Here is a 57,045-nt window from a genome sequence, read left to right on the forward strand (position 1 = left end):
ATGCTCGACAAGGATGAGTACCCAGTACCAAAGTCGTCAATAGAAATACAAAATCCTTGTTTTTGCAGCTCTTTTACTGCTGCTAAAAAGGTGAGCTTATCCTCAGCAAACACAGATTCAGTGATTTCAAGGTGCAGGTTTTCTGGCTTTACGCCGTATTGTTCAACGATATTTACAACCTTAGTAACAAAATCAGGGTCTTGAAGTTGTATTACAGATACATTAACGCTCACAGCAATAGGGGGTTGTACGTTTTTAAACGTGCAAGCTTGCACACACGCTTGCTCAATAACCCATAAGCCAAGTTCGGTTATGAGGTTGTATTGCTCGGCAATGGCAATAAATTCATCAGGAAATATCGCTTCGTCATTTAATTGCCAGCGTAAAAGTGACTCAAACGAGGTCACCTTCGCTGTTTGGCTATCCACAATAGGCTGAAACACTAACCGCAAGCCGTTGTCTTTTATTGCACTTGCTAAGCGTTTACTGAGCAATTGTTCGCGTTCTTGTTGGCGCTTTAAGTCATTGTTGTAAATATTTACGCAGCCTTTGGCAATACGTTTTTGATGGTACATGGCTAAATCTGCTGAACGAATTAACGCGCTTAAATCACCCTCATGCTCAGGAAATAACGCTATGCCAATAGTGGCAGATACCCAGCTTTGGTATTTATATCGTTCATGCTCGGCACGAATGCTTTTAATAACCTTTTTGGCAAAATCAAATAAGTCTTGTTCATCCTCATAGGTTGTTAAAATTAAAAATTCATCTCCGCCCCAGCGGCATTTGTATAAGTGGCGGGTGCAAACGTTAGTGAGTCGCTCGGCTATTTCTTTAAGTACTTGGTCGCCAACTTTATGACCCATAGAGTCATTAATTTGCTTAAAGCCATCTAGGTCTACAAACAGTAAAGCGAGTTTTTCCTCGGGGTGATCTGCCAGCTGTTTATTTGCCACTTTTAAAAAAGCGGTACGGTTTAATAAACTTGTTAGTGGGTCAGTGTTTGATAAACGGTAAATTTCTTCTGTGCGTGTTTCTACTTTGCTTTCCATTTCGTTAAGTAGTTCGCGGTTTTGATTTCGTAATTTTATGGCTGTTTGGGTAAATGTGGCCGACTTATAAGAAGAGGCGACCATAATTGCCGAAAAAGTAATGCCCAAAAAGCCTAATACATAGTGGTAATAGTCATCAGATAAGGTTAGTACTATAGAGTAAGGCATTAATAAAATAATGCTGTAACACACTGAGGTAAAGCGACTACCCGAGAGCAAATTGGCTGAGCCTCCAGCAAATGCCGACAAAATAGCTATTGTGGTGGTAATTTCAACGGTGGATGAGCTTTTATGAAACCACAGTGCGTAACATGACCACGAAATCGCGGTCGCTATACACCCCACCGAAAAGCGTTTTAAAAAGCTATTTGCATTAAAAGGCTGGTTAACTTCTTTGGTGTAGTTAAAGTAAATAACATCCATTAGCCTTGCTGCTAAAACAACCAGCATAAAAAAAAGCCAAATTATTTTTTCTTGATTTGTTCTCTCATCCGTTAGGTCAAATGCAAATACAAGTACAAAGCTAACTAACGCCGAAACACCAATGCCAGATAAAGCATTAGAATATAAAAGTTTTACGGCTTCTCTGCGTTCATCACTATTTAAATTTTTATATTGCACTCATTAAAGCCTTATGAAAAGTAATGCGGGTAAAGCAGGTTACATTTTATAAAAACACAATAATAAATATAGTTTAATGACAGGGAAAATGCAGATTTTAAATAAAAAAATGCCCATAACACAATGTCTTGTTATGGGCTGTTAGATTAAATGTCGCTGGCGTTATGTCGTTCGCTAAGTTGCTCTTCTTCAGGGCCCCAGGTGCGATTAACACGTTGACCACGTTTAACAGCGGGACGCTTTGCTATTTGCTCTGCCCAGCGCATTACATGAGTGTAAGAAGCAACATCTAAAAACTCAGCGGCGTCGTATAATTTTCCAAGCACCAACGAGCCATACCAAGGCCAAATGGCAATGTCGGCAATAGAGTATTCACTACCCGCCATGTATTCGTTTTCACTTAAGTGGCGATTTAATACATCGAGCTGGCGTTTAGTCTCCATAGTAAAACGGTCTATTGGGTATTGCATTTTTGTTGGTGCGTAGCTGTAAAAATGACCAAATCCGCCACCTAAATAAGGCGCTGAACCCATTTGCCAAAATAGCCAATTACGGCACTCGGTCTTGGCTTTAAAATCTTTTGGGATTAGCACATCAAATTTTTCTGCCAAGTATTGTAAAATTGAACCTGACTCAAAAATGCGTGTTGGTGGCGTGGTAGAGTGATCCATTAGCGCAGGAATTTTAGAGTTTGGATTAATATCAACAAAGTCTGAGCCAAATTGGTCGCCTTCGCCAATGTTAATTAAATAGGCATCGTAGTCGGCATCGGTTAGGCCAAGCTCTAATAACTCTTCAAACATAATGGTCGCTTTTTGGCCATTAGGCGTGGCTAATGAATAAAGTTGAAACGCATGCTTGCCAATGTCTAAGGTTTTGTCATGAGTGGCGCCAGCAATAGGGCGGTTAATATTAGCAAATTTACCACCACTTTCGCTGTCCCACGTCCAAACTTTAGGCGGCGTGTATTTGTGTTCATTACTCATAAATAACCTCAATTTAAAAATGTAATTAATTTATATACTCATAGATAACAAGCTGGGGGCGTAAAAAATTAATTAAAGGCAATGAAAAAATTATCGTGCTTTTAATTTATCTGCTTTGGCAAGTTTATACCCTAAAAAGAACCCACTTAACGCTCCAAAAAGGTGACTCTCGAACGAGACATGAAAGCGTTGTGGTAGCACGCCCCAAATAAATCCGCTGTAAAGCACTGCCACTACTAGGGCAATAACAATAGACTTAAACGAGCGCCTAACCACGCCATAGCACAGTATAAATCCCCATAAACCATAAATAACGCCGCTTAATCCAACATGAAAACTACTTCGACCAAAGGCCCACACTAATAGCCCGCCAATTAACGCAGTAAATATAAACACGGTATAAAAGCGTTTTACACTGTATTGGCAAATTAGCCAGCTAAGTACAGCAAAAGGCAACATGTTGCTAGCAAAGTGCCACCAGCTGCCATGTAAAAATGGGGCGCATAAAATGCCGATTAACCCTTGAACGCTGCGAGGGTAAATACCTAAACCATTAAGCGTAATGCCAGGTAAACTATTGATCACTTGTAGTATTAGGCATATAAAAACTACGCTAAATATTGCAAATCGCGTACTGGTTATCAATGAAGATGATGATGGGGTAGTTGGCATATAAACGCTTTAGTAGGATTGTTTTGTACCAGTATAGGAGTATGTTTTCGCTATTAAAAGCGATTTAATAAGCGCGGCGTTATACGCCGCGCACAGGGTTTATTTTAACCTAGTTTAGTTAATAGTTTTTTCGCCGCAAGCTCTGAACTTGCTGGATTTTGGCCTGTAATCACTAAACCATCTTCGAGCGCTAATACGCCCCAGTCGTCGGTTTTTTGATAATCGCCGCCTTTTTTAATGAGTTCATCTTCAACTAAAAATGGCACTACGTCTGTTAATTGCACGGCGGCTTCTTCTGAGTTAGTAAAGCCTGTTACTTTTTTACCTGCAACTAAGGCATTGCCTTGCGCATCTTTAACATTTAAAAAAGCGGCACTTGCGTGGCAAACAGCCGCTACTGGCTTTTGCTCTTTTACAAACTTTTCAATAAGTGAGATTGAATCGCTGTTATCTACTAAATCCCATAGTGGGCCGTGGCCGCCTGGGTAAAATACCGCGTCAAAGTCGCTGGCGTTTACTTCACTTAACTTTTTGGTGTTTGCCATAAGTGTTTGTGCTGCGCTGTCGTTGTCATAGCGCTTTGTTGCATCGGTTTCAAAATCAGAAAGCGTGCTGGTTGGGTCAATCGGCGGTTGGCCACCCGCAGGGGAAGCAAGTGTTACCTCTGCACCAGCATCAACAAATGCGTAGTAAGGTGCTGCAAATTCTTCTACCCAAAAACCTGTTTTTTCGCCTGTGTTGCCAAGCTCTGAATGTGAGGTAAGTACCATAAGTATTTTTTTAGCCATAACAATATTCCTTCGATTAGTGAGTAAATTAAAGCTTGGTGTTAACCAAGGTGCTGTAATAACTATATGCACTTAAAAGGATTTAAACAACGATGATAAATTTAACTTTATTGGTTTAATTATTGATACAATTATTGGGTTGAATAATCATTGGTGGGTTTGTGATGAAAGTGTCGTTTGAGCAACTTAAAAGCATGGTGGTATTTGCGCAAATTGTCGAGCAGGGCAGTTTAACCGCGGCTGCAAAGCAGTTGGGGTTAACGCGTGCGGTGGTAAGTTATCACCTTAAAAAATTAGAAACGCAATTAGAAGTTACGCTGCTAAATCGCTCAACACGTACTATGGCGCTAACTGAGGCGGGCATTGCGTATTATGAGCGCTGTAGAGTGATCACAGAACAAGCAAACGCAGCTAATCAGCAAATAGAAAACATTAAAAGTGAGCCACAAGGAGTATTAAAAATTAGCTGCCCTGTTAATGTAGGCATGCAACTAATTGTGCCAGCAATTAATACGTTTAAACGCCAATACCCCAAAATTGAAATAGACCTGCAACTAACCGATGATGTGGTTGATATTATAAAAAACGGCTTTGATATTGCTATCCGTGGGGTCGCTTTAAGTGACTCAAACTTACAAGCCACTAAACTAACAACCATGAGTACCTGTATTTGTGGCTCAGCTGAATATTTTGAACACTTTGGCAAACCTAAAACGCCAGCTGAATTAGCCTTACATAAATGGGTGGTGTACCAACTTAGCAGTAAAACATTAACCCTTAGCAAAGAGGGCAAAAAATACGATGTAATACTACAAGGCGGCATAAGCACCAATAATGCCGCTGCGCGTACCGCGTTTGTAGAGGCCGGGCACGGGCTTGGGCGCATTCCGTTGTATGATGCGTGGCCTAAAGTGCAAGCAGGGCTGTTAGAAATAATACTCGATGATTATAAAACAAAAGATATTGAGCTTTATGGCGTGTTTCCACCTGGGGCGGCAGGCTCCAAAAAGCTCAGGTTGTTTATTGATTATTTAAAAGCCTATTTTGTTAAACAGCATACTGCACTGGGCATGCTAAAAAGCACGTAAAACCGCACTTAATTACAAAGTACGATTAAATAATGCAACCGCTTGTTGGTACATAGTAATTGCAAGCGCGGCATCGTAACGCTCGCCCTCATCACGCATAAACGCATGCTGTGCGTTTACTTCTTGCCAGTGATAGTTAATACCCGTGGCTACACATTGCTGGTAAATTTTACTTCGGCCTTGTTGCGGTACATGTGGGTCTTGCTTACCCCAAATAAAGTGTATTTCACCTTGAATATCAGCCATGCGTTCAAACGAATTGTTACCTGCATTAGCCGTTAAGGTATCACTATGAATATCGGTGGCGTATAAACAAAATGCGGCTTTTATGTGTGGGTTTAATGCGGCTCTGTAAGCTAAATGCCCACCAATGCACACACCCATGGCGCCTACTGTGCCAGTGCAGTAATCTTGGCTTTGTACAAAGTCGATGAGTGCATGTGTGTCGCTGTCGTGGTGCTCAAGTGGCTTTTGCCATTTATCGGCATTGCCTTTATCTTTACCCGCGTCATCATACGCAAGTACAGTACCAATCGGGTTTAGCTCATGAAATACCTCAGGCACTAACACAACAAAGCCGTGGCTTGCTAAAATAGCAGCGCTGCGCGCAATAGGCGCGGTTTGCTGAAAAATTTCAGAGTAAAAAATAATACTTGGATATTGGCCAGCTGCTTGTGGGCGGTAAACGGTAGTACGCATTAAGCCTGTAGGGGTGGCTAGGTCGGTATTATGGTGTTGGATTATCATAAAAGCGCTCAGTTAAATAATTAATAAGGTTATGGTAACTGAGCGCAAAAAAATAAACGACCACTGATACTGGTTTTTTAAATGCTTGCAGGCATTTTATTACAACTTGCGTAGTAGCTTACGGTCGCAGGCCAATCCGAAAATATACCCATAACCCCGACATCCTGCGCGAGTACATCAACCACCGTCATCATGTCGCCATCGTTATCGATAACATCGGCGATTGATTGATAGTAGTAGCCTCCGCCCTCGTTAAGAGGCCCCGAGCGCTCAAGGCTCCATGCTATCAGTTCAAGCCCTGCAGCTTTTGCGTCAATGGCGTATTGTGAGGGGACAATATTACTTTCGTTGTCTATGGTGAGCATCATCCAAATAGGGGGCGCTAATATTTTAACGCCATCGGCTACTAGCTCTTCCATACTAGGCTGCCATGTTGCAGGGTTACTTGGATCAAAGCCCGCTTCGCTGTCACGGCCATCTAAATATACGCTTTGATTTGCAAAGTCGGGGTTGTTATTTATCCAATATTTCACATCATCAAGATTAAACGATTGCGGGTATACATCACTGCTTGGTACGTCCAATTGCGTGTACTCATCAAGCATTTTTTGTGCGTATTGCTGTTGTGTCATTCCCTCAAAAGGCATGCTCACTTGCGGCGATTTTAGCTCTGGGGTCATTTTTACACCCAAGCTTTTAAATAACTCAATACTTTGTTTATGAGTTACTAATGTTCCACCTGTGGCGTATAAATCGGTGCGCCAGCTGGGCGTGCCCTGCATATATTCACCAACAGTAGTGGCTTGGGTGTTGGCGCCATCCATTTTACCTTCAAGCGTTAAAAATTCGCTCAGGCTGATATCGCTTGTGCAGCATTTAGCGGTGGCAGGCGTGCCACTGGCCGCGTTAGCTGGAGTAAAAGGCACACTGCATTTAGCGGCAAGTTCATCAATGGCTAATATATTGGTGGTGGTGTGCAAATCGCACTGAGAGTGGCGACACACGAGCTCTTTGTCGCTGGTAAAGGTTACATCGCACTCGACAATACCTGCGCCCATACGCGCCGCAGCTATATAAGACTCCTTTGTATGCTCAGGGTATTGCATTGGCGCACCACGATGGCCAATAGAAAAATCTGTACGGTAAAATGGCCCATCTGTACACGATTCTAATTTTGTTTTTAAATCGCTCTGTGCCATATCGTTAATAAGGTAGTCGGCACGAGTACCTAATTGAATATCAGGCGCCTCGCCTTTTGCAACTTCAACAATTACAGGCGTCGGTACTTCAACAACCTCAACGGTGGTATTTGTAACGACTACGTCTTTTTCTACAACTTCGACATCGTCGTCGCAGCCGCTCAGTAGTGCAAGTATTACTGAGCTTGTTATTAGGGTGAGATGTTTCATGTTTGTTCCTTAACGTTATTTTATTCAACCCTAATCGCATTCAATGACAAATTAGCTACAAGGATGTGACGTTCTGTTTATTTGTCCCTATTTGATTAATTACCAGTGCCGCTAACATAATTGCACCCCCCATACTTAAGCGCATAATGTCGGCATTTTTATTCCATATAAGCACGTTAACAATAATACCGGCAGGAATAAGCACGTTGTTCATAACGGCTAATGCTCCCACATTTACTTTTGTTGCCCCTTTGTTCCATAAAAAGTAACCAAGGCCTGAGGCTACAATACCTAAATATATTAAAATACCCCACTGGGTAGGTGTACTCGGTAATTTGCTTGTATTGCCAAATAAAGCGTAGCAAGCACTCGCCACCACTAAGGCGCCAATAAAAAACCAACCAAATACGGTTTTGTCATCCAACTGATTAGTGGCCATTAAACGTTTATAAGTTACTTGTCCGGTGGCAAAACTAATATTGGCACCTTGAACCAGTAATAAACCGATGATGAAATGACTATTGAGGCTTTCCCAGCGAATAGCTACCGCGCCCAGTACGGCAATAAGCGCAACTGTAAAAAAGCGAGGGTTAAAATGCTTATTAAGTGCATCGTTTAAAAGCGTTATATAAAGCGGCGTCATAACGGTAAAGAGCAACACTTCGGGTACGCTTAAAAATAAAAAGGAGTGATAGTAAAAGCTGTACATAACACCTAGTTGCACAGCGCCTATCAGCATTAGCTTAAGTGCGAGTGGTTTTGAGGTAAGTTTAGGTTTTAAAAAGGGTAAAAAAACCAATGTGGCTAATGCAACTCGTATTAATACGCTAAACCACGCATCAACTTGGCCTGCTAGGTACACACCAATTAAACTAAATGAAAAAGCCCAAAGTAGGGTAACTGCAAATAAATAGCCCATAATTGTCGTTTTTTATAATTTATAGTGTGGCTAGTTTATCTGTTATAAACAATAAAAGCCCGCAAGCGGGCTTTTATAAGGTTAAAATTAATAAACGAGGTTATTAATCAACTAAACCACGGCGCTTAAGAAGTGCGTCTGTTGTTGGTTTTTGGCCTCTAAACTCAATGTAGCTTTGCATTAAGTCTCGGCTGTTACCTTTTGATAGGATTTCTTCACGGAACTTGTCACCGTTTTCACGGGTTAGGCCACCGTTATTTTCCATATGTGCAAACGCATCGGCTGCAAATACTTCAGTCCATAGGTAGGCGTAGTAACCTGCTGAGTAACCACCGGCAAAAGTATGGCTAAAGTAGTTTGATTTATAACGCGGTGGCACTGGGTAGTAATCAATACCGTGTGCTTTTAGCGCATCGCTTTCAAACTTTTGAACATCACTGATTTTTTTATCAGAACCAAATGAGTGCCATTCCATATCAAGTAAAGCAGCTGCTAAGTATTCAGTAGTACCAAAGCCTTGGTTGAATTTTTGCGATGCTAGTACTTTATCAAGTAATGCTTGTGGAATTGGCTCACCCGTTTTGTAATGCTTAGCGTAGTTAGCAAGTACGGTAGGTTCAATCATCCAGTCTTCGTGTGCCTGTGAAGGAAATTCAACAAAGTCACGTGCTGTAGCAGTACCCGCTAGGCTTGGGTATTTAACATTTGAGAATAAACCGTGCGCAGCATGACCAAATTCATGGAACATAGTCGATACTTCGTCGAAGGTCATTAGCGTTGGCTCACCTTCAGCTGGTTTTGGAATGTTTTGTGCGTTGTAAATAACTGGTTTAGTGCCTTTTAAGCCGCTTTGGCTTACGTATGCACTCATCCATGCACCGCCACGCTTACCTTCACGTGCGTATGGGTCCATGTAAAATAAACCAATAGCGCTGCCGTCTGCGTTAAATACTTCGTACGCTGTTACATCTTCGTGGTAAACAGGTAAGTCTTTACGCTCTTTAAAGGTGATACCGTAAAGCTTGTTCATTGCGAAGAATAAACCATCATGGATCACAGAGTTCATTTCAAAGTATGGCTTAACTAGCGCAGGATCTAGGTCGTACTTTTCAGCACGTACTTTTTCTGCGTAAAACGCCCAGTCCCATGGCTTAAGCTCAAAGCTTTCGCCAGAATCGTTAATTACTTTTTGGATAGCGGCCGCTTCTGCTTTGGCTTTTTTAACAGCTTTTGGTGCAAGGTCATCTAAAATACCGTACACGTTGTCGGTTGTTTGTGCCATACGCGAAGTCATTACATACGATGCCCAATCTTTAAAGCCTAACAGCTCTGCTTTTTGTGCACGCAGGTTAGTTTCTTCAATAATGATAGGGCCGTTAGTTTTAGCGGCACGGTTTGTAGAGGCTTTAAAAATTTGCTCGCGTAGCTCACGGTTTTCAAGGCTTGATAAGATAGGCTGCTGAGTGGTATTAACCAGGGTGATCATGTAGCCGTCTTTGCCTGCTTTTTTAGCTGCGGCTGCAAGGCCTGCAATTTCACCTTCAGATAGGCCAGCAAGTTTAGATTTGTCTGTAACAACAATAACGTCTTCTTTAAACGATTTTAAAATGTTTTGAGAGAACGCAGTAGATAGCTCTGCAAGCTGAGCGTTTATTTCACGCATTTTTGCTTTTTCAGCATCACTTAACTTAGCACCGGCTTTTACAAATTGCTTGTAGTAGAAATCAACTAAGCGTTGATCTTCAGCTTTAAGCGCATCTTTATTGTCGTAAATAGTTTGTACACGCTTAAATAACGCACCATTTAGGTAAATGTCATCAGAGTGAGCAGATAATACCGGCGCCATTTTTTTGCTTATACGTTGGTATTCGTCATCTGAAATTAAACCCGATAGGTTGTAAAAAGCAGCAGATACGCGGTTTAACAACTCACCAGATTTTTCCATCTCAACAAGTGTGTTTTCAAATGTTGCTGGTTCTGGGTTGTTTGCAATTGCTTGAACTTGCGCAGTGTGCTGAGCAATACCTGCATCAAAGCCTGCTTCGTAGTCTTTTGTACCAAACTTATCAAACTCTGGTGCCATGTATTGTAATGGGCTTGGTTTGAATAATACATTGTTTGCGTTCATATCTTGCACTTGTGCTGCGCTCTCTTTAGCTGTGTTCTGAGTTTCGTTAGATGAACAAGCAGATAGGATTAGGGCACTAGCAATAGTAGTGGCGATCAGTGTTTTACGCATAATAACTCCATAAAAAGATGAGCCGAAATAGGCTTTTCGAGTCGAAAACCCAGTTAACTTATCAAATTTTGGCGTTTATACAATAAAGTTTATCGGTATTAAGCGGGATTTAAACGCAAATTAGCTACTAAAAATGCGATTTGGAGGTAAAAGTAGCCTTAAAAATAAACGTAAGGCTACTTAAATATTGTATTGTGTGTGTTTTTAAAAGGCTAGTTATAGCCAAGAACAAAGCGTTTTTCAGAACCAAAGCTATTAGATTGCTGGCCAAATTCTTTATTAATAGTAGCAAGTGTTTGTTCTTGCTCAGCAAGAAGGCACAAAATTTTATTGCGATAATCTAGGCTGCTTTCAAACAAATTTAAATCTACCTGCGGCTGCAAAGTAGCGAGTCTTTGATTTAGAGTAAGTTGTGACATATGTAATCTCCAGTGCTTGTACACTATTTATATAGCACTCGGTGCAATAAAGAGTTAATAAATTGTTTAAACAAAAACGTTAAACCTATTAACTTAGCGTTTTAACACTATTATGCCGTGCTAAGCTTAGCGAAGACTGAACCACACTCATTTTTACTGAACAAATAACAAACAATCAATAATACTTTGGAAAATACATGACGCTCGAACACATTCAACATTATCTCAGCTTGGTTATTTTTACCTATAACGACGTACACATCACTGTGGCTAAGGTTATACAAGTTCCTTTAATTTTATTTGCTATGTGGTTTGTAGTAACGCGCATTGGCAAACTTATTAAAAAAACACTGCTGGCAAAAAAAATCAGCCAAGACGCGGTTCATCTATTTACGCGCATTTATTTTATTTTGAGTATCGCAATATTAATTTTCACCTCGTTAGAGGTTTTAAGTATTCCACTTACGGCCTTTGCATTTGTATCAGGGGCAATAGCCATTGGAGTCGGGTTTGGTGCGCAAAACATTATTAATAACTTTATTAGTGGCTGGATTTTAATGTGGGAGCGGCCAATTCGTATTGGGGACTTTTTAGAAGTAGGTAATGCAAAGGGCGTAGTAGAAACTATTAATACGCGCTCTACCCGCATTCGCCGTAACGATGGTGTGCATATGTTAATCCCTAATTCGCAACTTTTAGAAAACACAGTGACTAACTGGACCTTAATAGACGGTAATGCCCGCTCTTCGGTTAGCGTAGGTGTTGCTTATGGCAGCGATGTATTGTTAGTTAAAACGTTAATTCAACAAGTACTTGATGATCATGATGCGATACTAACAAATCCAAAAGCCTCTGTTTTATTTGACGACTTTGCTGATAGCTCACTGGTGTTTAATGCAATTTTTTGGGTTTGTGCAGAGTCAGAAACCATGCTCAGAAAAGTACGTAGTGATATCCGTTTTAGTATCTATGCTGTTTTTGAAAAACACGATGTGGTGATTGCGTTTCCACAGCGCGATATTCACATTGATGGAGAAATTGCGTTAAAGCGCACTCAATGAATTTAGCCTTTAAAATTTAGCAAGCATTAACGGGTTTTAACTGGGTGTTTCTAGTTTGGGTTTATTTGTAAAAATACGCAGTTTGCTACTTTAAAGTGGGTTTTGAAAGAAAGGACATATGTCCGCATTGTTAGTCTTTTGCATCTAAAAGCGGGTAAAAAAGCTATAAAATGAGGTTAAATGTTGCAAAAAAGTTTACTTTTTTGTACATATTTATGCAGTAAATTTGTAATACGATGGTATAATCTTCATCGTTCGTTCAGCCTCATTACTCCGTTTTTGTACTCTCGGTGATGAGGTCCGCGCGCCATAAAGCTAGACGCGAAAAATTGTACGAGCCCGCAATGAATACATTGCGCAACACAAAAAACCGTTGAACAAGAGTGCATACAAAAGGTTTATACCCGACATGAAAGCAATCAAAAAAACTGCAATAGCGACCATAATTAATGCTGCTTTATTATCTGCAGCTGGTACCTCTGTTTCTACTCTTGCTGCTGAAGAAGAAACTGCAAAAAAAAATAACCAATTAGAAGTTATTCAAGTTACTGCTCGTAAACGTGTAGAAAATGCACAAGAAGTGCCTGTTGCTGTATCTGCATTACAAGGTGATAACCTTGATGCTTATAGTTCTGCTGGTATGGATATTCGCTTTATGAGTGCGAAAATCCCAAGTCTTTCAATCGAATCATCGTTTGGACGTTCTTTCCCTCGTTTTTATGTTCGTGGTCTGGGTAATACCGATTTCGATCTTAATGCTTCACAACCTGTTTCATTAGTTGTTGATGAAGTGGTTCAAGAAAATGCCATTTTAAAAGGCTTTCCAGTATTTGATGTTGAGCGTGTAGAAGTACTACGTGGTCCACAAGGTACTTTGTTTGGCCGTAATACGCCGGCTGGCCTAGTTAAATTTGATACTGTTAAACCAAGCCAAGAATTTGAAGGTTACGGTGCTGTTTCTTACGGTAGCCGTGGCGCTGTAGATACAGAAGGCGCTGTAGGTGGTGCATTAACTGACCGTTTATCTGCACGTGTTTCTTTGCTATGGCAAGATAAAGATGATTACATCGACAACCAAGCGCCTGGCTTTGAAGCGAAAGACGAGCAAGGCGGCTACACAGAAAAAGCAGCGCGTATTCAGTTTTTATACGAAGGCGATGACTTTACTGCTCTTCTAAACTACCACACGCGTGACTTAGACGGCTCACCAATTGCGTTTCGTGCAAACGTTATTGAATCAGGCTCAAACGATTTAGTAGACAACTACGAGCATGATGTTGTTTATCAAGATGCCGCTGTACGCAATACCCAGCAAGTTGAATCTGAAGGCGCAAGCTTAAAGCTTGAGTGGGATATTAGCGATGAATACACGCTAACCTCTATTTCAGGTTGGGAAAGTGCAGAAATATACTCACGTGCAGATATTGACGGCGGTTACGGTGCTTCTTATATCCCTGATTACATGGGTCCAGGTTTTATTCCGTTTTCTTCAGAAAGTGCGGATGGTATTCCAGAGCAAGATCAGTTAACGCAAGAGCTTCGCCTTGCTAGTAACTTCAGCGGTGACTTAAACTACCAAGTTGGTCTTTTTTACTTTGATGAAGAGCTTACAATCGAAAACTTTAGTTACGATACGTTCTCTTCACCTGCTGGCGCTTTAAACGGTTATGTTCAGCAACAACAAGACACAACAGCATGGGCTATTTTCGGCTCTGTAGATTACATCTTCTCAGATAAGTTAAAAGTAACTGCGGGTCTTCGTTACTCTGATGACGAAAAAGATTTTGTTGCAGACCGTACAATTAGCCCAATTGGCGGTGGTGCTTTATACGTAGAGCGTAGTGTAAGTGACAGCCACGTGAGCTGGGATTTATCTGCAAACTACAAAGTTAATGACGATGTAAACTGGTACAGCCGTGTAGCAAACACGTTCCGCGCGCCTAGCTTACAAGGTCGTATTTTATTTGGTGATGACGTAACAACAGCTGAGTCAGAAACCGTAACTTCATTCGAAACCGGTATTAAATCAGACGTTCTTGACGGCCAAGGCCGTGTAAATGCAACGGTATTTTACTACACAATGGATGACCAACAGCTTACTGCTGTAGGTGGTGGTGCTAACTTTAACCGCCTAGTTAACGCTGATAAAACAACAGGCTACGGTTTTGAGCTAGATACAGAATGGGTATTAAGCGATGAGTTTAATGCAACATTTAACTTAAGTTACAACAAGACTGAAATTAAAGATGATGAGTTAGCTGTAGCGGTATGTGCTCAATGTATCGTGAATGACCCTATTAACGATGCAGGTTTAGCCGTACTAGATGGCAACAGCTTACCGCATGCGCCAGAGTGGATCTCTAACTTTACCCTTCGTTATACGAAAGAACTTGAAGATGGTAATTTCTTCGCATTAGGTGATATTTCTTACCGTAGCGAAATTAACATGTTCCTATACGATTCAGTAGAATTTGAAGGTAAAGCATTAACAGAAGTAGGTTTACGTGCAGGCTACGAGTGGGCTGAAGGTGACTACGAGTACCAAGTATCTGCATTTGTTCGTAACTTATTTGATGAGCAACAAGCAATTGGTGCGGTAGACTTCAATAACAATACGGGTATTGTTAATGAAGAGCGCTACATTGGTGCTGAATTTAAAGTTAACTTCTTCTAAAGATAACCTTAAATTTTATTAATTTTTAAAAGCCTGCCTTGTGCAGGCTTTTATGTTTTTATAAAGCTGGTAAAGTAGCGTTAATTAACTTTGATGAGATAGAAAAATGGCTGGATTTTGGAACTACCGTGTAATTTTTTGTGAAGCAACGAAAGACGAAGCAGCGCAATACCAAATACACGAAGTAGAATATAACTTAAATGGCAAAGTAACTAATTGGTCAGAAACAGGCGCAGCACCTTTTGGTACAACGCTAGATGAGTTAGCAGCTGATGCCGATCGTTTAAAAACGGCGCTAGAAAAACCAGTACTTAAAGTTGTGCGTAAAGCCCGAGGCTACGAACTGGTTGATGTTGAAACCGGTGAAGAAGCATTTGCTGAGCCACCTGCTGGCTTAACAGCATAATATTATAAAGGCGCCTAGGCGCCTTTTTTAACGTTAAAATTTAAGGAATGAGGATGAGCTTAAACGCAGTATTGTTTGATATGGATGGCACGCTAGTTGACTCTGAAAGCATGCACTTTGAGTGTTGGAGCCAGCTGCTTGCACCCTATAATGTAAGTTATAACGAAGTGGAGTTTTGTCAGCGCTTTTCAGGGCGCCCAACGTTAGAAGCAGCAATTGATATTAAAAATGAGCATAATTTAGCCGTCAGTGCACAGTTTTTAGCAGATGAAAAATATCGATTATTTGGTGAATACGTAAAAACTAATTTACCGCCTGTTATGCCTTTTACTGAGCAAACCTTACACGCTGTTAAAAACAGTGGGCTAAAAATGGCGTTAGTTACCGGCAGTGCTCGCAGCGAAGCCATGCCTATTTTAAAAGGGCTAGGTTTTTATGAGTTATTTGATACTGTAGTGACAAAAGACGATGTAACAAATCCAAAACCAGCAGGCGATCCTTATCTTTTAGCGCTTGAGCACATACATGTACACCCAGAGCATGCAATTGCTGTAGAGGACACCTTTACGGGCGTTTGTGCTGCAACTAATGCACAGGTTAGAGTCGTTGCGATTGCAAATCATCATACAATTGACCATGACTTTAGTAAGGCGACGTACAAAATGGCTGACCTAGGTGAGTTTTGGCAGTGGGTCGAATCTCAACTATAGTTATAGCCTTATTTTATTTGCAGGGATGCAGTAATGGCTCAGCTAAAGTACTTACTTTTCATTGTCAGCTTAATTGGCTCATCGCTTGTTTTTGCGGCGCAGCCTCAGGTGTTATTGGCAAAAGTATATGATGAATCTAAACATGGCAATATTAGTGAATACCTCGTCAGTGAAAAATTTGATGGTGTAAGAGCAATATGGACGGGCGATAAATTTATTACCCGTAAAGGAAATGCGATTAACGCCCCGAGTTGGTTTACGGCGCCATTACCAAATGTTTGGTTAGATGGGGAGCTGTGGATAGCGCGCACTCAGTTTTCTTTGGTCAGTGGGATTGTAAGAACTAAACGCCCCAGTAATTCAGATTGGCACGCTATACGCTATCAAATATTTGATATGCCAGACTCAACCCTTCCTTTTAGTGCGCGTTATAAAAACTACCAAGCCTTGGTAAAACAAATCAATAAGCAGCATATAACTGCAGTTAAGCAACACCGCTTTACTAGCACAGCCCAATTAACAGCGTACTTTGAAGATTTAACTAAGCAAGGGGCTGAAGGGGTGATGCTGCATTTAGCCAATGCTAAATATAAAAGCGGGCGCAGCAATACATTATTAAAGTTAAAGCCCTATCTTGATGCTGAAGCGGTTGTGATTGCACATTTACCGGGTAAAGGAAAATACACCGGTATGTTAGGTGCATTAAAAGTAAAAACACCTCATGGGCAAATATTTAAAATAGGCACGGGCTTTAGTAATAAACAGCGCCAAACACCTCCGGCTATAGGCAGCACGGTAACGTATCGGTACCATGGGTTAACAAAGCATGGCTTACCACGTTTTGCGAGCTTTTTAAGGGTGAGGGAGGGCCATTAGCGTTTATAATTTTGGCAAAGTATGCTAAATTGCGCGGCCTTTTTCTAATGTATGGTGAAGTATGTTTGTAGGTTTTGATTACGGTAGTTCTAATTGTGCCATGGGTGTTATGGAGCAAGAGGAAGTACAGTTAGTGCCACTTGAGCAAGGAAAACATTATTTACCTTCTACTCTTTATACGCACCATAGCGCATTAGTTGTCGACTTTGTGGCAAAGCATTTAAAAGGCACTGCCCACGAGCATGACTTTTTAACGCAGCGCCAAGCTTTATTAAATACACTCCCACGTATTAAGTCAGATCTTGATTTACAACCTACAGATGAAACGCTTTTTATTGGCCGTGAAGCCATTAGTGAATATGTGCAGTTTCCTGAAGAAGGCTACTTTGTAAAATCACCTAAATCATTTTTTGGTGCCACAGGCTTAAAGCAAGGGCAAATTAATTTTTTTGAAGATATTGCTACCGCAATGATTTTAAAAATAAAGCAACGCGCAGAGCTTTCACTTAAAACCCCATTGACGCAAACGGTTATTGGTCGTCCAGTTAACTTTCAGGCTGTTGGCGGTGAGCAGTCAAATCAGCAAGCTGTAGGTATTTTAGAGCGCGCAGCTAAGCGTGCGGGCTTTAAAGACGTTGAGTTTTTATACGAACCGCTTGCAGCAGGGATTGATTACGAAAGTAGTTTAGTGGAAGACCAAAAAGTGCTGGTTATTGATATTGGCGGTGGTACCAGCGATTGCTCGTTTGTACAAATGGGGCCAAGCTTTAGAGGTAACAGTGACCGCGATAGTGACTTTTTAGCCCACAGCGGTAAGCGAGTTGGCGGGAATGACTTAGATATAGCGCTTAGTTTTCATGGTTTAATGCCATTGCTTGGTTTAGGCAGTACCTTTAAATCCGGCCTACCTTTACCAAACCAACCTTTTTGGCAAGCCTGTAAAATTAATGATGTAAATTTACAAAGTCAGTTTTATAGTGAAAGCCACTATCGAGAACTCACTGCCCAATTACGCGATGTCAGTGCACCTGCGCTTTTCAAACGCTTAATTCATCTACAGCAAAATAAACAGGGCCATCAGTTAGTACAGCAAGGTGAGGCGGCTAAAATAGCGCTTTCATCGGCAGATGCTTTTGATTGCGATCTTCGCTTTTTAGATAATGACCTTAGTAAAAACCTATCGGTTAGCGATTTAGCGGTTGCAGTAGAAAGTAGTATTAGCCAAATAGTAACGTTAGCAAAACAAGCAATTACCGATGCAGGAACCACCCCAGACGTTATTTATTTAACAGGGGGGAGTGCGCAGTCACCACTTATTAAAGCCGCGTTAAGTGAGCATTTAGGTGATATTAAAATGCTGAATGGCGATCACTTTGGTAGTGTAACGGCTGGCCTAACAAAATGGGCCAGCATGCTTTATAAGTAGCTTAAAAGGCTTTAAAGACTGATTTGTCGGGTTGCGAGGTATTTTTCGTAATCTGGCAAAGTACGTTCAAGCTCAGTGTCCATTAAGGGCGAGCTTAATAACATGTCGGCGCTGACTTCATTACAGGCCACAGGAATATTCCAAACAGCAGCTAAACGCAGTAATGCTTTAACATCAGGGTCGTGTGGTTGTGATGCCAACGGATCCCAAAAAAACACCAATACATGAATTTCGTGCTCGGCAATTTTAGCTCCTAGCTGTTGATCGCCCCCCATAGGACCACTTAATAGCTGAATAACCTCTAGCCCGGTGGTTTTTTCGATTAAATGGCCTGTGGTGCCAGTACCGTATAAGGTGTGTCTGCTTAAGGCTTCTTTGTGTTTTTCGCACCATAATTTAAGCGCGGCTTTTTTACCATCATGCGCAACTAAGGCAATATTTTTATTAGCGGGTAGCAATTGTTTTTTTTGTTCCATGCTGCATCTTATTTTGTTGAGTAACCAAGGCTTTGGTTAAGTAATACCAATTTAGTGTAATTAGTATAATAAATTAATGGCCAGTGCAATAAATACCATGCCGGTCACTCGGTCTATCCAAAGCTGGCTATGTGGGTATTTTTTGAAAAATTGCGCTATTTTGTCGCCAAAGTAAATATACGTACAGTCAATTGGGAAAGCAAAAATAGGGTAGAGCAGGCCAAAAAATGCTAATTGAAACGTTGCCGATGATAAGCTTGGGTCTACAAACTGCGGGATAAAAGCAATAAAAAATAACGCTACTTTAGGGTTTAATACCTCGGTCATCATGGCTTGAAACATGACATTTGGCTTTTTACTGGTGCTTACATGAGGCTTATCATCACTAGCGCAATCCACGGTATTTTGCTGCGAAAAAGTGCTTTTAATCATCACAAACCCTAAATAGCACAAATACGCCGCTCCTAAGTACTGAACTGCGCTATAAGCGGTAGGCGAGGCTTTTAACACCGCGCTTAATCCAATAACAGCAAAAAATGTGTGTATTACTCCACCTAAAGCAAAGCCAAATGCGCTTTGCATACCTGCCGCTCTGCCATTGGCAAATGTTTGCGCCATTAAAAATGCGTTTGATGGCCCAGGGGCCACCGCCATTAAAAAGCTCGCCAGTAAAAATGATGCTAAAAAATCAGGGTTGATCATGTATTAACCGGGTGCAATGTATGGGCTTTTTTACTCATTAAAATTAGCCAAAGTGGTGCCAGTAATAATAAATGAAAAGCAATTAGCCAAGGTGTGCTAAGGCCTAAATATTGCGTTAAAAACACAAGCACACTAGCGCCACTCATTTGCATAGCACCAATTAAAGCAGAGGCTGTACCGGCTTGTTTTGGAAAGCGCGATAACGCCATACCAGCCGCAGAGCCTAAGCTCAGGGCAAAGCCAAGTGCTGCAATTAAAATAGGTAGCATAAGCGCAATGGCCGATTCTATATGACTAAGTGCAATCATTAATATGCCAGAGGCCACCAATACTGTAACCCCAACACGCAGGGCTTTTTGGCTATTACGTTTAATATAAATGGGCGTAATAAAGCTGGCTACAATACTTAATACGGCATTGAGCGTAAACCAAAAAGTAAAGTCGGCAACGGTGCCCCCTAAGTGCGTAATTATCCACCCAGGTGCCAAGGTGACATACACAAGAATCGCCGACATGGCGACCATACACAGTAAGCTATTAAATAAAAATATCGGTGTTTTTAATATTGGCACAAAGCGGCGTAAGTCCAATATATGCCCTTGGTAGTGACTATCAGCAGGGCGGGTTTCTCTAAATAAGGTGAGCGTAATGACTAGGCCCGCTAACGCAAATAAGGTTAAAAACATAAAGTTCATGCGCCAGCCAAATTGCACGGTAAGCCAAGCACCTAAAATAGGCGCAAGCGCAGGAATAAAACACACTATTCCATTTAAATAGGTAATCATCTGCCCGCTGCGTTCGCTGCCGTATTTATCACGTACAATGGCAAAAGCAACAACAAACGTAGCACATGCACCTAACCCTTGCAGAGCGCGTGCAAACATTAATACAGCAAAAGAGGGTGCCATGTAGGCAAGTAAGGCTGAGCCTGCATATAAGCTAACACCTACAACCGCTACCGGCTTTCGGCCAAACTTATCAGCAAGCGGCCCTGCAATTAATTGCCCTAAACCCACAGTAAGCATAAAAATAGCCACCGTTTGCTGAACCTGTTGTTCGGTTACGTTAAATTGCGTGGCAATAGTTGGAAAAGCGGGAAGATAAATATCAATTGCCATAGGGCAAAATATTACGAGTAACGCTAAGATGAGTAATAAAATTAAGTTAGGTTTAGCGGGCTGTGTTTGCATTAGGTCTCCTTTTGCTGGCTATTTTAGGTGCCCGCTTATAAAAAAGAAAGGGCTTATGAGTGAGCCTCGCTTTATTGTGATAAATATTTCATGACATTAGGATTAACAGCACAGTGAATTGCGCTTTTTTTAACTGGTCTGATGTGTTAGTTTGAATTTATAAACACAAAATGGGAAATAACAATGAGTAATAAATCAGCCCTTTTAAAAACCTGGCTTAAATTTAAACGCTTACCTTTTGGAAATTGGTTGTTTAGCAAAGCGGTATGCATAAAAGCCCCGTATTTTGGCTCAATGAAACCTTACGTGCTCGATTTAAGAGAAGGGCACTGTAGCGCTGTCGTAAAAAACCGCCGTAGTGTGCATAACCATATTGGGACTATTCATGCTATTGCACAATGTAACTTAGCTGAGCTGTGTGCTGGTGTAATGGTAGATGCCACCGTGCCTTATAAAACGCATCGCTGGATCCCAAAAGGAATGACGGTACACTATTTAGCAAAGGTTGATACCGATGTAACTGCTATTGCAGAAATCGACTTGCCTCGCCAATGGGTAGATAAAGAAGATTTAGTGGTGCCAGTTAAGCTTTACAATACCCGCAATGAACTGGTGTTCACTGCAGATATTACGATGTACATAACCGAGAAAAAGTAATGAGCGCTTAATTAGATTTGGCTTTATCAGCGGCTTGCTTATTAACAAACGACAAGTCGCTATCAGCATCATCAAGCAAAGTTTTTACTTCTTTAGCCGGCTTTAAATCTTCGCTAATAAGTTCCGGTTCTTCTTTTTCAAAGCGCTGTTTTAAGCTGCCTTCAATAATGGCTCCCGCATCAATACTTAGTGTATCGTGAAAAACATCGCCATGTACGTGAGCACTGCTTTGAATATTCACTTCACTTGCGTTTAGTGAGCCAATAATTTTGCCTTTTACAATTACACTTTTAGCTTCAACCACACCTTCAACAATGCCGGTAGAGCCAATTACCAAGTGCTCTGCCTTTATATCGCCATCAATTCGGCCATCTAGCTGCACTTCGCCCTGGCTTGTAAGTGTGCCAGTTAAGCGCACATCTTCAGAAATAATAGAAGGGGTATGATTTACTCTTTTTAACGTAGTTTGACTACTTGGTTGCTTTTTTTTACCGAACACGAGAAAGCGCCTTTGTTATTTTTAGAGGATTGACATGTTTGCCATCGAGTAACACTTCATAGTGTAAGTGGGTGCTGGTACTTCTGCCAGTACTGCCCATTAATCCAATTACCTCATTTTTAGCAATTGTTTGGCCTTTTTTCACTTTAATTTTATTTAAGTGGCCAAAACGGGTGACCAAGCCATTTTTGTGCTCTAGCTCGATAAAGTTACCATAGCCGCCATTTTTACCAGCGCGCAATACACGTGCATCAGCAGGGGCAAAAATTTCGGTTTTATGCCAGCCGGCTAAATCAACACCTTTGTGAAAAGCGCGGCGGTTGTTCATCGGATCTTTACGTAACCCAAAGTTGCTCGAAATATAGTATTTAGCCGCAGGCAAGGGCAGTGAGTTAGGCAGCTCTGTTAAAAAGTTTTCAAGGTTGTTAAGTAATAATAGCTTATCAACAATGGCTAAAAACTGCCCTGGTATTTTAGTTTCGTCAAATACATCTAACGGGCCACCTTGCGCACTGGTTTGTGCGCCCAGTGCTAAATGTTGTTCAAGGGCTGATTCTAAGCCTGCGCCTTTTAACATCGCTAAAATTGCATCATGGCGTTTATTAATTTGCGCATCAATAAGCGCAAAATTGTGCTCGTAGTATTTATTTAAGCGCTCGTAACGTGCGGCAAAAGTGATTGGCGTTAGAAGGCTCGCATGTTTGTCTTTCGGCTCTTCATCTACAAGTGGTTCATGAAACTCGCCTTTGTCTTGATTAACAGGCGACTCAAGTTGTTCTTCTAGTTTTATTGTCTCTTTACTAATAGATGCGGGGAGGGATTCAATCATACCTTGCAAAAGTGCTTGCTTTTGCTCTAGTACAGCAAGTTGTTCTAATTGCTTAGCGTGCAGTGCTTTTTGTTCTTGGACCTGTTTTTGCCACGCTTGTTGTTTGTCAATTTGGCTTTGTTCTATGTCGGTAATTTTATTTGTTTGGCTATAAACACGAAAACTAGAAATACCGACCCAAGTAATAGTGCCTAAAATAAGCAGTACTGTAAAAAGCTGAAACCAAGGTGCCAAAACAACATGCTTAACTTCGCCATTTTGACGAATAAGCAACTGACGGGCTGGGAAAAATTTTTGGTAAAAAGACTTAATAAATACTGACATGGCACATAAACACTCGCTATTAACCGGATTAATGTATCAATTTCAGTCTAAAAAGCCAGAAAAAATTTGTAACTGTTCAAAAATTAATAAAAAAGGGCTGCTATTTAGTAGCAGCCCTTTATTTAAAATAGTCACAAATTAGCTAGCTTGTTGTTCGTCGTTATCTTTTATTGATGCTACGTTGTCGGCTTTTTTAGCTTTAGCTGTACTTTTTGTTGTGGGTTCTTTTGCGCCTTTTAACACCGCCATAAAGTCATCTTTACTCTTTGCAATTTCAAGCGCAAGCGATTCAACCTGTTGCTCGCTCAGTGGCACATCTACTTTTTCCAGCATTACTTCAAGCGATTCTGCTATATCGAGCATTTTGTCATAGGCATCCGCTTCTTTTTTAGTAGTAAACGTCATTCGCTCAACTCCGTTTCGTTCTACAACATATTTAACAACAACAGCCATGATCTCTCCTGCTTGATTGCGTGGTAATGTGGTTACTGACCTGTAGGTCACTGTTTTTATATACAGTAAATGTTTGTGTGTAAAATTGCAAGCATTCGGTGCATTTTTAGCTTGTCATCAATTTGACAAAAAAGCGTAACTTTACTTTAGTTAAGCAATCACTTGTTGTACCAGCTGCATTTTAGGTTTTCGGATTTAGGTGATTATGCACTGGAAATAATATAAGTGATGCGCGTTGCTCCTTATTTAACATTATTTCCTCAAATAAAAATTAAGCACATGTTTAAAGCCAAATTAGCAGTTTAACTATAACGCTTTGGTATAAACAAAAATAAGGAATAACAAATGAAAAATCTATTAACGCTACTTATTATTAGCTTTTTAAGCTTTAGCGCGTTTACCCACGCTAACCCTGTTGAAGATAAGCCTATGGTTGAAATGCCGCAAGCGCCAGTTATTAATATTAATAGTGCCGACTCAGAAATGCTGGCCAAGTTGCCTGGAATTGGTAAGAAAAAAGCGCAGGCTATTGTTGATTACAGGGTTGAAAATGGCGAATTTGCCCAGCTGAGCGATTTAGCTAACGTAAAAGGAATAGGTAAAAAGCTTGTAGCTAAACTAGAAGGAAAAGTGTCTTTATAATAGGCAGGGCGCTAAGCGCCCTGTGAATACTGCTCAAGTGCTTTGGCTAAATATTTTTTAGCGAAGTTTATTTCAATCGGGGTGGTTAAAAGCGGGTAACACAGGCCACCTAAAATTAAAAAGGGAATGAGTTCCCACCCTTTAAAAACAGTAAATAATAAAAACAATGGGCTGAGCAATATCAGCTTTACTATTCTTAATAACACTCTATCGGTAGCAGGTAGCATACTTAGCGCAATAGCAACAACGGCTTGTCGCTGCCTCACTTTAAGGTGCTTTAGTTCAGGCAGCTGACTGGTAAAAAACGTAAACATATTAAATAGTCTTTTTAGTAAGTAAGCGAGTGGTAACAATTACAAAAAGCGTGATAGTAAATAACGCAAATAGTATTTCCATCCATGCTGGCATACTTAATCCCGCAAATTGCCAATCGATATTACCGCAATCCCCTGTGGCTTGAAAAAAGCTTGGGATCCATTCATGCAATGGCATAAATGAAGGAAAGTTTGGCTCAAACTCACAGCTAAACGCAAAGGGATCGGTGGTTGTTTGCATTTCAATGTGCTCACGCGCAATAAAGTAACCCCACACACTTGATACATCCCACACTAAATAAGCGATAGCGCGTACTAATTTACTTTGTGGTTTAGTTGCGCCAATAATGCCTGCCCCTAATAAGCCTAATACCGCAGTTCGCTGGTAAATACACATAATGCATGGAGCAAGGCCCATCTGGTATTGAAAAAACAGTGCGGTGACTTCTAATAAAAATACAATGCCTGTAAATAGTAGCCATGGAGTACGTTGAGTAGGGAGTTGTGCTAGCCAGTTCATAAAAAATCCGCATTGAAATAAGACGTTGAATTATGTACTAGGATAAAGTAACGAGCAACAAAAAGGGTAAAAAAGCTACCGAAGTGGCTTTTTTTAAGATGAAATTAATAAGCGGTTATGGGCAATCCTATTTAGGGAAAGGTTAAGCTTTTTTGCTAAGTAAACATGTAATATAAGATTGGTTCGCTAAAAAGGCTTGATTAAACGTTACAGTTAACAGGCTCTGCTGTATGCAATATTTTGAATGTACTTGCTGCCGCACACGGGAATTATTGTAGTAATGCAATGGTGAAGCAAAAACAGCAATAGTATTAATGTACCTACTATGAATAGGGTTAATTTATTTAGCGAATTAGGCCTAATTTAAGCATGTTGAATTTTATTATTTACTATTGCGAAATTTTCAGCGGTTGGTTGGCACTTATATCAACGAGTTTACTTGTTAGTTATATTTCATCTGGTACAATCTGTCAGTTATTCGTATAAAACGATGAGTTGTGATTAATTCGAGTGGGAATTGAATGAGAATTTTTAAAGCTAAAAGCCCAGCAGGATTTGCTGAAGAGTATATAGTTGAATCTATCTGGAACGGCGATTTCCCTCCAGGTTCAATTCTACCTGCAGAGCGTGAGCTTTCTGAGTTAATTGGTGTAACCAGAACAACCTTACGTGAAGTACTGCAACGTTTAGCACGCGATGGCTGGCTAACTATTCAGCACGGCAAGCCAACCAGAGTGAATAACTTTTGGGAAACATCGGGTTTAAACATACTCGAAACGCTGGCGCGCTTAGATGAAGACAAAATGCCAGAGCTGACCGATCAGTTATTATCTGCACGTACTAATATTAGTGCTATTTATACCCGTGCAGCGATAAAGCTTAACCCTGAGCGTGTTATTGAGATTTTATCAAAAAGCGATGAACTTGAAGACACTGCGCAAGCTTTTGCAGATTACGATTACAAAGTACACCACGAATTAGCTGTCGCTGGTAATAACCGCATATACGTACTTATACTTAACGGTTTTAGAGGGTTTTACTTTAAAATTGGTTGTCATTATTTCTCAGACGCAGGCACTCGCCAGTTAGCACGTCAATTTTATAAAGACCTAACAGTATTGGCTGAAAACCGTGAGCATGATGGCGCGATTTCAATGATGCGTAAGTTTGGCCATCAAACCGGTGAAATCTGGCAAAATATTAAAGGCGATATGCCTTCCGATATCATGGATTAACCCATTTTTAAAACCTGCAAATGCAGGTTTTTTTATAGGCGTAATAAAGTTTTAATATCTGTTCGGTATTTTCGATTGTGCACATCGCTAAATACGATTGTTCTTTTTTCCTTATTAAATTTAAAATGCCACGTAATTATGTGTTGGCGCTATTGTTTTTTTATTTTTAGCGCCCATATAAGTATCAGCATTGCGTATGCAATCGACAACAAACTCAAAATATTTGGAGAATAAAATGGGTGTATTAGTAGGCCGCCAGGCACCAGACTTTACCGCTGCAGCTGTACTAGGTAATGGTGAAATTGTAGATAGCTATAACCTTCATGAAACAATTAAAGGTAAAAAAGCAGTAATCTTCTTTTACCCACTAGATTTCACGTTTGTATGTCCTTCAGAACTTATCGCATTTGATAAGCGTTACGAAGAATTCCAAAAGCGTGGCGTAGAAGTAATTGGTGTTTCTATCGATTCACAATTCTCACACAACGCATGGCGTAACACTGCTGTAGCAGACGGCGGTATTGGTAAAGTTCAATACGCACTAGTTGCAGACGTTAAGCACGAAATTTGTAAAGCATACGACGTTGAGCACCCTGAAGCGGGCGTTGCATTTCGTGGCTCTTTCCTAATCGATGAGGAAGGTAACGTACGTCACCAAGTAGTGAACGACTTACCACTTGGTCGTAACATCGACGAAATGATCCGCATGGTTGACGCGCTAGCATTTCACAGCGAAAACGGCGAAGTATGTCCTGCTGGTTGGGAAGAAGGTAAAAAAGGTATGGACGCAAGCCCTGAAGGTGTTGCTAAGTTCCTATCTGAAAACGAAGGCGAGCTATAATTTAGCCCCTACGTTTTAATAAAAAAAACCGCCATATGGCGGTTTTTTTGTTTTTAGCATAGCCCATTTAATAATGGGCTATATTAAATTAAAACGAGAAGGTTACTTTAGTGTAGAAGTAACGACCTCGTGGGTTGTGTACACCCGATGCATACCCGTAAAGGTCGGCATCGCCATCACCAATGGCAAATGGTGGCTCTTCGTCAAATACGTTATTTACACCAAGCGACACTTTAGTTGCATCACTTACACGGTAAGATGTTTGTAAATCTACCAGTGCTTGCGAGTCAACCATACGCGATGTATTGCTATCAAAGTCTAAGTTACCGTCAAAGTCTATATCTGGGGTATCTTCAAACTCGCCTACGTAGCTAATATTTACGTTGGTATTAAATTGTCCAATTTCCCAGTTAGTAGAGAAAATCCAGCGGTGCTCTGGGTAATTGTATTCACCCGTGTAATCGCGGCCGTCTTTTTCAAACTTGTTTTGGTACGCCCATTCTAAGTTAAATTTAAGCAAGCCTAAATCATCCAGCGAATGGTTGTAATTTGCTGATAAATCAACACCTGACACTTCTTGCGAAGAGACGTTTTCAAAGGTGCTGTATATTTTTTGAATGGTGCCTAAGCTATTACCACCACTAGGTGCTAAGCGTACACACACCGTGCTATCTTGGTTATTACACTCAGAGTTATAAATTGGGCCAAATTCTTGTTCATCAATTTTATTATCTTGGGTAATACTCCACACATCTACGCTTAAACCAAACTCAGCAGAAGGTGCCCAAATAAAGCCAACGTTCCATGATTCTGACTCTTCGGCTTCTAAGTCAGGGTTACCAGCAAATTCAATGTTGTAATCTAGCGCGTCACAATCAAGGCCAGTTGCTTCACAGCGATAAGTATCTACAAAAAACTGACTTTCTTGTGATGGACCTAAACCTACTTGTGCAAGCGATGGCGCTCTAAACCCTTGTGCCCACGAACCACGAATGGTTATTTCGTCGGTAGGTGCCCAACGTAAAGCGACTTTAGGGTTTGTTGTATTACCAAAGTCGCTGTAATCATCGTAACGGCCAGCGAGTTGTAGCTCTAGGTTTTCAGCAAGTGGGATTGAAAATTCCACATAGGCTGCGTATTGGTCGCGCTCTGCTGCAGCAGACACAGACTCAGTACCAAAAATTAAACCGCGCTGAAATTGGTCATCCGGTGTATCGGTTACATCTTCTTCACGGTATTCAATACCCGCGGCCATCATAACCACATCATCACCAAAGCTAAATGCTTCACCAGAGATGTTAGCGTCGAATGAGGTCATATGAGACTCACCGCGGCGAACTAAGCTTGTGGTAATTCTGTCAATGACTTCTGGGCTGTTATAGGTGCCACCAAATGGGTTGTAGTTACCGGCATCAATTTCTTGTTGTAAAAAGTCGGTGCGAACCCAACCTTGCGAGCGATCGCCTGTTTGAAGTGATTTACTACGGCCTTTTTGAACTGCAGCTTCCCAGCTCCATTCCTTAATTTCGCCTCTTAGGCCAGCTACAAAGCGAAGTGTGTCTGATTCAATATCCCATTGGCGAGCGCCTGCATCAACCGTACGGTAACGGCCAATTTGAATATCTTCACCAAACGGGTTGTTAGGGTGGCTAGCGGGTACTGTTAAACCTGCATCTTCATCTAGTGGAGTAGGGGCACCGGCTGCAACTGAGGTATTATGCTGCACTGCCATTTCTAAAAAGCCGGTAATACCATTATCAAAATTGTATTCAAATTGAGAAATAGCACCTACGCGCTCAGACTCAGGGGCGATGTAGCCAAATGGGCCGTAATCAAATAAACAACTACCGCTTGATGTGGCGTTTTCTGCAGGGCAATCTGGGTCAATTGTTTTTACACCATCAACATAAAAGTAGCCTGGAAAGCCACGAGAAGAGCGAAAGTCTTCGCCGCCATAAGGCGATTGATTAGCGGTGCCTAAGCTGCCCATTTCATCTGACGAAAGCGAGGTGTTTTTAAAGTAATCAATAATAATTGAGGCGCTGCTTTTTTCGCTAGTTGTACCCCATACTAAACTTGCTGTTGTTTCTTCGTAATTAGGGCCATCGGTACCACCGTAGCCTAAGTTTAGTTCAACGCCATCTATGTCTTTTTTCAAAATAACGTTGACTACGCCCGCTACTGCATCAGAGCCATAAATTGCTGATGCGCCATCTTTTAAAATATCAATGCGTTCAATCGCCGATACCGGAATACTATTAATATCGACAAATGAGTTTGTTATACCTTCGGCAAAGGCACTAATAGCCACACGGCGGCCGTTGATTAGTACCAATGTAGCATCAGCACCTAAACCACGTAGGCTGACCGCGGCAGATCCATTTGCAGTTGAATCTTGGTTGTTGCCGCGTGTTGAGAAAGTACCGCTGCCTGCCACAGGCATTCTTTCGAGGAGTTGTTGAAGGTTATCGTAACCCATGTTTTCGATATCTGCTCTGCCAATAGATTGTACTGGCGAAGGCCCTTCGATATCGGTGCGTTTTATGCGCGAACCTGTTACTTCAATGCGTTCTACTTTTTTTGCTTCTTCAGCAGCATAAGCTGTTGTTGTAAACCCTGCTGAAAGTGCGATTGTAGCACCTGCAATTATGCTAGGTGTAAATGCAATTGATTGCTTCATCCTTAAGTCCTTGTTGATATGTTATAAATTTAGTTGCTTAACAAGCGGTGACATTAATACCATGTAACTTAAGTGTTATCAATCTACACCCTTTGCGATTTTAGTATGAGTTTTTGTAGAGTATTGAGGGAAAAATATTCAATAATAGAAACAACGAAAAAGGATAGACAAGGCTAAATTACTCGCTTTGTACCATAAAATTTGCGCACTAAAATGGACAGGCATCTAAAGAAATTAAAAAAATAAATAAAGTGTAATAATTTATTTATATCATGCACAGGGATGAATTAAATAAAGCTGAGGGGAATTTGATCAGGTTGTTTTATATTTAACCGGTGAGAAATTAAAAAAAACGCCTAAATAAATTAGGCGTTGTGTTTATACTTTATGTTTCATGAGGCGTTCTTTCTCACGCGACCAATCTTTATTTTTGCCGTCTTCACGTTTGTCATGCATTTTTTTACCTTTTGCTAAGTGAAATTCAAGTTTCACCCAACATTTTTTCCAATACATGGCAGTGGCAACAAGTGAGTAGCCATCTCGTTCAGTGGCACCGACTAATCTATCAAGCTCTTTGCGGCTTAATAGCAGTTTACGGTATCGCATTGGATCGCAAATAACATGAGTCGAGGCGCTATTTAAAGGCTGAATTTGACTGCCTAATAAAAAAGCTTCGCCATTTTTAAGATGAATATAAGTTTCTGAGATGTTTACCTTACCAGCTCGGATACTTTTTACTTCCCAGCCCTGTAGTTCAACACCTGCTTCAAACTTGTCGTGTAAAAAATACTCATGACGCGCTTTTTTGTTAAGCGCGATGGTATTACTGTTCGATTTTGATGATTTGTTCTTAGCCATAGTGCCCTATAATATACGTATTAAGAGATGTTTTACATCGATTTTTTATATGTGCCTTTAAAATAATCTGGTGAACTTAAGACCATGAAAATTTGGGGAAACGCGCAAAGCTTGCTAAAATTCGCCCACACAGTTGGGAGTGAGTATGCCACAAATAGAAAAAAGTGCGCTGGTTATGTACAGCACTAAAGAGATGTTTGACCTAGTTAATGATGTAGAAGCTTATCCGCAGTTTTTACCTAATTGCTCAGACTCTAAAATCGTTTCGCAGCACAATAATAACATGACCGCGAGTTTAGAAATATCCAAGGCGGGTATAAAAAAGTGGTTTACCACTGAAAACACCTTTATTGACGAGCAAACCGTGCAATTAAGGCTGGTTGATGGCCCATTTAAAACTCTTAAAGGGCGTTGGCATTTTCAAGCGTTAGATAAAAAAGCCTGTAAAGTTGAGCTTAAGCTTGAATTTGAATTCTCTAGCAAGCTTATAGAATTGGCGTTTGGTAAAATATTTAATGATGTAGCTAAAAATATGGTTAGTGCATTCACGCAACGTGCAAAAGATGTATACGGAGCAAGATAATGATTAGCATTGAGATAGTTTTTGCATTACCGACTAAAGCAACCACATTAACAGTGGAAGTAGCGCAAGGAACCACAGCCGAACAAGCTGTTATTCAATCGGGGATCATTGAAAAGTGCCCTGAAATAGACCCAACTGCGCTTACTTTAGGTGTATGGAATAGAACAGTAAAAGCGCATTACGAATTAAAAGATGGCGACAGAATAGAAATTTATCGTCCACTAATTGCAGACCCTAAAGATGCTCGAAGAAAGCGTGCTGAAAAAGCAAAAGAGGAAGGTCGAGCAAATAAAGTTACCGGTGGGCGTCCTTTATAAAGGTTATTAATGTAGTAAATAAAAAAGGTGAGCTATGCTCACCTTTTTTTTAATAACTAAAGCGTTTACTGCTCTAGCGGAGTATCAAAGTTTTCTGGTTGATCATAATCACCCGAAACAGCAACTAGTTGATCATTTTCAAATTTAACCAGCAACTCTTTATGCTGCTCATTATCGCGGCCTTTGTTAAAGCTGTACACATAACGCCAGGTACTATTATCAAACGCATCTTCTGCTATTGGACGACCTAATACATAAATAACTTGCTCTCGTGTCATGTTTACACGAAGCTTATCTACATCTGATTGCTCTAAAAAGTTACCCTGTGGGATATTGATTCTATATACCCAGCTAGAACAACCGGCTAAAGAGCTGAATGTGAGAGCAACGATAAGCCAAAGAGAAAAAGTTTTTAACGACTGCATTGTTAGTTGTGATCCTTATTTTTTATAATCTGCATGATACCGATTAGTCACTGAAGGTAAAACCCTTTTAAGAAATTGTTTTTAGTTACGAGGGTTAGGGCAACGTTTTGACCACAAACAAACAAAAAAGTTTAAGTATAAATATAAGCAAAGCACACAAAGTACCCTCAACGTGGTATTTGTATATAGTGCAAACGCGTTTAGGCCACTGGTATACGGGTATAACAACCAATGTTGATAAGCGCTTAGCCACGCATCAAGCGGGTAAAGGCGCAAAAAACTTAAAAGGCAAAGGCCCTTTAGTTTTAATTCATCAACAAAAGGTGGGCTCAAAAAGCGAAGCCAGTAAGTTAGAGTGGCAAATTAAAAAATTAAGTAGGGCCCAAAAAGAGCACTACGTACAACAGCTAATGACTAAGTGAAGCTGTGGCATTTTTTAATGCTTTTAATTTATTACGATAGCGGGCTTTGTCATAGTTAAACTCGGCGTTTATACCCGCTAAACGCATATAATGTGTTGCCTGCTTTATATTGCCGGTAAAATAATATGCTCGCGCAAGGCCAAAGTGGCTTTCGTGTAACTTAGCGTCAATTTTATAAGCGCTTTTAAAATGCTTAATCGCTTGAGAGTAATTTTTAAGTACCAGTTCACTATTACCCAATGATATATGGTAATACGGGTTAGCTTGGCGCTTTTTATTGAGCTGTTTTAGCATTTGCTGACCTTGTTTAGCGCGGTTACTTAAGGTGTACAGCACAGCGAGATTACCTATGGCAGTATGGTTATTTTTATCAAGCAATAATGCATAGTTATATGCCTGTTCAGCTTCTTTTAAATAATTAAGCTGCCTAAATACAATACCTAAATTTCCCCAGCCACCACTGTATAATGGGGCGGCTTCAACGGCGGCACTAAAGTAGCTATAAGCTAAATTATAATTTTTATTTACTAAAGCTTGAGCGCCTTTATTGTTATAAAACATAGCCGTAACAAACTCTTTGCTTATTGGGCTGGTTTTAAAGCGTTGTTTTCTTATATTCGGGTCGAAGTCTATGGTTAACTGTTTATCACGTTGATAAACCATTGTGGCTGGTATTGTTTGCATAAGCGCATTGTCAATTGATAAATTAATATGCCCTGTCAGTAAATTAACCCCTTTATTCATTGCCCAATATTCAGGAATATGAACCTTTTGAAAGCGCGCTTTTATACCTAAATAATCGGCTAAGCTATACGCTAATATCGATAACGACAGGCAATTAGCATTTAAATTAGCGTAGGTTTGCGATGCACTCAATGTGGCGCCACTTTGATAGGTTAATGAGTTATCGCCGTTTTTTAATAAAAAACTTAAAATACTGTTCGCTAAGTAATGCGCGCTGCGCTTACTGGTTAAGTGGGCATCAAGTTGGGAAGTGATTGTTTTGTCGAGCTTAAATATGTCTTGCTCGGTTTCAACGTTAATACGGTTAAATGTTGGATGGTTTGCAAGGGCAAGCGGTGGTGGTTCACGCACCGTGGTGTTACATGCGCTTAAATATAAGCAGCTACTTAGTAATAATGCGTTAAAACAAGATATGTTCATAAACCACCTCCAACATATTACATCTATAAGTGTAGATGCAATATGCGCAGGTGGTTTATTAAAGTGTTACAAAACGTGTTTAGTGGTGTTTTTCAAAGGTGGCTACGAGTGCATCAAGCGCTTGAGCGCTATTTGCTAAATCGCGAATTGCTTGCTCGGTGTTTATTTGCTCATTCATAGCACGGTCACTAATTTCACTTATTTGCTCAATATTACGTCCTACATCAGCAACCACGTTACTTTGCTGCTCAGTTGCGGTGGCAATTAAGGTAGCCATGTCGTTTATTTGATTTGCTGTTTCGCTTATCGCATCAAGCAATTCAACAGAGCTTTGCATTGCGCCTACGCTTTGTTGGGCTTTTTGCTTAGATTGACTAATATCGTTTACTACATCTTCAGAAATAGTGGTTAGCTCTTCAATCATTGACTGAATTTCGGTGGTTGATTGCGAGGTACGATTAGCAAGCGCGCGTACTTCATCGGCCACCACTGCAAAGCCTCTACCATGCTCACCAGCCCGTGCCGATTCGATGGCTGCGTTTAAGGCCAGTAAATTAGTTTGCTCTGAAATGCCGCGAATAGAGTCAACAATACTCGCTATATCAATTGTTTTTTTAGAAAGCAGTGTTACTTGCTCGGTAATGCCGTCAATGTCAGTGGCAAGCGCTGAAATTGTAGCTTGGCTTTGCAGTACTTGCTGATGGCTTTGGCTGGTGTTTTCTTGACTGCTTTGCGTTAACTTAGCTGCATTAGCCGCACTTTGTGCTATTTCTTGTACAGTTGCGCCCATTTCGTTAATGGCTGCAGCAACCGAAATGGTTTGCTCTTTTTGATTATCAATAGACTGCGAGTTGTTTTTTGCTTGTTCAAATACATGATTAGAACTTTGGCGTATTTCTGTACTTTCGTTGGCGACTTGCTTTATGGCAGTTTCAATTTTATGAATAAACTGGTTAAAGCCATGGCTTAAATTGTTTAGCTCTGGCTGATTAGACTCTGGCAAACGGTACGCTAAATTAGCATCGCCTGATCCTAAACGTGAGAACAGCTCGGCCATATCCGAAAGCGGTGACGCTAAAGAACGTGCTAACAAGTAACTTAGCATGCTAGCAACGAGGGCTATCACTAGCGTAAAGGTAAATATTTGCCACTCCAATGTACCTACAGTCGCAAACACCTCACTTTTAGGTACTTGGGCTAATACGTATAAGTCGGTATTGGCTATTGGCATGGCTGCTAAAAATGTGGCTTCGTTATTAAGTGATAATTCTGTAATTGCAAAACCAGAGGGGTTATATAAAGTACTATGAACATTACTGCCATAAAGTGTGTCTATGTTTACTTTAGCCACTTTATTTGCATCTTTATGTAACTGAATTAAGCCGCTTTTATCTGCAATAAACACAAAGCCTGTTTGCTCAATTTTAAATTGTTGTAATAGCTTTTGCATGTCGGTGATGCTTTTTGCAAGCCCCGCTAATCCAAGCCCATTTGTTTGTTGATGATTTACAAACATTTTTACATCAGTCGGGGATTCTTGATAAATACTGATTGAGTACGGATTATTTGAGTTGGTAAAGCCAAAAAACCACCCATCAGCCGCGTCGTTTTTAAGCACGCGTAAAAATCCGTGTTGGTTCCAATATTGTGCTGTATCACGGTTAGCCCACGACGCCGTTGCTAAATCAAACTGCTTTGCTACGCGGTTTAATTCTTTAAGCAGTAGTGTGTCGTCTTGGTTATTTGAGCGCGCCCACTCTAAGATAAATTCATTTGATGATAGTTGCTGTGCAGCACCTAGTAGTTCGTTTATTTCGCCACCAATTTGATTACTAATACTGTGTAATTTGCTGGGTAGCTCAGATTCAATCATACGTCGTTCTATAATATCTTCAGAGCTATATAAAGACGTTAAACCAATTAATGCAGCGACACAGATTGCAATGGTACTGCCTAAAATGGTGATTTTTTGAGTGATAGTTAGGTTTTTTATCGTCATATTATTTAACTTTACAACTAGGTAGATAGCCATGTTAGCACATTATTAATTAAGCGCTAATTATTGCAATATATCTAAAAGGGTATACTCGCTTTTTATTATTACTAGCACGAAAAAGCCCACAGCGTATGCATGTGGGCTTGGTTTCTAACAAGCGAAACTAGTTATACAATTTTCTTCATTGCTGACATGTAGCCGCGTAGTCTAGCGCCAACAATTTCAACAGGGTGCTCACGTAGTGCAGTGTTAATTTGAATCAATGTTTGGTTATCTACTTGGTTACTTTGCTCATTTAAGCCTTTACCAATAACATCGGTGTCGATGTTTTTCATAAAATCGGCCAATAATGGTAAACACGCATGGTTGTATAAGTAACAGCCGTATTCTGCAGTATCAGAAATAGTACGGTTCATTTCGAATAACTTTTTACGTGCTATTGTGTTGGCAATTAACGGTGTTTCGTGTAAAGACTCATAATAAGCCGACTCGTCAATAATACCTGCTGCAGTCATGGTTTCAAATGCAAGCTCAACGCCCGCTTTAACCATAGCAACCATTAAAATACCGTTATCGAAAAACTCTTGCTCAGAGATTTCTACATCACCAGCAGGGGTTTTTTCAAAGTTAGTTTCGGCAGTTTCTGCACGCCATTTTAGTAAGTTTGCATCGTCGTTTGCCCAATCTTCCATCATTACGCGTGAGAAAGTACCGTCGATAATGTCATCTTGGTGCTTGTTATAAAGCGGGCGCATAATAACTTTAAGTTCTTCGCTTAGTTCAAACGCTTTTACTTTTGCAGGGTTTGATAAACGGTCAAGCATGTTAGTAACGCCGCCGTATTTAAGGGCTTCGGTAATTACTTCCCAGCCGTATTGAATTAGTTTTGATGCGTAACCCGCATCAATGCCTTTCTCAATCATTTTATCAAAACATAAAATTGAACCGGTTTGTAACATGCCACAAAGAATTGTTTGCTCGCCCATTAAGTCTGATTTAACTTCAGCGATAAACGATGACTTAAGTACACCGGCACGATGACCACCGGTACCCGCAGCGTAGGCTTTAGCTTGTGCTAAGCCGTGACCTTGTGGGTCGTTTTCTGGGTGAACAGCAATAAGAGTAGGTACACCAAAGCCGCGTTTGTATTCTTCACGCACTTCAGAGCCAGGACACTTAGGAGCAACCATGATTACCGTAATGTCTTCACGAATTTGCATGCCTTCTTCAACAATATTAAAACCGTGCGAGTAAGCAAGTGTAGAGCCTTGTTTCATTAAAGGCATAATGGCAGTTACAACGGCTGTATGTTGCTTATCAGGTGTTAGGTTTAATACTACGTCAGCGCTCGGAATTAGCTCTTCGTACGTGCCTACAGTAAAACCGTTTTCAGATGCATTTAGGTATGACTGACGACGCTCATCAATTGCTGATTGACGTAACGTGTATGATACATCTAGACCTGAGTCACGTAAGTTTAAACCTTGGTTAAGACCTTGTGCGCCACAGCCAACAATAACCAGCTTTTTACCTTTAAGTGCATCAACACCATCGGTAAATTCACTTGGGTCCATAAATTCACATTGCGCTAATTGAGCTAACTGCTCGCGTAAAGGTAAGGTATTAAAATAATTCGCCATGTTAGTGTCCTATAATTCGTGTTTGTTAGATGCAAAGCGTATTTGCTTTGCTTAAACACACCATAAAAAAAAACTTTGCTTGCGTAAAATGATATATTTGCACTAAAGTATTTCAAAAAATGAAACGTAGAGGCATGTAATGGATCATAAGCATTTAAATTACTTTTTAGCGTTAGCTAAAACGCTCCATTTTGCCAGGGCGAGCGAGCTGTGCCATATAAGTGCACCTACTTTAAGTCGCAATATTAAGCAGCTTGAAGATGAGGTGGGCGTTGCTTTATTTATACGCGATAACCGAAGTGTAAAATTAACTAAAGAAGGGGAGTCGTTTATTGATTACGCCACCTCTACACTGGCTAATTGGCAGCGCTTTAAAGCGAATGTGAAAGACCCAACCCAGCATATTTACGGTAATGTGAGTATTTATTGCTCAGTCACCGCCTCGTATAGTTTTTTGCATCAAATATTAGAACAACTCCGCGCGCAGCATCAGCATATAGAAATAACGCTAAATACCGGCGATCCGGCGTTGGCAATAAACCGAGTACTGGATGCCCATGAATCAATGGCTATTGCTGCACGGCCAAGTAAACTGCCTGCCCAAATTGCTTTTGTTAATATAGGCCACTCTCCACTGGTTCTTATTGGACCTAAAATTCAATGCCCGATCAGCGAAAAAATAGCGAAAAACGCCCCACATATTGATTGGTCAGAACTGGAGTTTATTGTACCTGAGCAAGGTTTTTCTAGGCAGCGGTTAGAGCAGTGGTGGCGGAAAAATAATGTGCATGGAAAAATTTATGCACAAGTAGCAGGGCACGAAGCAATGGTGTCTATGGTGAGCCTAGGATTAGGTGTCGCCATGGTTCCCAAAATAGTGCTAGATAATAGTCCGCTACAAGACAAGGTACACGTACTGCCCAGTGAAAATTACCAGCCAGAAGGGTTTGATATTGGTTTGGCGGTGCTAAAAAAAGAGCTTAACGACCCTGCAATCAGTGCATTATGGAATATTGCACAAACTTTAGGCGCAAATGTTATTTAAGCTTTTAACGATTAATATAATTCAGTAAATAGTATGATTAACAGTTGCGTATGAGTTTACTATTACTTAACATGAAAGCTTAATAATAAAAAATAATGACGCACGAGAGTTTATAATAATTATGGATCATGCTGTATCGCTCGCTCATTCTGCTCAATGTTTAAAAAAAGCAATTCCTCTGATGGTAAAGTACCGAATGCCGGTAACGCCTATCAATTACGCTATTTGGTATTGCTATGTGCAAGGCAGTAAGCCAGCATTAAATGCTGAGCTTGATCACGTCATTGCTGAGCAACAAACATGTACTCAAAATAAAGCAAAAGAAATTTTTGATAAGCATTTAAGCGAAGATGACTTAGTGTTTTTTCAAGAAATGGCAGATCGCTTCCATGGCACTATGGAGCAAGTACAGCATGATATAAGCGTTACCCTCGATCACTCTAAAAGCTTTACCACGTCGTTGGTAGATTCTCAAAATGAGTTGGCAGGTTTAGCTAATGTAAATTCGTTTAACGAAATACTCGGTTGTGTTGAACGCTTAACCGACGAGTCGGTGGCTATGCAAGACTATGCGCGAGAATTTCAAACTAAGCTTGCGGTAGCCTATAACGAAATTAAAGATTTAAAAGAAGCACTTAACCTTTCTCAAGAAGCAGCCGATACAGACCCCCTGACAGGCTTTTTTAATAGAAGAAAGTTTGATGATGATATTCAGCAGTTTTGTCAAACCTATTCAGAGAAAGCTGACGAGAGCGTATTGGCGGTACTAATCATGTTTGATATTGATCACTTTAAACGTTTTAACGACGATTTTGGTCATCAAAAAGGCGATGAAGTACTTAAATTAGTAGCCAAAAAAGTTTCGCAAAATATTTCCGATAGCCTGAATGTTTACCGCTATGGTGGTGAGGAGTTTTGTATTACCGGGTATTTTGACAGCATCAACGAGATTATGGTGTTTGCTGATAAAATTCGTTTAGATATTGCTTCATTAACTATCCGTAAAAAAGACGATGTAAATTCTAAACGTGCAATTTCTGCAAGTTTTGGACTCGCTATTTTACGTCCATTCACGAAAGGTTCGGTACTTATTGAGCGCGCCGACCGTGCTTTATATATAGCTAAAACACATGGTCGCAACCGTATTGAAATAGCCCCTGATATTTAAATGTGATACGTATGTATAAAAATTGTGAATGATTGTAACCAGGTGGCGCACATTTGTGCTTACCTTGCTAGTATGGGTCACTTACTTATTTTACTCATTTAGATTAGGTTAATGCGGCTCAATACTTTTATTTACATTTTTTGCTTTGTGGTGTGTCTTGTTTGCTTGCCTAGCACAGCTTCGCAGGCCTATAACGAACAAGAGTATGCGCAGCAACATATTACTGTTAAAAAGTGGCATGTAAATCTAAGTGTCGGCGCGGGTGTTATTACCAACCCTCTGCATGGCGGAAAAAACGTCCCGCTCCCTGTGATCCCGCGCATTGCTTTTTATGGCGAGCGTTGGTTTTTCGATAATGGTCGCCTTGGCTACACACTTAAAGAAAATCAAAAGCATCATTTTAATATTGTTTCAGAACTTAACGCAGAGTCACGTTTTTTTATTGATTGGCACCCTAATAACCTCTTTGTTTTACCAGCAACCGCAGGTGCTTCTGCATTAGCGCAAAATAATCCCCAGCCTAAAAAAATAAATATCGATAATATTGATAATCGCCATTTAGCCCTAGATGCCGGGGGAAGCTATCATTATGTGCAGCAAAACCATGTGCTATCGATACAGTTATTACACGATATAAGTAATGTTTATAACGGTACTCGGGGCGCTATACAATGGCAGTACCACAGTGAAGTAGGGCGTTTAAAGTTAAAGCCAACGCTTGGGGTTAACTATAAATCAGCTGAATTAAACAGCTACTATTATGGTTTAAAAGCACACGAAACCTCATTAGGTAAAATTGACGTTGGTAGTAGCTGGCAACCTTATGCTAAAATCGACGCCAGTTGGCCATTGAGTGAGGCTAACAGTCTTCGTTTTCATGTAGCATATTACGACTATTCAGCTATGGATGGCAGTCCGCTTTTTGAACGTAACTATTCAATGACTGCTTTTATAGGATTCGATCATACTTTTTAATATGAAGTATTTAATGTTGATTGTGCTTACAGTTTTTCTGTTTAGCCCTCCCGTTGTAGCGCAAAATGCGTCTTTAAAGGTCTCTCCCAAAGTGTGTGTTGTGTCTGAGCAGCAAGCGTTTTGCGATCTCGATTTAAAGTTTAATTGGCAGCAACCATCGCCAAGCGATGCATGCCTGTACCAACAAAATAAACTGATTAAATGCTGGCAACAGCAGGCTGTTGGTGAGTTTGAGTATAAAGCGCGTGTTCAGGTAGAGACCATATACTCCTTAATCAATCCTCATACCGGTGTGTTAATTGCTAAAACACACGTTGAAGTGCAAAGTGCTGATGCTAAAAAAAGTAGGCGCAGGCTTCGCTCTCCATGGAGCTATTTTTAATTTAGGAGCAACTCATGCCAAAAATTTTACTTGTTGAAGATGACCTAGGTTTACAACAACTAACAAAAGATTATCTTGAACATAATGGCTTAGAAGTAGACGTATTAAGCCGTGGTGATGAAGTATTTAGTTATCTTGAGAATAACGCTGCTGATTTAATGATTTTAGATATTATGTTGCCAGGTAAAGATGGCTTTAGCGTATGTCGACAAGTACGTGATAAGTTTTCGTTGCCAATTTTAATGCTTACTGCAAAAGGTGAAGACTTTGACCAGGTGATTGGCTTAGAGCTTGGCGCAGATGATTATGTGGTAAAACCTGCAGAACCGCGTGTTTTACTGGCGCGTGTAAATGCATTACTGCGTCGCGGGCAACCCGTGGTTAAGGCCGCAGAAGAGATTCAGTTTGGTGATTTAGTCATTGATAAAACCAGCCGAATTGTTAAATTAAACGAAAACGAAATAGTACTTACATCGCATGAGTTTGAGCTACTATGGCTACTTGCCTCAAATGCAGGCGAAGTACTAAGCCGTGAACATGTTCATCAACATATGATTGGTCGTCAATACGATGGGCTTGACCGTACCGTTGATGTACGCGTGTCACGAATTCGTAAAAAGCTAGGTGATAACAGCGATAAACCTTACCGTATAAAAACCGTGTGGGGGCAAGGTTACTTGTTTGTATCAGACGCCTGGGAAAAATAATATATGAAGGTAAATAAGGAATAATGGGCAAACTATTTATAAGTTTATATGTTTATATCATTGTTTCTTTATTTATTGTTAGTGGTGTTATAGAACAAATTTGGCCTTACGAAGAGACGCAGCAGCAAGTGCTGTTAGATGATGAGTTTGGCCAAGCACTTTGGTTATTATCGCAAACCGATGATGGGCTAGATAAGCTAAAACACAGCTTTGAAAGCCAAGTTATTGCCCGCAAAGATCTTATTTTACCCCTTAAGCAGCAAGCCTCATTAGATAAAAATCATTACCTGTACCTGTATGATAAAAAGCAGCGCATAGTGTGGTATGTTGAGCTTGGTGATAAAAAGCTACTTCAAATTGGTCCTGTAGGCGTTATAAAAGCACCTGAAAGCTCTGTTATCCCGTATTTAATGTTACTGGCTATTGTAGGGTTACCTGTGGGGCTGTGGAGCTTTTTACTATGGCGTGATTTTTCTAAATTAAGCCATGCGTGCGAAGCGGTAGATGGCTCGCAAGACTTTAATATAAGCAGTCCTTCTAAATCGTTTTTTTTACCCGTTACTGATACTCTAAAAGTAATGCAGCAGCGCATAGAGCATCTTCTTAGTGCGCAACAAGAACTTACCTCCTCTGTATCTCATGAATTTAGAACACCTCTTGCACGATTAAAATTTGGTATAGCCATGTTAGAAGACACACTGCAATCGGAAAAAGGGCAACATTACCTAACGAATATGCAGGCAGATATAAGCGAACTTGAAGCGCTTGTGTGTGAAATGCTTGAATATGCTCGGCTTGATTCGCAGCAACCAAGCTTAGCGAGAAGCGACGTTGATTTGGCTGCTCTGACACAATCGGTCATTAATAAGCTAAATTTTGCAAGCGGCATAGAGTTTAATGCGGTGTTACCACAGGCTCTTGTTTACAAGTGTGATGCGCACTTTATTGCGCGTGTAATGCAAAACCTAGTGGGCAATGCGTTAAAGTACGCTGTTAGTCGTGTTGATGTCACACTCAAAGCGCAGGGTGATGCAATTTACTTTATTGTGGAAGATGACGGAGAAGGTATTTTAAAAAGCGACAGAGAAAGCGTATTTAAACCTTTTACTCGTTTAGATAAAAGCCGTGATAAAAGCACAGGGGGCTTTGGTTTAGGCTTAGCAATAGTGGCAAAAATTGTATCGTGGCATAAAGGGCACTATTCAATCACTGACTCATCGCTTGGTGGCGCTAAGTTTATAGTTACCTTACCTAATACCTATCCACAATAATATTTAATCATTTTGTGGGGCCAAATGTGTCGCTAGCTACGTTAAAAAATTCCCATTTACGACTGCATGAATGCAGAAGGTAGAGCAATGCAGGAGCAATTGCCGAGAACAACTAAATAGCAAATTTTTTGCCTAGCTATCAACACGTTTTTCCATCCTCAAAATAGATTACTTAATTATGCGGATTGGTATAAAAGCAATTCACCTAAAAACGCCAGACATAAAAAAAGCGCCTAAGGCGCTTTTTGTGGTTAAAAACCAAAATCAACAAGTAGCAAAATAGTAGACCCGGCTACGTGGAAAAAGTTCTCAATTATTTTTCATTTTTTTTAAGTAGGGGCATCAGCATTTGCTCAAGCCCATTTAATTTAACCTCGTACATCATTGCAAGCTGCGCCCCGAGTTTACTTTCTGGAAACCCTTGCTGTTTAAACCACACTAGGTAGGGCTCTGGCAAAAGCAACAGGGGTCTGCCTGCGTATTTTCCAAAGGGCATAATTGTATTAATGGCGAGCTTGAGTTCGGCTGTATCCATAATAAGTCAGTAATTGATAAAACGTATAATAGTAATACTACTGCTTATTAATAATAAACGCATTAAATAGCGGCTGGGTAAGCGGGCAAGTAAACAGAAATAAAATAGGCTGTGACGGGCAAGAAACAGCCTATTGAACGAGGGAGTAGGCCCTCTGATTGAATAAATTTGTGTTGATAAATAAATGCTTACCTTGCATTAATTAGCTGGAGTCTAATTATGTGACACAGGTGCGAAGGCGTTTATTTAAACAACACCGGTAGTTTATCTGTTTTTTTTACAGATAGAGAGAAGTAATGTAAAGGAATGTAAATAAAATGAGTTTTTAAACTAAAACTAATAAAAAAGCCTTATTAAAAATAAGGCGTTTTCATTTGGTTGTTTTTATTGTTTAGTATAAAAGTACTATTTTTCGAATAGCTCTTGCTTTACGTGCTCGGCAAAACCACTTCCTGCTTCTAAATAAAAGTTATAGGTCGAGTTTACGCCCATTTGTTCAAGCTCTTTTTGTTGATCTGGGTAATTGGCGATAGCCGTTACTTGGCCGTTATAGCCTGAGGCTTGTAATTGCTCTAGTGCAAAAATATTTTGCATATGCTTTGGCATAGCTAACATGACCATTTCAACATGAGAGTGGTTAACGCGCTGCCAAAAGTCAGGGTCGGTGGCATCGGCAAGGAGTACCTTTCTATTGCGTTTAATATGTTTTTCTACCACCTCTGGTTTAATATCAATGCCCGCCACTACATTAGGGTGAGTCGCATTTATTGTTTCGTAGGCACCTGTACCTATGCGGCCCATACCAAATATAACGATTTTAGTGTCGTTTAAATTAACGGGTAGCTCTTCAGCTAAGCGGGTTTTGCTTTCGAATTTTAATAACCAGCGCTCAATTTTTACGTATAACTCGTTTGAGCGTTTATTAAGAGGCGATGCAATAACAAAGGTAATAGACACCGCAATAGCCATTACCGCCAGCCACTCTGAGGTGATCATGCCTGTAGAGGCTGCCACAGCACACACAATAAGGCCAAACTCACTAAAATTAGCAAGGCTAAATGCAGTGAGTAACGAGGTGCGCGCTCTGAGCTTAAAGGTATTCGTAAACACATAATAAAGTAAGGTTTTAACTGGCAGAACAAATATAAGGATTAACGCTACAATTAATGAATTAGCTGTAAGCTCTGCGTTTAAACCAATGCTTAAGAAAAAACCGACCAGCAAAATATCTTTTAAATTAAGCAGCGACTTTGAAAGCTCTCCCGCCTTTTTATGTGGGGCAAACATCATCCCCATAATGAGCGCGCCTAAATCGCCCTTTAAACCTGCAAAATCAAAAGCGTTATAACCGGCTATCAACGCAAAGAAAAAGCCAAATAACGGCAATAGCTCACCATGTTTAGAGCGGTTAAGCACTGCATACATAAGTGGGCGCACTAAAGGGAGTGCAATAATTAAAGCAAGAGCCCACATATTAGGTACTTTGCCAGTGCTAATGGCTAAAAATATAACCGCAAAAATATCCTGCATAACTAAAATGCCAATGGCTATTTTTCCGTGTAGGCTTGCCATTTCACCGCGCTCTTCAAGTACTTTTACCGCAAATACAGTGCTTGAAAAGCTTAGCGCAAACCCAACTAATAAAGCACTTTGCCAGCTTAAATCAACAAACATAGGCACAGCAAAAATACCTAGCAGTAACATAAAGCCACTAAATAATGCACTGCTAAAAATAATGTGTAGGGTAGCGGGTGCCCATACTTGGGGCTTGATTAAGCTGTTTACTTTAAGTTTTAAGCCAATACTAAATAAAAGAAGTGTTACACCCAGTGCCGCAATGGTATCGAGTAGTTCGGTGCTTTTATAGCCAGATAAATTTAATGCAAAACCGGCAAGTAAAAAGCCAATAAGGGGAGGAAGTTTTAATTGATAAACACCAAAGCCACAAACAAACGCGGCGGCAAAATAGATTAGTTCCATAATTCTTAATATCACTTCATTTGGGATTGCAGTGTAGCGAAAATTTTATACCATTGAAAATAAAAATAGCCCTAAAAATGAGCGCGTTTAATCAATTACTTGCCCAGCTACGTATAAAAAATGCACATTAAACACGTATTTAATCGTAAATAGCATGTAAATAACATTTTTTCACTGACATTGGCTTTTAAATATGGTTAAGATGCTTTAACGAAGGAGTTTAAGCTTGAGCAACAAACTGAGCCGCTCAGCTTAAGGAGATAGATATGTTTAAAAAGATTTTAGCGTCGGTAGGTATTGGCGCTGCAAAAGTAGATACAATTTTAGAAACTGAGCATCTTCAGCCAGGGCAACTTTTTAACGCTAATATCGTTATAACTGCAGGCGATGTGGCTCAAGAAATTGCTGGCCTTGATTTGTTTTTAATGACTCGCGTTAAAGTTGATGGCGAAGAAGGTGAGTACTTTACTAATCACGTAATTGATCAGTGGCGCATAACCGACATAGGCACTGTTGAGCCAGGTGAAGTTAAAAGCATTCCATTTGAAGCGCGCCTTCATCCAGAAACCCCAATTACTGAAATTAATGCCGGCTACAACCAATCACATGTATGGATTGAAACAGGCCTTGATATTGATTTAGCACTAGACCCTACAGATAAAGACCACTTGCATATTTACCCTAACGAAGCTGTTAAAACCTGTATGCAAGCAATGGATAAATTAGGGTTTAGTTTATTAAAAGCAGATGTTGAAAAAGGCCATTTACGTGCGCCTACTTTTCAGTCGGTATCGGGGTGTTATCAAGAGTTAGAGTACAAGCCTAATAGCCGCAGCTTATTTGGGATTCAAGAAATTGAATTATCGTTTGTACCAGAAGCACACAAAACGCATGTTTTAATTGAGCTGGATAGAGCATTTAGAGGCGATGGTTATGTTGATTTAACCATAGAGCACGACCATGTGAATTTATCGCAGTTGTGCGACCAATTAGAGCGTTTGTTTGCCTAAGTGATGCGTAGTTTAACTAAACCCAGCTTAGGCTGGGTTTTTTATTTTAGGATTTTATATGTCGTTTAAATGTGCGCATTTTGATGCGCTTGATACGCGTACTTTATTTACGATAATGCGCGGTCGTGTTGATGTATTTGTAGTAGAGCAAACGTGTCCTTACCCTGAGCTTGATGAAGTAGACATTAACCCTAGTACTCAGCATTTATATGCAATTGCAGATAATAGTTTATTAGCTTATGCCCGCTGCTATGAAAAAAATGAGCAGTACAGCGCAATAGGCCGTGTACTGGTTTGCAAAAGTGAGCGAGGTAAAGGGCGGGCTACTGAGCTTGTAAATGCGGCCATAGCATGTTGTAAAAAGCAGTGGCCACAGCGTCATATTTATATAGGCGCACAAACCTATTTATTAGCATTTTATCGCTCTTTTGGCTTTACAGAAGTAGGGGAGCAATACCTAGAAGATGGCATCCCTCATCAAGATATGGTGTTAAATACACTAAGCTAATTTATTACGAGTAAATTTAAGCTATTAAAAAGCCCACTTAACGCGTGGGCTTTACTTAATTTAAAACTTAACCTGAACTCGGGTTAGTTAAAAATAACGTTTTAACTTAACACCGAATGTAAAAACACAGCACCAATAGCTATAGGGCACACAAACTTAGTGTATACAGGCCATACTTTCCAAAATAGTGTGTTATGAACCTCAGGGTTACCTTGCTGTATTGCTTTTAGTAGTGAGCCACGGTACCAAATCCAGCCAACAAAAATACAACACATTAAGCCAAGTAAAGGCTGAGCAACTTTAGTTGTTAGGGTGATCACTAAACCAAATAAGCTTCCTAAGTTACATACTATGGTAATGCTCACTGCGCTTATTAGCGCGCCAATTAGCCATGTTGCCTGCAGGCGGCTCATTGCAAAGCGCTCCACAGTATACGATACCGGCGCCTCTAACATTGAAATAGAGGAGGTAAGTGCGGCTATACTCATTAGGGCAAAAAATGCAAAGCCTATAAATAGACCCACAGAGCCCATACCATCAAACAATGCTGGTAACACTTGAAACACCAATGTGTCTTCAGAGAGAAGTTTGCCTGTAGATGAAAAAATTTCTACGCCTTGAGCTTGTGCGACATACATGGCTGGTATAATTAAAAGGCCCGCTACAAACGCGATAAACACATCTATTAATGTTACATAAGCGCCTAGCGTGACTAGGTTTTCTTTTTTACTTATGTAAGAGCCATAAATAATCATCACGCTGGTGCCTAATGACAAAGAGAAAAACGCTTGGCCGAGTGCACTTACGAGTAAATTTGCATCAAATATAGATGAAAAATCAGGCACTAAATAGGCTTTAAGCCCTTGCATAGCACCTTCTTGGGTCATAACGTAGGCAATTAAGGCAAATAAAATACCTAAAAGCGCAGGCATCAGACGCTTAGACCATTTTTCTATGCCGTTTTCTACGCCACGACTAATAATAGCCACGGTGAGTATGATAAATATCACTGTAAAAATGATGTTTCGTGAAAGTGACTGCTCACTTAACCACGTTGAAGCTTGGTTTGCACCAGCTAATGTAGTGAGAGGTTCGATTGTCGCGCTGAGCATCCAGCCTGCCACAATGGCATAAAAACTTAAAATAAAGCCCGCACATAAAATCCCGCCAAAACCCACGATAAAAGCAAAGCGCTTTTGCCACGTGTGTGATGTTATTTTTGTTAAAGAAGACACCGCATTAGCTTGTCCGTGGCGGCCAATTATAAGCTCAGCCATAAGTGCGGGGTATGCTAAAAAGAACGCGAGTACCAAATAAGCGACTAAAAAAGCGGCACCACCATTGCTTGCTGTTTGGGTAGGAAAACCCCAAATATTACCTAAACCTACTGCAGAGCCTGCGGCGGCCATTATAAATCCAAAGCGAGAGCTAAACTCACCTCTAACTGCGCTCATATTGTTGTACTTCTCTATTTTTTGACGGCGCTGACAATCTACTGGAATTGCAAATAAATAAAAAGTACTTATTTGCCCAATTGTGACAATAATTATCGTCTGGTGTGTCTATCACGCGATGCATTTAATTAATGTTATCAACAGGTTTAGAATAAGGAGTTGATTTTGTGTAATAAATGTTAATTACAGTTGTGTAAATAATATTTTACGAATCGTGATGCTGGCCAATTTTAAGGGTAAAACACGCCCCTTGAAGCCGCGCACTTTTACTAACGCTTACACTGCCGTGATGCCAATCTGCCACTTTTGCAACAATGGCTAAGCCTAAGCCATAGCTTTTATCAGCACGGTTACGGTGGCTTTCTTCTCTAAAAAACGGGCTAAAAACGTTATTAAAGTTCTCTGGTGCGATGCCTGGGCCATCATCTTCAACTGTAATATATAAATAATGCTCATCGCGCTTTGCACTGACATAAATAGTGTCTTTTGCAAAGTCGCAGGCATTGCCAATTAAATTACTAATAGCCCGAGCAAGCCAATGTAAGTCAGCAAAAACCATATCGTCACTACTGTTTAGTTGTATTTTAAGTTGGCTGGTTTCAATTTTAGGCGAAAGCTGAGTAAGTAAGTCTTCAAGATAGTGCGATAAATTAGTTTGCGAGTAGGTGAGCTGGTTGGCATTTTGCTCAAGGGTTGCAAAGGCTAAATAGCTTTTAAGCATCGATTCCATATGATCAAGATCGTTTTCCATACGCACAAGGTATTGCTTAACTTTAGGCATATCTGCGCTGTCGAGCGCAGCATCTAAGCCAAAGCGTAAACATGCGATAGGGGTTCTAATATCGTGCGATAAGCTCGATGCCATTAATTTGTTCTCCGCCACGAGCTTTTCTATTTGGCTAGCCATTCGGTTAAATGTAAGCTCAACATCTCTTATGTAGGTAAAGTGAGAGACCTTTATTCTCGCTTGCACATCTCCTGCGGCAAATTTTTTAGCCGCATCGTTTAATACTGTTAAGCGTTTAGCAAGTGGGGCAATAATAAAGCCCATAAAAATGCAGAGCCCAGCATAAAACAACAAAGTTAAAATAATATCGTTGCGCTGATCTGTTTCAAAGCCTTTATCTAGGCGCATGGAAAGATGATAAGGCGACAATACTTCGCTACTGTAGAGCATATAAAAACCTTGCTGGTCTTCTAAAATAAGGCCGCTTTGGGTATGCATTTGTAGTATTAAAGACGGTGGTAGGGCAAGGGATTCATTGTTTTTGTAATCAAGCTTTACATTAAAGTCGTTTGCCAATTGCTTTACATAAGCTGCGCGCTCTGAGGTCGCTACACTACTCAAATGTTTACTAAAGCCGTTGATCATTTGGCTTTGTAGGCTGAATTCATCATGCGGTGTTTGAGTTTGTTGGCTAAATGCATCGATTAGCCAGCCCAATACAACAATAGAAAGCAGCGCGCTACCGAGTAGTGAAATGTAAAATTTTTTCATTTAAACCGCCACGGTTACTATTCCCACGCAGTGGCAACAAGTAAATAACCACGCCCCCAAATTGTTTTAATTTTTTCTGGGTTTTGCGGGTCATCATGAAACTTTTTGCGCAGCGCAGATATTAGTACATCAACACTTCTATCAAGCCCATCGTATTCACGGCCTTTGGTTGCCTTAAACACAGCATCACGCGAGACTACTTGGCCTGCATTACTGGCTAAATAGTGCAGTAGGAGGTACTCAGCACTAGAAATAGCCATATCTTGATTATTAAGCGTTACACTGCGTGATTGAGTATCAATACTAAGTGCGCCTACAGTAATCACACTCTCGTTAGTGGTTACTTTAGTCGGTTCGCTGGTAAGGCGCAGTGCTGCTTTTATACGGGCCAGTAATGCGCGAGGGCGCACTGGCTTCATGATGTAATCACTCGCACCTACTTCTAAACCAATTACTTCATCCATTTCATCATCGCGGGCGGTTAGCATAATAATGGGCGCGGTGTAAAAGCTACGTAGCTCTCTGCACACACTTATACCGTCTTGGCCTGGCAGCATAATGTCGAGCAGCACAATGTTAGGGTTTAAGTTTTTTACCTGGCTTATTACTTCATCGCCGCGGTGGCAAACATGGGTGGTATAGCCTTGCTCGGTTAAGTACTCTGCAACCCATTGGGCTAAAGAGGTGTCATCTTCAACTAATAAAATAGTGCCGTAATTATCCATAAAGCTTCCTTAGTGTTAGAGGGTTGCCGTGTGTGGATTGAAACTCGCCCTTAAATAACCCTAAGGGCTGCATAAGTTTGGGATTTGTGCTGCGTTAGTGCCTATTTAGGTGAACAACCACACTTTATAAGCGCTGACTTACTTAATTACCAAACACATTGCTGTAAAATCAATCACGAAAGGCCACACCTCTAATTAGAACAAGCGCCAGCGGCGTTTTTTTTGTCTATTTTGATAAACCCACTGCAGTTTAACCTCTGTTGTGGCAATAACTTGGGCTGTATTACTATCAAACAGTTCAAAAGAAATACTTTGCTGGGAGTCGAAGGTATATTCAAATACGCCTTGTTGCTGCTTTAACCAGCATTGCATTATATATTTTGATGTTGCGTCTCTTAGGCAGTAATTACCAATAGTTGGTTGCTGCCAGCTAAGCGTTACATCAGCGTAGCAATTGCGGCCTTCACGTAGTGCAACACAGGTGTCGGGCAGCGCAATTAATGGGGCTGTTTTATCTGTTGTTTTAGCAGATGAAATAGCAGGGAAGATCAATAATAAACAGATCCATCTAAAATACATAACGTAGGCCTACCTTGGCTTTATGTTGATACCCTTGAGAAATAATGGGGCTGTCGTCTATTTCTTTTGAAAACCACGTTGTTAACCAGCCAGACAAAAATACCCAATCTTGAGAAATAGGGTACTCAGCATGAAACTCAAACATAATACTGGTACTGCCATTAGGGGTGTAAATAGGGCGATTAGCGGTGGCTTCGTCTGCATCTATACCAAAGTAATAGTTAGTAAAACTGCCCGAATAAGCGCTAATACCCACCCCAGATCTAAACTCCCAATTACGCCATGGCAAAATATGGCTAAAAAAGGTGTTAAACACCCAGCCATTATGTGTACCTGTAATATCATGTAAAAACTCAAACGAAATTTGCGAGTTTTCAAAGCGGCGTGTTAATCTTAGCCCAGCATCAAAATCGTAATTACGCGATTTTATACCCGCAAGCTCTTCTATCACACCGTGGTTGTAAAAACCTAAGCCTTTGTCATCAAAGCCCGCCTGAGTATTGGTGCCTAATATATCCAAGCCCCAATCAAATTTATCTATAAGGCTGTAACCCACAACTAAGCCGCCGCTTAACTGGTTATGATCAAAGTCGAGATAAAAGTTTTCGTAGGAAATAGCCAGGCTTAAATCGAGTTCAATGCCATCGTCGTAGGAATCAAGGCCAATTAGGTAAGAATCTTCTACATAATAACCAGCCCCAGCGCTCCAATCCCACGCAAAACCTTGGGTGGGCTCTAGCGTGTTATCAGCATAGTATCGATTGCTTGCCTGGCTTTGAAAGCTCAAAAAACTGGCGCAAAGCAATACGCTATTAATAAAAGTATGCTGTAAGAAAGCGTTTTTCATCCCTGGGGACCTAATTATTATTTGTTATTAAGCGTATTATATTGGTAAGTGAATCCTTGAATCTGTAAAAAAATGTAGTTTTTTACGTTATTGCACTTTTATTTTATCAATTAAAATACTGCTTAAGTAATATTGCATCATAGGCGTTAAGGCACTCACCTCTGTACGCGTACATGGGCCTTGTAGTTTAGTTAAGCTGCTTAATTTAGTAATGGTTTTAAAGGGCGGTACAGTTACTTCCTTACCTGCGCGCGCTATACGGGCTTGCTCGGTATTTTGTTGATGTACAAATGTTGCCACTTCTAACTCATTAGTAATTTTTTGCTCTTGGGCAAAGCTAAACAATAAAGGCTCACGGTGGAAGCTTGCGCTGTCTATTGATGATTTTGCAAACCATACCACATCGCCAGAGGCGCGGTGCGTAATGCGCATGCTCACTTGCGCTAGTATGGTGGCGCATTGCTGGGTAGGGTATTGCTGTGCTACTTTGGCAAATAAAGGATAAGGGTTTTCAGGTTGAGTTAACGCATATTTTGTATCGTCAGTAAATGCTAAATCTAACTGATGAATAGCTAACGTGTAGTCACTGTTTTTGCTATCAGTCACTTCTAAGCCTTTATCGTTCAAGGCTTGGGTTATTTGCTTTAATAGCGTGTCAGTTACGCTTGCTTTATCGGTTGTAATACGCACTGTTTGGCCGCGTGTTACTATGTGCGCCGGTAACTGTACAGACTTAACTTTTGGCGATGCGTGCTCTGTTTTATACTCAAGCTGGTAAGTTTCGCTCTTTAATGTTGGCTTTAACGGTAAAGCCAAAGGCTCGGCCGGCTGTTTGGTAATTGCACAACCTGCTGATAATAATATAAAAAGTGATACAACTATAAAACGCATAAATACTTAACATCCACTTAAAAAGCCAATAATCGCAACATTGTACGTTAGTCCTATCAAAACTTCATGATATTATGCACATAGATGTAGTTAAAAAAGAATAAATTTGTAACGAATGAAGTATCTCACTAATTTTATGTACGTTTGGGTCGCTATTTGTCTATCTTTACCGCTTCAGGCGATAGCTAAAGCAGACTCAAGCTGGGATGGATTCGTAAAACAGTATGGACGCTACGCAGAAAAAAAACTCAACAGTAAAGGTATTCCTGGCGCTGCGCTTTCGATAGTGAGTATTGGTAACGCTGATTATATCCACACCATGGGCCGCACTAAGGCAAGAAGTGGCACACAGGTTAACCGCCACACCCGCTTTAGGTTGGCTTCTGTGTCAAAAACATTTGCAGGGTCGTTAACTGCAAAGCTTGCAAGTGAAGGGTTAATAGATTTATTTAAACCGGTAAGTGAGTATATACCTGCTTTTAAAGGCACGGTTTATAAAGACAATTTAAAAGTGTTTCACTTATTAAGCCACTCCAGCGGGTTGGTCCCTAATGCGTATGACAATTTAATCGAATCAAGAATGAATTACCCCGATATTGTCGAAAAGCTATTAACAGTAAAGCCCATTTGCGAACCAGGCCAATGCTATGGCTATCAAAATGTGATGTTTAGTTTAATTGATGATGTAATTTACAGCAGTACCAATAAAAAATATGACCAGTGGTTGCAAGAGGGAATTTTTACACCATTAAAAATGAGCGATACCAGCTTAGGCTACGATGCAATGGTGCAGGATAAAAATTATGCGCTGCCGCACGTTAGAGGCAAAAAACGTTGGTACACAGCCAAGCTGAAAAAAAACTATTATAAAGTCGGCCCGGCTGCGGGCGTAAATGCAAGTGCCACCGATATGGCAAAATGGTTAAATGCGCAATTAGGGCAAAACCTAGATGTACTCTCTTTAGATACACTTGCTACACAAACACGTCCTTACACACTTACAAAAAAAGAGCGTTATAGACGAGTATGGAAAAAGGAATTAGAACAAGCTTATTATGGATTAGGCTGGCGTGTTTATAACTATAACGATGAAACGCTTTATTATCATAGTGGCTGGGTGCAAGGCTATCGCAGTGACTTGGTGGTTATACCGCATTTAAATGTGGGTTTTAGCTTGATTGTTAACGCGGAAACAGGCGTGATAAATGAATTAACTACTGAATTTTTAGACCGTTTATTAAAATACAAACGCACTAAATAAAACAGGCCTAAAATTGCTTAAAAAGCGCCGTGCTTTAAATTTATTGTTTAAAGGTAAAAGGCATAAATAAGCACATATAATAAAAAAACCAGCTTAATGCTGGTTTTTTATAAAAAGCTCACTGCACAATTAACTTATGCGCGTGGTAATTGAATCTTTTTTTCTGCACTTTGACGATACAATACAACAGTGTGACCTATTGTTTGTAGCTTAGTAGCGCCGGTTTCACGAACGATTGCATCAAAAATAAGTGCTTTTGTTTCACGATCGTCAGTAGGTACTTTTACTTTAATCAATTCGTGAATTTCTAATGCACTTTGAATTTCGACTACTACGCCCTCGGTTAAACCGTTAGAACCTAGTAAAACTACAGGCTTAAGGCTATGTGCCTGACCTTTTAAAAACTGCTTTTGTTTGTTTGATAATGTCATGTTTATACAAATTTTGCTGAATATGGCTTGAATTAAGGGTATTCTAACGCCATCTAAAGAATATTACTAATTAGTTGCGTGTTAATTTATGACAAATAAAAAACATTCAGCCAGTTCAAAGCGATGGCTGAAAGAACATTTTGATGATCAATATGTTCAGCAAGCGCAAAAAAAAGGCTGGCGTTCTCGAGCTGTTTTCAAATTAGATGAGATCCAAAATAAAGATAAACTGCTTCGCCCTGGTATGACCGTTGTTGATTTAGGTGCTGCACCTGGTAGCTGGTCACAATACTTAGCCGAGAAAGTATCTGATAAAGGTCAGGTTGTTGCGTGTGACATATTACCTATGGACTCACTTGCGGGGGTTGACTTTTTACAAGGCGATTTTCGTGAAGAAGCCGTACTTGATGCATTGTTAAAACGCATTGATGGTAAAAATGTTGATGTGGTACTCTCTGACATGGCACCAAATATGAGCGGTAATAACTCGGTAGATCAAGCGGGTAGCATGTATTTGGTAGAATTAGCACTTGATATGTGTCATCAAGTATTAAAGAAAAATGGTGCATTTGTTGTTAAAGTGTTTCAAGGTGAAGGCTTTGATCAATACTTGCAAGACGTTCGTAATAGTTTTAAAGCAGTGAAAATACGCAAACCTGATGCCTCACGTGCCCGTTCTCGGGAAGTATATATAGTAGCGACCGGCTACAAACTGTAGTACAGTTGCTTGGCGTTTAGTTGAATTTAAATTAATTGGATACAAGAGGTTAACCCCTTGAGCGATATGGCGAAAAATCTAATACTCTGGCTGGTTATTGCAGTTGTGCTAATGTCAGTATTTCAGAGCTTTAATGGCGGCGATCAAGTTGATCGTCAAACAAGTTACACTCAATTTGTAAAAGACGTGCGTAGCGGCTCTTTACAAGAAGTTATTATTGACCGTGGAACGGGTAATATTACAGGTACTAAAAGCAGTGGTGAGCGTTTTCAAACCACAATGCCAATGTACGATGAAGACTTAATTAATGATTTACTTAAAAATGATGTAAATGTGAAAGGCGTTCAGCCTGAAGAACAATCGTTTTTAGCAAGTATTTTTATCTCTTGGTTCCCAATGTTGCTGCTTATAGGTGTATGGATATTCTTCATGCGTCAAATGCAAGGCGGTGGCGGTAAAGGCGCAATGTCGTTTGGTAAAAGCAAAGCGCGCCTGATGAGCGAAGACCAAGTTAAAACAACTTTTGCTGATGTAGCAGGTTGTGATGAAGCAAAAGACGACGTAACAGAGTTAGTAGACTTTTTACGTGACCCTTCTAAGTTCCAAAAACTTGGTGGTAGTATTCCTAAGGGCGTACTAATGGTAGGTCCTCCTGGTACAGGTAAAACATTACTTGCAAAAGCCGTAGCCGGTGAAGCAAAAGTACCGTTTTTCACCATTTCAGGCTCTGACTTTGTTGAAATGTTTGTTGGTGTGGGCGCATCGCGTGTACGTGACATGTTTGAGCAAGCTAAAAAGGCTGCACCCTGTATTATCTTTATAGATGAGATTGATGCTGTAGGTCGTAAGCGTGGCGCTGGCATGGGCGGTGGACACGACGAACGTGAACAAACACTAAACCAAATGTTAGTAGAAATGGATGGTTTTGAAGGTAACGAAGGTATTATTGTTATAGCGGCAACTAACCGCCCTGACGTACTAGACCCTGCATTACTTCGTCCTGGTCGTTTTGACCGTCAAGTAGTGGTTGGTTTGCCTGATATTCGTGGCCGTGAGCAAATTCTTAAAGTACATATGCGTAAAGTGCCATTAGGCGATAACGTAGAAGCGGCAGTTATTGCACGTGGTACGCCTGGTTTCTCTGGTGCTGATTTAGCAAATCTTGTAAACGAAGCCGCACTTTATGCCGCACGTGGTAATAAACGTGTTGTAAGTATGGCTGAATTTGATGCTGCTAAAGATAAAATCATGATGGGTGCAGAGCGCAAGACCATGGTGATGAGTGAGCAAGAGAAAGAAATGACGGCTTACCATGAAGCGGGCCATGCTATTGTTGGCCGTATGGTGCCAGAGCACGACCCAGTTTATAAAGTGTCGATTATTCCACGTGGCCGTGCCCTTGGTGTAACTATGTACTTACCTGAACAGGACCGTGTTAGCCATTCTAAAGAGCTTTTAGAGTCAATGATTTCAAGCCTTTACGGTGGCCGAATTGCTGAAGCACTTATCTATGGCGAAGACAAAGTAACAACGGGTGCGAGTAACGACATTGAGCGTGCAACAGATATTGCACGTAAAATGGTAACGCAGTGGGGCTTGAGTGATAAACTAGGTCCGTTACTTTACGCTGAAGATCAAAACGAGATGTACATGGGTGGCGGCGGTGGTCGCGCAATGAGCATGTCTGATGAAACAGCTAAAGTAATTGATGCCGAAGTACGCTTATTCTCAGACCGTAATTATCAAAGAGCAGAAGATATATTAAAAGAAAATATTGATATTCTTCATGCGATGAAAGATGCATTAATGAAATACGAAACAATTGATGCTAAACAAATTGATGATTTAATGGCGCGTCAGCCTGTGCGTGAACCACGTGATGCACACGACCGTTTAGACGATAAGCCAACTAAAACAGTCTCACCTCAAGAAAAGCCGGTTGATGAAAGCCAAAAATCGGATGATTCATCGAAAAAAGATGAAACAAACCTTGATGATAAAGCTGAATAATCGTTAAAATAATACTTTAAAAGCCCCGTACTTCGGGGCTTTTTTGTATCAAATAACTAAAAGGTTGGCGATGACTAACATAATAAACCTTCCCCGTGGGCGTAAACTTAATTTAGAAAAACCGTGTGTGATGGGTATTTTAAATGTGACCCCAGATTCATTTTCTGATGGTGGAAAGTTTTTATATACA

Annotated in this window: 58 protein-coding genes (2 of these 58 only partly in view); 26 read left to right on the plus strand and 32 right to left on the minus strand. The window is 40.5% G+C overall.

The annotated features are described in order from the left end of the window. The 4 genes from PSH54_RS05820 to PSH54_RS05835 all read right to left on the minus strand — a co-directional run. On the minus strand, positions 1-1,673 hold the 5' portion of the coding sequence (locus tag PSH54_RS05820) for a putative bifunctional diguanylate cyclase/phosphodiesterase (RefSeq protein ID WP_273605695.1). Its footprint begins 268 nt before the window's first position; the window shows 1,673 of its 1,941 coding nt (coding positions 1-1,673); its start codon is at positions 1,671-1,673; its stop codon lies beyond the left edge, outside the window. Positions 1,674-1,819: 146 nt separating this feature from the next. Beyond that, positions 1,820-2,659, minus strand: a complete 840-nt coding sequence (gene yghU / locus PSH54_RS05825; protein WP_273605696.1) for a glutathione-dependent disulfide-bond oxidoreductase — start codon at positions 2,657-2,659, stop codon at positions 1,820-1,822. Positions 2,660-2,749: 90 nt separating this feature from the next. Continuing rightward, positions 2,750-3,331, minus strand: coding sequence for a rhomboid family intramembrane serine protease (locus PSH54_RS05830; protein ID WP_024034245.1), 582 nt, complete (start codon positions 3,329-3,331; stop codon positions 2,750-2,752). Positions 3,332-3,435: 104 nt separating this feature from the next. Continuing rightward, positions 3,436-4,119 (minus strand): type 1 glutamine amidotransferase domain-containing protein, encoded by a 684-nt coding sequence (locus PSH54_RS05835; protein WP_029773419.1) that lies wholly within the window; start codon positions 4,117-4,119, stop codon positions 3,436-3,438. Positions 4,120-4,283: 164 nt separating this feature from the next. Here PSH54_RS05835 and PSH54_RS05840 point away from each other — a divergent pair, with 164 nt between their 5' ends. Continuing rightward, entirely contained in the window at positions 4,284-5,207 is a 924-nt protein-coding gene (locus PSH54_RS05840) for a LysR family transcriptional regulator (protein ID WP_024034243.1), read from the plus strand. A gap of 12 nt (positions 5,208-5,219) precedes the next feature. Here PSH54_RS05840 and PSH54_RS05845 read toward each other — a convergent pair whose 3' ends face one another. From PSH54_RS05845 to PSH54_RS05865, 5 genes are all read right to left on the minus strand, one after another. Then, positions 5,220-5,954: a dienelactone hydrolase family protein gene (locus PSH54_RS05845; RefSeq protein ID WP_273605697.1), complete on the minus strand. Its 735-nt coding sequence runs from the start codon at positions 5,952-5,954 to the stop codon at positions 5,220-5,222. Between the two features lie 77 nt (positions 5,955-6,031). Continuing rightward, positions 6,032-7,363 carry a glycerophosphodiester phosphodiesterase family protein gene (locus PSH54_RS05850; protein WP_273605698.1) on the minus strand — a complete coding sequence of 444 codons (1,332 nt, stop codon included), beginning with the start codon at positions 7,361-7,363 and terminating at the stop codon, positions 6,032-6,034. A 55-nt stretch (positions 7,364-7,418) separates the two neighbouring features. Next, positions 7,419-8,282, minus strand: coding sequence for a carboxylate/amino acid/amine transporter (locus tag PSH54_RS05855; protein ID WP_273605699.1), 864 nt, complete (start codon positions 8,280-8,282; stop codon positions 7,419-7,421). Positions 8,283-8,385: 103 nt separating this feature from the next. Further along, positions 8,386-10,521 (minus strand): M3 family metallopeptidase, encoded by a 2,136-nt coding sequence (locus PSH54_RS05860; protein ID WP_273605700.1) that lies wholly within the window; start codon positions 10,519-10,521, stop codon positions 8,386-8,388. A gap of 212 nt (positions 10,522-10,733) precedes the next feature. Then, positions 10,734-10,940, minus strand: coding sequence for a hypothetical protein (locus PSH54_RS05865; protein WP_004587392.1), 207 nt, complete (start codon positions 10,938-10,940; stop codon positions 10,734-10,736). 197 nt (positions 10,941-11,137) lie between these two features. Between PSH54_RS05865 and PSH54_RS05870 the strand changes: the two genes are divergently transcribed. From PSH54_RS05870 to yegD, 6 genes are all read left to right on the plus strand, one after another. Beyond that, positions 11,138-12,001 carry a mechanosensitive ion channel family protein gene (locus PSH54_RS05870; protein WP_024034237.1) on the plus strand — a complete coding sequence of 288 codons (864 nt, stop codon included), beginning with the start codon at positions 11,138-11,140 and terminating at the stop codon, positions 11,999-12,001. A 409-nt stretch (positions 12,002-12,410) separates the two neighbouring features. Further along, a complete protein-coding gene (locus tag PSH54_RS05875) occupies positions 12,411-14,675 on the plus strand; it encodes a TonB-dependent receptor (RefSeq protein WP_024034236.1) in 2,265 nt (754 codons plus the stop codon). 106 nt (positions 14,676-14,781) lie between these two features. Next, complete coding sequence (locus PSH54_RS05880; RefSeq protein ID WP_004587389.1) at positions 14,782-15,081, plus strand: hypothetical protein; 300 nt, start codon at positions 14,782-14,784, stop codon at positions 15,079-15,081. Between the two features lie 53 nt (positions 15,082-15,134). Continuing rightward, the gene (locus tag PSH54_RS05885) at positions 15,135-15,791 is read left to right on the plus strand and encodes an HAD family hydrolase (protein WP_273605701.1); all 657 of its coding nucleotides are present in this window, start codon (positions 15,135-15,137) and stop codon (positions 15,789-15,791) included. A 33-nt stretch (positions 15,792-15,824) separates the two neighbouring features. After that, on the plus strand, positions 15,825-16,667 hold the full coding sequence (locus tag PSH54_RS05890; RefSeq protein ID WP_273605702.1) for a DNA ligase: 843 nt from the start codon (positions 15,825-15,827) through the stop codon (positions 16,665-16,667). A gap of 61 nt (positions 16,668-16,728) precedes the next feature. Then, entirely contained in the window at positions 16,729-18,093 is a 1,365-nt protein-coding gene (gene yegD, locus PSH54_RS05895; protein WP_273605703.1) for a molecular chaperone, read from the plus strand. An 11-nt stretch (positions 18,094-18,104) separates the two neighbouring features. Here the strand turns inward: yegD and PSH54_RS05900 are convergent, their stop codons facing one another. Genes PSH54_RS05900 through PSH54_RS05910 form a run of 3 tightly spaced genes read right to left on the minus strand, consistent with a single transcriptional unit; the run spans position 18,105 to position 20,461 of the window. Continuing rightward, on the minus strand, positions 18,105-18,569 hold the full coding sequence (locus tag PSH54_RS05900; protein ID WP_273605704.1) for a methylglyoxal synthase: 465 nt from the start codon (positions 18,567-18,569) through the stop codon (positions 18,105-18,107). A 60-nt stretch (positions 18,570-18,629) separates the two neighbouring features. Continuing rightward, entirely contained in the window at positions 18,630-19,271 is a 642-nt protein-coding gene (locus PSH54_RS05905) for a LysE family translocator (RefSeq protein WP_024034231.1), read from the minus strand. After that, positions 19,268-20,461, minus strand: a complete 1,194-nt coding sequence (locus PSH54_RS05910; RefSeq protein ID WP_055252998.1) for a multidrug effflux MFS transporter — start codon at positions 20,459-20,461, stop codon at positions 19,268-19,270. The genes PSH54_RS05905 and PSH54_RS05910 overlap by 4 nt, the downstream gene beginning before the upstream one ends. 183 nt (positions 20,462-20,644) lie before the next feature. On the opposite strand from PSH54_RS05910, the gene PSH54_RS05915 reads away from it, so the two are divergent. Beyond that, positions 20,645-21,118, plus strand: coding sequence for a hotdog fold domain-containing protein (locus PSH54_RS05915; RefSeq protein ID WP_029773430.1), 474 nt, complete (start codon positions 20,645-20,647; stop codon positions 21,116-21,118). 7 nt (positions 21,119-21,125) lie between these two features. Here the strand turns inward: PSH54_RS05915 and PSH54_RS05920 are convergent, their stop codons facing one another. The 3 genes from PSH54_RS05920 to PSH54_RS05930 form a co-directional block, all read right to left on the minus strand. Beyond that, on the minus strand, positions 21,126-21,617 hold the full coding sequence (locus tag PSH54_RS05920) for a bactofilin family protein (protein ID WP_004587381.1): 492 nt from the start codon (positions 21,615-21,617) through the stop codon (positions 21,126-21,128). After that, positions 21,607-22,770 carry a M23 family metallopeptidase gene (locus PSH54_RS05925; RefSeq protein ID WP_029773431.1) on the minus strand — a complete coding sequence of 388 codons (1,164 nt, stop codon included), beginning with the start codon at positions 22,768-22,770 and terminating at the stop codon, positions 21,607-21,609. The genes PSH54_RS05920 and PSH54_RS05925 overlap by 11 nt, the downstream gene beginning before the upstream one ends. 138 nt (positions 22,771-22,908) lie before the next feature. Further along, complete coding sequence (locus PSH54_RS05930; RefSeq protein WP_055253001.1) at positions 22,909-23,223, minus strand: YebG family protein; 315 nt, start codon at positions 23,221-23,223, stop codon at positions 22,909-22,911. A 345-nt stretch (positions 23,224-23,568) separates the two neighbouring features. Between PSH54_RS05930 and PSH54_RS05935 the strand changes: the two genes are divergently transcribed. Beyond that, positions 23,569-23,865, plus strand: a complete 297-nt coding sequence (locus tag PSH54_RS05935) for a ComEA family DNA-binding protein (RefSeq protein WP_004587378.1) — start codon at positions 23,569-23,571, stop codon at positions 23,863-23,865. A gap of 11 nt (positions 23,866-23,876) precedes the next feature. Here the strand turns inward: PSH54_RS05935 and PSH54_RS05940 are convergent, their stop codons facing one another. Continuing rightward, complete coding sequence (locus tag PSH54_RS05940; RefSeq protein WP_004587377.1) at positions 23,877-24,179, minus strand: DUF6170 family protein; 303 nt, start codon at positions 24,177-24,179, stop codon at positions 23,877-23,879. 1 nt (position 24,180) lies between these two features. After that, positions 24,181-24,699 carry a disulfide bond formation protein DsbB gene (dsbB, locus tag PSH54_RS05945; RefSeq protein WP_273605705.1) on the minus strand — a complete coding sequence of 173 codons (519 nt, stop codon included), beginning with the start codon at positions 24,697-24,699 and terminating at the stop codon, positions 24,181-24,183. 521 nt (positions 24,700-25,220) lie between these two features. Between dsbB and fadR the strand changes: the two genes are divergently transcribed. Together fadR and PSH54_RS05955 are read left to right on the plus strand one after the other, a co-directional pair. After that, the gene (gene fadR, locus PSH54_RS05950) at positions 25,221-25,934 is read left to right on the plus strand and encodes a fatty acid metabolism transcriptional regulator FadR (protein WP_004587375.1); all 714 of its coding nucleotides are present in this window, start codon (positions 25,221-25,223) and stop codon (positions 25,932-25,934) included. Positions 25,935-26,169: 235 nt separating this feature from the next. Beyond that, positions 26,170-26,775, plus strand: a complete 606-nt coding sequence (locus PSH54_RS05955; protein WP_004587374.1) for a peroxiredoxin — start codon at positions 26,170-26,172, stop codon at positions 26,773-26,775. 88 nt (positions 26,776-26,863) lie between these two features. On the opposite strand, the gene PSH54_RS05960 is transcribed toward PSH54_RS05955, so the two are convergent. Continuing rightward, positions 26,864-29,455: a TonB-dependent receptor gene (locus PSH54_RS05960; protein ID WP_096042063.1), complete on the minus strand. Its 2,592-nt coding sequence runs from the start codon at positions 29,453-29,455 to the stop codon at positions 26,864-26,866. 378 nt (positions 29,456-29,833) lie between these two features. Then, positions 29,834-30,313 carry an SsrA-binding protein SmpB gene (gene smpB / locus PSH54_RS05965; RefSeq protein WP_004587371.1) on the minus strand — a complete coding sequence of 160 codons (480 nt, stop codon included), beginning with the start codon at positions 30,311-30,313 and terminating at the stop codon, positions 29,834-29,836. A gap of 145 nt (positions 30,314-30,458) precedes the next feature. On the opposite strand from smpB, the gene PSH54_RS05970 reads away from it, so the two are divergent. Both PSH54_RS05970 and PSH54_RS05975 read left to right on the plus strand, forming a co-directional pair. Beyond that, a complete protein-coding gene (locus tag PSH54_RS05970) occupies positions 30,459-30,896 on the plus strand; it encodes a type II toxin-antitoxin system RatA family toxin (RefSeq protein WP_055253005.1) in 438 nt (145 codons plus the stop codon). Next, a complete protein-coding gene (locus PSH54_RS05975; RefSeq protein ID WP_273605706.1) occupies positions 30,896-31,213 on the plus strand; it encodes an RnfH family protein in 318 nt (105 codons plus the stop codon). Before PSH54_RS05970 ends, PSH54_RS05975 begins: the two co-directional genes overlap by 1 nt. Positions 31,214-31,278: 65 nt before the next feature. Here the strand turns inward: PSH54_RS05975 and PSH54_RS05980 are convergent, their stop codons facing one another. Then, positions 31,279-31,638 (minus strand): outer membrane protein assembly factor BamE, encoded by a 360-nt coding sequence (locus PSH54_RS05980; RefSeq protein WP_004587368.1) that lies wholly within the window; start codon positions 31,636-31,638, stop codon positions 31,279-31,281. Positions 31,639-31,745: 107 nt separating this feature from the next. Here PSH54_RS05980 and PSH54_RS05985 point away from each other — a divergent pair, with 107 nt between their 5' ends. After that, on the plus strand, positions 31,746-32,060 hold the full coding sequence (locus PSH54_RS05985) for a GIY-YIG nuclease family protein (RefSeq protein ID WP_054982155.1): 315 nt from the start codon (positions 31,746-31,748) through the stop codon (positions 32,058-32,060). On the opposite strand, the gene PSH54_RS05990 is transcribed toward PSH54_RS05985, so the two are convergent. The 3 genes from PSH54_RS05990 to ilvC form a co-directional block, all read right to left on the minus strand. Next, positions 32,046-33,224: a tetratricopeptide repeat protein gene (locus tag PSH54_RS05990; protein WP_121637161.1), complete on the minus strand. Its 1,179-nt coding sequence runs from the start codon at positions 33,222-33,224 to the stop codon at positions 32,046-32,048. The two genes, PSH54_RS05985 and PSH54_RS05990, sit on opposite strands and share 15 nt — an antisense overlap. A 79-nt stretch (positions 33,225-33,303) precedes the next feature. Beyond that, complete coding sequence (locus PSH54_RS05995; RefSeq protein ID WP_024031820.1) at positions 33,304-35,223, minus strand: methyl-accepting chemotaxis protein; 1,920 nt, start codon at positions 35,221-35,223, stop codon at positions 33,304-33,306. Between the two features lie 164 nt (positions 35,224-35,387). Beyond that, the gene (gene ilvC, locus PSH54_RS06000) at positions 35,388-36,860 is read right to left on the minus strand and encodes a ketol-acid reductoisomerase (RefSeq protein ID WP_029773436.1); all 1,473 of its coding nucleotides are present in this window, start codon (positions 36,858-36,860) and stop codon (positions 35,388-35,390) included. A 139-nt stretch (positions 36,861-36,999) separates the two neighbouring features. On the opposite strand from ilvC, the gene ilvY reads away from it, so the two are divergent. The 6 genes from ilvY (at position 37,000) to PSH54_RS06030 (ending at position 42,408) form a co-directional block, all read left to right on the plus strand. After that, entirely contained in the window at positions 37,000-37,905 is a 906-nt protein-coding gene (ilvY, locus tag PSH54_RS06005) for an HTH-type transcriptional activator IlvY (RefSeq protein WP_121637162.1), read from the plus strand. Positions 37,906-38,026: 121 nt separating this feature from the next. Beyond that, on the plus strand, positions 38,027-39,073 hold the full coding sequence (locus PSH54_RS06010) for a GGDEF domain-containing protein (protein WP_273605707.1): 1,047 nt from the start codon (positions 38,027-38,029) through the stop codon (positions 39,071-39,073). Between the two features lie 111 nt (positions 39,074-39,184). Beyond that, complete coding sequence (locus tag PSH54_RS06015; protein ID WP_443197765.1) at positions 39,185-40,048, plus strand: MipA/OmpV family protein; 864 nt, start codon at positions 39,185-39,187, stop codon at positions 40,046-40,048. Position 40,049: 1 nt separating this feature from the next. Next, positions 40,050-40,430, plus strand: coding sequence for a DUF3019 domain-containing protein (locus tag PSH54_RS06020; protein WP_024031825.1), 381 nt, complete (start codon positions 40,050-40,052; stop codon positions 40,428-40,430). A gap of 14 nt (positions 40,431-40,444) precedes the next feature. After that, positions 40,445-41,137, plus strand: a complete 693-nt coding sequence (locus PSH54_RS06025) for a response regulator transcription factor (RefSeq protein ID WP_024031826.1) — start codon at positions 40,445-40,447, stop codon at positions 41,135-41,137. Positions 41,138-41,160: 23 nt separating this feature from the next. Then, entirely contained in the window at positions 41,161-42,408 is a 1,248-nt protein-coding gene (locus PSH54_RS06030) for an ATP-binding protein (RefSeq protein WP_273605708.1), read from the plus strand. A gap of 313 nt (positions 42,409-42,721) precedes the next feature. Here PSH54_RS06030 and PSH54_RS06035 read toward each other — a convergent pair whose 3' ends face one another. Both PSH54_RS06035 and PSH54_RS06040 read right to left on the minus strand, forming a co-directional pair. Then, complete coding sequence (locus PSH54_RS06035; protein ID WP_004587357.1) at positions 42,722-42,943, minus strand: DUF3820 family protein; 222 nt, start codon at positions 42,941-42,943, stop codon at positions 42,722-42,724. Between the two features lie 405 nt (positions 42,944-43,348). Then, complete coding sequence (locus PSH54_RS06040; protein WP_096042058.1) at positions 43,349-44,923, minus strand: cation:proton antiporter family protein; 1,575 nt, start codon at positions 44,921-44,923, stop codon at positions 43,349-43,351. A gap of 266 nt (positions 44,924-45,189) precedes the next feature. Here PSH54_RS06040 and PSH54_RS06045 point away from each other — a divergent pair, with 266 nt between their 5' ends. Beyond that, positions 45,190-45,933 (plus strand): sporulation protein, encoded by a 744-nt coding sequence (locus tag PSH54_RS06045; RefSeq protein ID WP_004587355.1) that lies wholly within the window; start codon positions 45,190-45,192, stop codon positions 45,931-45,933. 58 nt (positions 45,934-45,991) lie between these two features. After that, entirely contained in the window at positions 45,992-46,441 is a 450-nt protein-coding gene (locus PSH54_RS06050) for a GNAT family N-acetyltransferase (RefSeq protein WP_004587354.1), read from the plus strand. Positions 46,442-46,542: 101 nt separating this feature from the next. Here PSH54_RS06050 and PSH54_RS06055 read toward each other — a convergent pair whose 3' ends face one another. The 6 genes from PSH54_RS06055 to PSH54_RS06080 form a co-directional block, all read right to left on the minus strand. After that, positions 46,543-47,895 carry a sodium-dependent transporter gene (locus PSH54_RS06055; RefSeq protein ID WP_054982160.1) on the minus strand — a complete coding sequence of 451 codons (1,353 nt, stop codon included), beginning with the start codon at positions 47,893-47,895 and terminating at the stop codon, positions 46,543-46,545. A gap of 205 nt (positions 47,896-48,100) precedes the next feature. Next, positions 48,101-49,393, minus strand: coding sequence for a HAMP domain-containing sensor histidine kinase (locus tag PSH54_RS06060; RefSeq protein WP_055253011.1), 1,293 nt, complete (start codon positions 49,391-49,393; stop codon positions 48,101-48,103). A 17-nt stretch (positions 49,394-49,410) separates the two neighbouring features. Further along, positions 49,411-50,118, minus strand: a complete 708-nt coding sequence (locus PSH54_RS06065; protein WP_054982162.1) for a response regulator transcription factor — start codon at positions 50,116-50,118, stop codon at positions 49,411-49,413. A gap of 195 nt (positions 50,119-50,313) precedes the next feature. Then, the gene (locus tag PSH54_RS06070) at positions 50,314-50,697 is read right to left on the minus strand and encodes a DUF3019 domain-containing protein (protein WP_004587350.1); all 384 of its coding nucleotides are present in this window, start codon (positions 50,695-50,697) and stop codon (positions 50,314-50,316) included. After that, positions 50,687-51,544: a MipA/OmpV family protein gene (locus PSH54_RS06075; protein ID WP_004587349.1), complete on the minus strand. Its 858-nt coding sequence runs from the start codon at positions 51,542-51,544 to the stop codon at positions 50,687-50,689. The genes PSH54_RS06070 and PSH54_RS06075 overlap by 11 nt, the downstream gene beginning before the upstream one ends. A gap of 87 nt (positions 51,545-51,631) precedes the next feature. Continuing rightward, complete coding sequence (locus PSH54_RS06080; protein ID WP_273605709.1) at positions 51,632-52,435, minus strand: hypothetical protein; 804 nt, start codon at positions 52,433-52,435, stop codon at positions 51,632-51,634. 136 nt (positions 52,436-52,571) lie between these two features. Between PSH54_RS06080 and PSH54_RS06085 the strand changes: the two genes are divergently transcribed. After that, positions 52,572-53,696 carry a serine hydrolase domain-containing protein gene (locus tag PSH54_RS06085; RefSeq protein WP_443197766.1) on the plus strand — a complete coding sequence of 375 codons (1,125 nt, stop codon included), beginning with the start codon at positions 52,572-52,574 and terminating at the stop codon, positions 53,694-53,696. 134 nt (positions 53,697-53,830) lie between these two features. Here PSH54_RS06085 and yhbY read toward each other — a convergent pair whose 3' ends face one another. Further along, a complete protein-coding gene (gene yhbY / locus PSH54_RS06090; RefSeq protein WP_004587346.1) occupies positions 53,831-54,127 on the minus strand; it encodes a ribosome assembly RNA-binding protein YhbY in 297 nt (98 codons plus the stop codon). Positions 54,128-54,215: 88 nt separating this feature from the next. Between yhbY and rlmE the strand changes: the two genes are divergently transcribed. The 3 genes from rlmE to folP form a co-directional block, all read left to right on the plus strand. Next, positions 54,216-54,845: a 23S rRNA (uridine(2552)-2'-O)-methyltransferase RlmE gene (gene rlmE / locus PSH54_RS06095; RefSeq protein ID WP_004587345.1), complete on the plus strand. Its 630-nt coding sequence runs from the start codon at positions 54,216-54,218 to the stop codon at positions 54,843-54,845. Between the two features lie 66 nt (positions 54,846-54,911). After that, the gene (gene ftsH, locus PSH54_RS06100; protein WP_273605711.1) at positions 54,912-56,855 is read left to right on the plus strand and encodes an ATP-dependent zinc metalloprotease FtsH; all 1,944 of its coding nucleotides are present in this window, start codon (positions 54,912-54,914) and stop codon (positions 56,853-56,855) included. Positions 56,856-56,925: 70 nt separating this feature from the next. Next, positions 56,926-57,045, plus strand: partial view of a dihydropteroate synthase gene (gene folP, locus PSH54_RS06105; protein WP_273605712.1) — the beginning only. 726 nt of this gene lie beyond the right edge of the window; 120 of the gene's 846 nt are visible here — the first part of the coding sequence; it begins with the start codon at positions 56,926-56,928; its stop codon lies beyond the right edge, outside the window.

Source organism: Pseudoalteromonas sp. Angola-30 (genome assembly GCF_028599215.1).
Taxonomy (GTDB): Bacteria; Pseudomonadota; Gammaproteobacteria; order Enterobacterales; family Alteromonadaceae; genus Pseudoalteromonas; species Pseudoalteromonas atlantica.

What these genes read in the sequence shown, in the direction of transcription:
- PSH54_RS06045 (WP_004587355.1), top strand. Translation starts at nt 45,190, where the DNA reads ATGTTTAAAAAGATTTTAGCGTCGGTAGGTATTGGCGCTGCAAAAGTA.
- PSH54_RS05955 (WP_004587374.1), top strand. Translation starts at nt 26,170, where the DNA reads ATGGGTGTATTAGTAGGCCGCCAGGCACCAGACTTTACCGCTGCAGCT.
- ftsH (WP_273605711.1), top strand. Translation starts at nt 54,912, where the DNA reads ATGGCGAAAAATCTAATACTCTGGCTGGTTATTGCAGTTGTGCTAATG.
- PSH54_RS06010 (WP_273605707.1), top strand. Translation starts at nt 38,027, where the DNA reads ATGGATCATGCTGTATCGCTCGCTCATTCTGCTCAATGTTTAAAAAAA.
- PSH54_RS05840 (WP_024034243.1), top strand. Translation starts at nt 4,284, where the DNA reads ATGAAAGTGTCGTTTGAGCAACTTAAAAGCATGGTGGTATTTGCGCAA.
- PSH54_RS05880 (WP_004587389.1), top strand. Translation starts at nt 14,782, where the DNA reads ATGGCTGGATTTTGGAACTACCGTGTAATTTTTTGTGAAGCAACGAAA.
- PSH54_RS06020 (WP_024031825.1), top strand. Translation starts at nt 40,050, where the DNA reads ATGAAGTATTTAATGTTGATTGTGCTTACAGTTTTTCTGTTTAGCCCT.
- PSH54_RS06080 (WP_273605709.1), bottom strand. Translation starts at nt 52,435, where the DNA reads ATGCGTTTTATAGTTGTATCACTTTTTATATTATTATCAGCAGGTTGT.
- yegD (WP_273605703.1), top strand. Translation starts at nt 16,729, where the DNA reads ATGTTTGTAGGTTTTGATTACGGTAGTTCTAATTGTGCCATGGGTGTT.
- PSH54_RS05885 (WP_273605701.1), top strand. Translation starts at nt 15,135, where the DNA reads ATGAGCTTAAACGCAGTATTGTTTGATATGGATGGCACGCTAGTTGAC.
- PSH54_RS05935 (WP_004587378.1), top strand. Translation starts at nt 23,569, where the DNA reads ATGAAAAATCTATTAACGCTACTTATTATTAGCTTTTTAAGCTTTAGC.
- PSH54_RS05905 (WP_024034231.1), bottom strand. Translation starts at nt 19,271, where the DNA reads ATGATCAACCCTGATTTTTTAGCATCATTTTTACTGGCGAGCTTTTTA.
- fadR (WP_004587375.1), top strand. Translation starts at nt 25,221, where the DNA reads ATGAGAATTTTTAAAGCTAAAAGCCCAGCAGGATTTGCTGAAGAGTAT.
- PSH54_RS06055 (WP_054982160.1), bottom strand. Translation starts at nt 47,895, where the DNA reads ATGAGCGCAGTTAGAGGTGAGTTTAGCTCTCGCTTTGGATTTATAATG.
- yghU (WP_273605696.1), bottom strand. Translation starts at nt 2,659, where the DNA reads ATGAGTAATGAACACAAATACACGCCGCCTAAAGTTTGGACGTGGGAC.
- PSH54_RS05980 (WP_004587368.1), bottom strand. Translation starts at nt 31,638, where the DNA reads ATGCAGTCGTTAAAAACTTTTTCTCTTTGGCTTATCGTTGCTCTCACA.
- PSH54_RS05900 (WP_273605704.1), bottom strand. Translation starts at nt 18,569, where the DNA reads ATGGAACAAAAAAAACAATTGCTACCCGCTAATAAAAATATTGCCTTA.
- PSH54_RS06040 (WP_096042058.1), bottom strand. Translation starts at nt 44,923, where the DNA reads ATGGAACTAATCTATTTTGCCGCCGCGTTTGTTTGTGGCTTTGGTGTT.
- PSH54_RS05975 (WP_273605706.1), top strand. Translation starts at nt 30,896, where the DNA reads ATGATTAGCATTGAGATAGTTTTTGCATTACCGACTAAAGCAACCACA.
- PSH54_RS05845 (WP_273605697.1), bottom strand. Translation starts at nt 5,954, where the DNA reads ATGATAATCCAACACCATAATACCGACCTAGCCACCCCTACAGGCTTA.
- ilvY (WP_121637162.1), top strand. Translation starts at nt 37,000, where the DNA reads ATGGATCATAAGCATTTAAATTACTTTTTAGCGTTAGCTAAAACGCTC.
- PSH54_RS05960 (WP_096042063.1), bottom strand. Translation starts at nt 29,455, where the DNA reads ATGAAGCAATCAATTGCATTTACACCTAGCATAATTGCAGGTGCTACA.
- PSH54_RS05940 (WP_004587377.1), bottom strand. Translation starts at nt 24,179, where the DNA reads ATGTTTACGTTTTTTACCAGTCAGCTGCCTGAACTAAAGCACCTTAAA.
- smpB (WP_004587371.1), bottom strand. Translation starts at nt 30,313, where the DNA reads ATGGCTAAGAACAAATCATCAAAATCGAACAGTAATACCATCGCGCTT.
- PSH54_RS05995 (WP_024031820.1), bottom strand. Translation starts at nt 35,223, where the DNA reads ATGACGATAAAAAACCTAACTATCACTCAAAAAATCACCATTTTAGGC.
- PSH54_RS05835 (WP_029773419.1), bottom strand. Translation starts at nt 4,119, where the DNA reads ATGGCTAAAAAAATACTTATGGTACTTACCTCACATTCAGAGCTTGGC.
- PSH54_RS06025 (WP_024031826.1), top strand. Translation starts at nt 40,445, where the DNA reads ATGCCAAAAATTTTACTTGTTGAAGATGACCTAGGTTTACAACAACTA.
- PSH54_RS05910 (WP_055252998.1), bottom strand. Translation starts at nt 20,461, where the DNA reads ATGCAAACACAGCCCGCTAAACCTAACTTAATTTTATTACTCATCTTA.
- dsbB (WP_273605705.1), bottom strand. Translation starts at nt 24,699, where the DNA reads ATGAACTGGCTAGCACAACTCCCTACTCAACGTACTCCATGGCTACTA.
- yhbY (WP_004587346.1), bottom strand. Translation starts at nt 54,127, where the DNA reads ATGACATTATCAAACAAACAAAAGCAGTTTTTAAAAGGTCAGGCACAT.
- PSH54_RS05850 (WP_273605698.1), bottom strand. Translation starts at nt 7,363, where the DNA reads ATGAAACATCTCACCCTAATAACAAGCTCAGTAATACTTGCACTACTG.
- PSH54_RS06085 (WP_443197766.1), top strand. Translation starts at nt 52,572, where the DNA reads ATGTACGTTTGGGTCGCTATTTGTCTATCTTTACCGCTTCAGGCGATA.
- PSH54_RS05860 (WP_273605700.1), bottom strand. Translation starts at nt 10,521, where the DNA reads ATGCGTAAAACACTGATCGCCACTACTATTGCTAGTGCCCTAATCCTA.
- PSH54_RS06060 (WP_055253011.1), bottom strand. Translation starts at nt 49,393, where the DNA reads ATGAAAAAATTTTACATTTCACTACTCGGTAGCGCGCTGCTTTCTATT.
- PSH54_RS05890 (WP_273605702.1), top strand. Translation starts at nt 15,825, where the DNA reads ATGGCTCAGCTAAAGTACTTACTTTTCATTGTCAGCTTAATTGGCTCA.
- PSH54_RS05875 (WP_024034236.1), top strand. Translation starts at nt 12,411, where the DNA reads ATGAAAGCAATCAAAAAAACTGCAATAGCGACCATAATTAATGCTGCT.
- rlmE (WP_004587345.1), top strand. Translation starts at nt 54,216, where the DNA reads ATGACAAATAAAAAACATTCAGCCAGTTCAAAGCGATGGCTGAAAGAA.
- PSH54_RS06065 (WP_054982162.1), bottom strand. Translation starts at nt 50,118, where the DNA reads ATGGATAATTACGGCACTATTTTATTAGTTGAAGATGACACCTCTTTA.
- PSH54_RS06075 (WP_004587349.1), bottom strand. Translation starts at nt 51,544, where the DNA reads ATGAAAAACGCTTTCTTACAGCATACTTTTATTAATAGCGTATTGCTT.
- PSH54_RS05830 (WP_024034245.1), bottom strand. Translation starts at nt 3,331, where the DNA reads ATGCCAACTACCCCATCATCATCTTCATTGATAACCAGTACGCGATTT.
- PSH54_RS05930 (WP_055253001.1), bottom strand. Translation starts at nt 23,223, where the DNA reads ATGGCTGTTGTTGTTAAATATGTTGTAGAACGAAACGGAGTTGAGCGA.
- PSH54_RS06015 (WP_443197765.1), top strand. Translation starts at nt 39,185, where the DNA reads ATGCGGCTCAATACTTTTATTTACATTTTTTGCTTTGTGGTGTGTCTT.
- PSH54_RS05925 (WP_029773431.1), bottom strand. Translation starts at nt 22,770, where the DNA reads ATGTCAGTATTTATTAAGTCTTTTTACCAAAAATTTTTCCCAGCCCGT.
- PSH54_RS05865 (WP_004587392.1), bottom strand. Translation starts at nt 10,940, where the DNA reads ATGTCACAACTTACTCTAAATCAAAGACTCGCTACTTTGCAGCCGCAG.
- PSH54_RS05915 (WP_029773430.1), top strand. Translation starts at nt 20,645, where the DNA reads ATGAGTAATAAATCAGCCCTTTTAAAAACCTGGCTTAAATTTAAACGC.
- PSH54_RS06070 (WP_004587350.1), bottom strand. Translation starts at nt 50,697, where the DNA reads ATGTATTTTAGATGGATCTGTTTATTATTGATCTTCCCTGCTATTTCA.
- PSH54_RS05855 (WP_273605699.1), bottom strand. Translation starts at nt 8,282, where the DNA reads ATGGGCTATTTATTTGCAGTTACCCTACTTTGGGCTTTTTCATTTAGT.
- PSH54_RS06035 (WP_004587357.1), bottom strand. Translation starts at nt 42,943, where the DNA reads ATGGATACAGCCGAACTCAAGCTCGCCATTAATACAATTATGCCCTTT.
- PSH54_RS06030 (WP_273605708.1), top strand. Translation starts at nt 41,161, where the DNA reads ATGGGCAAACTATTTATAAGTTTATATGTTTATATCATTGTTTCTTTA.
- PSH54_RS05870 (WP_024034237.1), top strand. Translation starts at nt 11,138, where the DNA reads ATGACGCTCGAACACATTCAACATTATCTCAGCTTGGTTATTTTTACC.
- ilvC (WP_029773436.1), bottom strand. Translation starts at nt 36,860, where the DNA reads ATGGCGAATTATTTTAATACCTTACCTTTACGCGAGCAGTTAGCTCAA.
- PSH54_RS05970 (WP_055253005.1), top strand. Translation starts at nt 30,459, where the DNA reads ATGCCACAAATAGAAAAAAGTGCGCTGGTTATGTACAGCACTAAAGAG.
- PSH54_RS05990 (WP_121637161.1), bottom strand. Translation starts at nt 33,224, where the DNA reads ATGAACATATCTTGTTTTAACGCATTATTACTAAGTAGCTGCTTATAT.
- PSH54_RS06050 (WP_004587354.1), top strand. Translation starts at nt 45,992, where the DNA reads ATGTCGTTTAAATGTGCGCATTTTGATGCGCTTGATACGCGTACTTTA.